Annotated in this window: 59 protein-coding genes and 2 other RNA genes (2 of these 61 cut by a window edge); 38 read left to right on the top strand and 23 right to left on the bottom strand. The window is 66.1% G+C overall.

The genetic code is table 11. The features are described 5' to 3' along the window. The 10 genes in view from C8J43_RS13990 to C8J43_RS13945 are tightly spaced (at most 13 nt apart) and all read left to right on the top strand, a layout consistent with a single transcriptional unit that may run on beyond the window. Positions 1 to 225, top strand: the 3' portion of a protein-coding gene (locus C8J43_RS13990) for an XrtA/PEP-CTERM system exopolysaccharide export protein (RefSeq protein WP_060524577.1). Its footprint begins 420 nt before the window's first position; the window shows 225 of its 645 coding nt (coding positions 421–645); its start codon lies off the left edge, out of view; the stop codon is at positions 223 to 225. Positions 226 to 236: 11 nt separating this feature from the next. After that, positions 237 to 1760, top strand: a complete 1524-nt coding sequence (locus tag C8J43_RS13985; protein WP_133031379.1) for an XrtA system polysaccharide chain length determinant — start codon at positions 237 to 239, stop codon at positions 1758 to 1760. 6 nt (positions 1761 to 1766) lie between these two features. After that, the gene (locus tag C8J43_RS13980) at positions 1767 to 2807 is read left to right on the top strand and encodes an AAA family ATPase (protein ID WP_133031378.1); all 1041 of its coding nucleotides are present in this window, start codon (positions 1767 to 1769) and stop codon (positions 2805 to 2807) included. After that, a complete protein-coding gene (locus C8J43_RS13975) occupies positions 2804 to 4516 on the top strand; it encodes a hypothetical protein (RefSeq protein ID WP_243645573.1) in 1713 nt (570 codons plus the stop codon). The genes C8J43_RS13980 and C8J43_RS13975 overlap by 4 nt, the downstream gene beginning before the upstream one ends. 13 nt (positions 4517 to 4529) lie before the next feature. Next, positions 4530 to 5609 (top strand): AAA family ATPase, encoded by a 1080-nt coding sequence (locus C8J43_RS13970; protein ID WP_133031377.1) that lies wholly within the window; start codon positions 4530 to 4532, stop codon positions 5607 to 5609. Continuing rightward, complete coding sequence (locus C8J43_RS13965) at positions 5599 to 6486, top strand: XrtA system polysaccharide deacetylase (RefSeq protein WP_243645580.1); 888 nt, start codon at positions 5599 to 5601, stop codon at positions 6484 to 6486. Before C8J43_RS13970 ends, C8J43_RS13965 begins: the two co-directional genes overlap by 11 nt. Beyond that, positions 6483 to 7523 (top strand): FemAB family XrtA/PEP-CTERM system-associated protein, encoded by a 1041-nt coding sequence (locus C8J43_RS13960; protein WP_133031376.1) that lies wholly within the window; start codon positions 6483 to 6485, stop codon positions 7521 to 7523. Before C8J43_RS13965 ends, C8J43_RS13960 begins: the two co-directional genes overlap by 4 nt. Continuing rightward, positions 7520 to 8803 carry a glycosyltransferase gene (locus C8J43_RS13955; protein WP_133031375.1) on the top strand — a complete coding sequence of 428 codons (1284 nt, stop codon included), beginning with the start codon at positions 7520 to 7522 and terminating at the stop codon, positions 8801 to 8803. The genes C8J43_RS13960 and C8J43_RS13955 overlap by 4 nt, the downstream gene beginning before the upstream one ends. After that, positions 8800 to 10302 (top strand): exosortase A, encoded by a 1503-nt coding sequence (xrtA, locus tag C8J43_RS13950; RefSeq protein ID WP_133031374.1) that lies wholly within the window; start codon positions 8800 to 8802, stop codon positions 10300 to 10302. The genes C8J43_RS13955 and xrtA overlap by 4 nt, the downstream gene beginning before the upstream one ends. Further along, complete coding sequence (locus C8J43_RS13945) at positions 10303 to 12189, top strand: XrtA/PEP-CTERM system amidotransferase (RefSeq protein ID WP_133031373.1); 1887 nt, start codon at positions 10303 to 10305, stop codon at positions 12187 to 12189. It abuts the gene before it with no gap. A 3-nt stretch (positions 12190 to 12192) separates the two neighbouring features. Here the strand turns inward: C8J43_RS13945 and C8J43_RS13940 are convergent, their stop codons facing one another. The 5 genes from C8J43_RS13940 to C8J43_RS13920 form a co-directional block, all read right to left on the bottom strand. Further along, on the bottom strand, positions 12193 to 12387 hold the full coding sequence (locus C8J43_RS13940; protein ID WP_133031372.1) for a hypothetical protein: 195 nt from the start codon (positions 12385 to 12387) through the stop codon (positions 12193 to 12195). A gap of 67 nt (positions 12388 to 12454) precedes the next feature. Next, positions 12455 to 13459, bottom strand: coding sequence for an alpha/beta hydrolase (locus C8J43_RS13935; protein WP_133031371.1), 1005 nt, complete (start codon positions 13457 to 13459; stop codon positions 12455 to 12457). Between the two features lie 74 nt (positions 13460 to 13533). Further along, positions 13534 to 13959, bottom strand: a complete 426-nt coding sequence (locus C8J43_RS13930; protein ID WP_133031370.1) for an MAPEG family protein — start codon at positions 13957 to 13959, stop codon at positions 13534 to 13536. Between the two features lie 205 nt (positions 13960 to 14164). Continuing rightward, a complete protein-coding gene (locus C8J43_RS13925) occupies positions 14165 to 15226 on the bottom strand; it encodes a deoxyhypusine synthase (protein WP_056048328.1) in 1062 nt (353 codons plus the stop codon). Positions 15227 to 15388: 162 nt separating this feature from the next. After that, entirely contained in the window at positions 15389 to 16624 is a 1236-nt protein-coding gene (locus C8J43_RS13920; protein WP_133031369.1) for a type III PLP-dependent enzyme, read from the bottom strand. Between the two features lie 137 nt (positions 16625 to 16761). On the opposite strand from C8J43_RS13920, the gene C8J43_RS13915 reads away from it, so the two are divergent. Further along, a complete protein-coding gene (locus C8J43_RS13915; RefSeq protein ID WP_207893393.1) occupies positions 16762 to 17724 on the top strand; it encodes a threonine/serine dehydratase in 963 nt (320 codons plus the stop codon). Next, a complete protein-coding gene (locus C8J43_RS13910) occupies positions 17721 to 17900 on the top strand; it encodes a hypothetical protein (protein WP_133031368.1) in 180 nt (59 codons plus the stop codon). The genes C8J43_RS13915 and C8J43_RS13910 overlap by 4 nt, the downstream gene beginning before the upstream one ends. Positions 17901 to 18042: 142 nt before the next feature. On the opposite strand, the gene C8J43_RS13905 is transcribed toward C8J43_RS13910, so the two are convergent. Then, positions 18043 to 18699, bottom strand: coding sequence for an alpha/beta hydrolase (locus C8J43_RS13905; protein WP_056048342.1), 657 nt, complete (start codon positions 18697 to 18699; stop codon positions 18043 to 18045). A gap of 81 nt (positions 18700 to 18780) precedes the next feature. Between C8J43_RS13905 and C8J43_RS13900 the strand changes: the two genes are divergently transcribed. The 9 genes from C8J43_RS13900 (at position 18781) to C8J43_RS13860 (ending at position 24814) form a co-directional block, all read left to right on the top strand. Continuing rightward, on the top strand, positions 18781 to 19824 hold the full coding sequence (locus C8J43_RS13900) for an aminotransferase class V-fold PLP-dependent enzyme (protein ID WP_279388834.1): 1044 nt from the start codon (positions 18781 to 18783) through the stop codon (positions 19822 to 19824). Further along, complete coding sequence (locus tag C8J43_RS13895; protein ID WP_133031367.1) at positions 19821 to 20909, top strand: cysteine desulfurase family protein; 1089 nt, start codon at positions 19821 to 19823, stop codon at positions 20907 to 20909. The genes C8J43_RS13900 and C8J43_RS13895 overlap by 4 nt, the downstream gene beginning before the upstream one ends. Beyond that, on the top strand, positions 20900 to 21211 hold the full coding sequence (locus C8J43_RS13890) for a 2Fe-2S iron-sulfur cluster-binding protein (RefSeq protein WP_133031366.1): 312 nt from the start codon (positions 20900 to 20902) through the stop codon (positions 21209 to 21211). The genes C8J43_RS13895 and C8J43_RS13890 overlap by 10 nt, the downstream gene beginning before the upstream one ends. 112 nt (positions 21212 to 21323) lie before the next feature. Then, entirely contained in the window at positions 21324 to 21665 is a 342-nt protein-coding gene (locus tag C8J43_RS13885; protein ID WP_207893392.1) for a hypothetical protein, read from the top strand. An 80-nt stretch (positions 21666 to 21745) separates the two neighbouring features. Next, positions 21746 to 21985 (top strand): hypothetical protein, encoded by a 240-nt coding sequence (locus C8J43_RS13880; protein ID WP_133031365.1) that lies wholly within the window; start codon positions 21746 to 21748, stop codon positions 21983 to 21985. A gap of 60 nt (positions 21986 to 22045) precedes the next feature. Further along, positions 22046 to 22141, top strand: an RNA gene (gene ffs / locus C8J43_RS13875) — signal recognition particle sRNA small type. 335 nt (positions 22142 to 22476) lie between these two features. After that, positions 22477 to 24171 (top strand): DNA polymerase III subunit gamma/tau, encoded by a 1695-nt coding sequence (locus C8J43_RS13870; RefSeq protein WP_133031364.1) that lies wholly within the window; start codon positions 22477 to 22479, stop codon positions 24169 to 24171. Then, a complete protein-coding gene (locus tag C8J43_RS13865; RefSeq protein ID WP_133031363.1) occupies positions 24168 to 24491 on the top strand; it encodes a YbaB/EbfC family nucleoid-associated protein in 324 nt (107 codons plus the stop codon). Before C8J43_RS13870 ends, C8J43_RS13865 begins: the two co-directional genes overlap by 4 nt. Positions 24492 to 24571: 80 nt before the next feature. Further along, entirely contained in the window at positions 24572 to 24814 is a 243-nt protein-coding gene (locus C8J43_RS13860; protein WP_133031362.1) for a hypothetical protein, read from the top strand. A 96-nt stretch (positions 24815 to 24910) separates the two neighbouring features. On the opposite strand, the gene mtgA is transcribed toward C8J43_RS13860, so the two are convergent. From mtgA to C8J43_RS13840, 4 genes are read right to left on the bottom strand one after another with little or no spacing between them, the layout of a single operon-like run. Continuing rightward, a complete protein-coding gene (gene mtgA, locus C8J43_RS13855) occupies positions 24911 to 25582 on the bottom strand; it encodes a monofunctional biosynthetic peptidoglycan transglycosylase (RefSeq protein WP_133031361.1) in 672 nt (223 codons plus the stop codon). Positions 25583 to 25591: 9 nt separating this feature from the next. Next, positions 25592 to 26863: an NAD(P)/FAD-dependent oxidoreductase gene (locus C8J43_RS13850; protein WP_133031360.1), complete on the bottom strand. Its 1272-nt coding sequence runs from the start codon at positions 26861 to 26863 to the stop codon at positions 25592 to 25594. Position 26864: 1 nt separating this feature from the next. Further along, positions 26865 to 27767 (bottom strand): RNA polymerase sigma factor RpoH, encoded by a 903-nt coding sequence (gene rpoH / locus C8J43_RS13845; RefSeq protein WP_056048373.1) that lies wholly within the window; start codon positions 27765 to 27767, stop codon positions 26865 to 26867. A gap of 57 nt (positions 27768 to 27824) precedes the next feature. Next, positions 27825 to 28772 carry an RluA family pseudouridine synthase gene (locus tag C8J43_RS13840; protein WP_133031359.1) on the bottom strand — a complete coding sequence of 316 codons (948 nt, stop codon included), beginning with the start codon at positions 28770 to 28772 and terminating at the stop codon, positions 27825 to 27827. A 17-nt stretch (positions 28773 to 28789) separates the two neighbouring features. On the opposite strand from C8J43_RS13840, the gene C8J43_RS13835 reads away from it, so the two are divergent. The 10 genes from C8J43_RS13835 (at position 28790) to C8J43_RS13790 (ending at position 38825) form a co-directional block, all read left to right on the top strand. Continuing rightward, positions 28790 to 29185 carry a M67 family metallopeptidase gene (locus tag C8J43_RS13835; RefSeq protein WP_133031358.1) on the top strand — a complete coding sequence of 132 codons (396 nt, stop codon included), beginning with the start codon at positions 28790 to 28792 and terminating at the stop codon, positions 29183 to 29185. 218 nt (positions 29186 to 29403) lie between these two features. Then, a complete protein-coding gene (locus C8J43_RS13830; protein WP_121903312.1) occupies positions 29404 to 30048 on the top strand; it encodes a histidine phosphotransferase family protein in 645 nt (214 codons plus the stop codon). 119 nt (positions 30049 to 30167) lie between these two features. After that, complete coding sequence (locus C8J43_RS13825) at positions 30168 to 32477, top strand: chemotaxis protein CheA (protein WP_133031357.1); 2310 nt, start codon at positions 30168 to 30170, stop codon at positions 32475 to 32477. Then, positions 32474 to 32902, top strand: a complete 429-nt coding sequence (locus C8J43_RS13820) for a chemotaxis protein CheW (protein WP_133031356.1) — start codon at positions 32474 to 32476, stop codon at positions 32900 to 32902. The genes C8J43_RS13825 and C8J43_RS13820 overlap by 4 nt, the downstream gene beginning before the upstream one ends. 103 nt (positions 32903 to 33005) lie before the next feature. Next, a complete protein-coding gene (locus tag C8J43_RS13815) occupies positions 33006 to 33371 on the top strand; it encodes a response regulator (RefSeq protein ID WP_133031355.1) in 366 nt (121 codons plus the stop codon). Positions 33372 to 33447: 76 nt separating this feature from the next. Beyond that, complete coding sequence (locus C8J43_RS13810; protein WP_243645572.1) at positions 33448 to 34545, top strand: chemotaxis protein CheB; 1098 nt, start codon at positions 33448 to 33450, stop codon at positions 34543 to 34545. Continuing rightward, positions 34542 to 35399, top strand: coding sequence for a protein-glutamate O-methyltransferase CheR (locus C8J43_RS13805; RefSeq protein WP_133031353.1), 858 nt, complete (start codon positions 34542 to 34544; stop codon positions 35397 to 35399). Before C8J43_RS13810 ends, C8J43_RS13805 begins: the two co-directional genes overlap by 4 nt. 162 nt (positions 35400 to 35561) lie before the next feature. Further along, a complete protein-coding gene (locus C8J43_RS13800; RefSeq protein ID WP_133031352.1) occupies positions 35562 to 36251 on the top strand; it encodes an N-acetylmuramoyl-L-alanine amidase in 690 nt (229 codons plus the stop codon). 109 nt (positions 36252 to 36360) lie between these two features. Then, an RNA gene (gene rnpB, locus C8J43_RS13795) (RNase P RNA component class A) lies at positions 36361 to 36744 on the top strand. Positions 36745 to 36803: 59 nt separating this feature from the next. Beyond that, a complete protein-coding gene (locus C8J43_RS13790; protein ID WP_133031351.1) occupies positions 36804 to 38825 on the top strand; it encodes a hypothetical protein in 2022 nt (673 codons plus the stop codon). A gap of 45 nt (positions 38826 to 38870) precedes the next feature. Here C8J43_RS13790 and C8J43_RS13785 read toward each other — a convergent pair whose 3' ends face one another. Both C8J43_RS13785 and C8J43_RS13780 read right to left on the bottom strand, forming a co-directional pair. Beyond that, on the bottom strand, positions 38871 to 39509 hold the full coding sequence (locus tag C8J43_RS13785) for a carbonic anhydrase (protein ID WP_133031350.1): 639 nt from the start codon (positions 39507 to 39509) through the stop codon (positions 38871 to 38873). Continuing rightward, on the bottom strand, positions 39506 to 41086 hold the full coding sequence (locus tag C8J43_RS13780) for a SulP family inorganic anion transporter (RefSeq protein ID WP_133031349.1): 1581 nt from the start codon (positions 41084 to 41086) through the stop codon (positions 39506 to 39508). The genes C8J43_RS13785 and C8J43_RS13780 overlap by 4 nt, the downstream gene beginning before the upstream one ends. A gap of 216 nt (positions 41087 to 41302) precedes the next feature. Here C8J43_RS13780 and C8J43_RS13775 point away from each other — a divergent pair, with 216 nt between their 5' ends. Together C8J43_RS13775 and C8J43_RS13770 are read left to right on the top strand one after the other, a co-directional pair. Continuing rightward, positions 41303 to 41842: a J domain-containing protein gene (locus C8J43_RS13775; RefSeq protein WP_133031348.1), complete on the top strand. Its 540-nt coding sequence runs from the start codon at positions 41303 to 41305 to the stop codon at positions 41840 to 41842. Continuing rightward, on the top strand, positions 41839 to 42186 hold the full coding sequence (locus tag C8J43_RS13770; protein ID WP_243645571.1) for a (2Fe-2S) ferredoxin domain-containing protein: 348 nt from the start codon (positions 41839 to 41841) through the stop codon (positions 42184 to 42186). Before C8J43_RS13775 ends, C8J43_RS13770 begins: the two co-directional genes overlap by 4 nt. Positions 42187 to 42245: 59 nt before the next feature. Here C8J43_RS13770 and C8J43_RS13765 read toward each other — a convergent pair whose 3' ends face one another. The 9 genes from C8J43_RS13765 to C8J43_RS21915 form a co-directional block, all read right to left on the bottom strand. After that, the gene (locus tag C8J43_RS13765; protein ID WP_133031347.1) at positions 42246 to 42653 is read right to left on the bottom strand and encodes a SufE family protein; all 408 of its coding nucleotides are present in this window, start codon (positions 42651 to 42653) and stop codon (positions 42246 to 42248) included. 65 nt (positions 42654 to 42718) lie between these two features. After that, positions 42719 to 42958, bottom strand: coding sequence for a hypothetical protein (locus C8J43_RS13760; protein ID WP_056048413.1), 240 nt, complete (start codon positions 42956 to 42958; stop codon positions 42719 to 42721). Between the two features lie 9 nt (positions 42959 to 42967). Then, complete coding sequence (locus C8J43_RS13755; RefSeq protein ID WP_056048416.1) at positions 42968 to 43210, bottom strand: hypothetical protein; 243 nt, start codon at positions 43208 to 43210, stop codon at positions 42968 to 42970. After that, positions 43207 to 43557: a hypothetical protein gene (locus C8J43_RS13750; RefSeq protein WP_327196539.1), complete on the bottom strand. Its 351-nt coding sequence runs from the start codon at positions 43555 to 43557 to the stop codon at positions 43207 to 43209. The genes C8J43_RS13755 and C8J43_RS13750 overlap by 4 nt, the downstream gene beginning before the upstream one ends. 12 nt (positions 43558 to 43569) lie before the next feature. After that, positions 43570 to 43848 (bottom strand): hypothetical protein, encoded by a 279-nt coding sequence (locus C8J43_RS13745; protein ID WP_231420318.1) that lies wholly within the window; start codon positions 43846 to 43848, stop codon positions 43570 to 43572. A 42-nt stretch (positions 43849 to 43890) separates the two neighbouring features. Further along, positions 43891 to 44274, bottom strand: a complete 384-nt coding sequence (gene pspC, locus C8J43_RS13740; RefSeq protein ID WP_056048424.1) for an envelope stress response membrane protein PspC — start codon at positions 44272 to 44274, stop codon at positions 43891 to 43893. Position 44275: 1 nt separating this feature from the next. Continuing rightward, complete coding sequence (gene pspB / locus C8J43_RS13735) at positions 44276 to 44575, bottom strand: envelope stress response membrane protein PspB (RefSeq protein ID WP_056048427.1); 300 nt, start codon at positions 44573 to 44575, stop codon at positions 44276 to 44278. Between the two features lies 1 nt (position 44576). Continuing rightward, on the bottom strand, positions 44577 to 45242 hold the full coding sequence (pspA, locus tag C8J43_RS13730) for a phage shock protein PspA (protein ID WP_056048430.1): 666 nt from the start codon (positions 45240 to 45242) through the stop codon (positions 44577 to 44579). Between the two features lie 48 nt (positions 45243 to 45290). Continuing rightward, positions 45291 to 45434 carry a hypothetical protein gene (locus C8J43_RS21915; RefSeq protein ID WP_165899629.1) on the bottom strand — a complete coding sequence of 48 codons (144 nt, stop codon included), beginning with the start codon at positions 45432 to 45434 and terminating at the stop codon, positions 45291 to 45293. A gap of 172 nt (positions 45435 to 45606) precedes the next feature. Between C8J43_RS21915 and pspF the strand changes: the two genes are divergently transcribed. Next, positions 45607 to 46644 carry a phage shock protein operon transcriptional activator gene (gene pspF / locus C8J43_RS13725; protein WP_056048432.1) on the top strand — a complete coding sequence of 346 codons (1038 nt, stop codon included), beginning with the start codon at positions 45607 to 45609 and terminating at the stop codon, positions 46642 to 46644. A 136-nt stretch (positions 46645 to 46780) separates the two neighbouring features. On the opposite strand, the gene C8J43_RS13720 is transcribed toward pspF, so the two are convergent. Further along, positions 46781 to 47989: a cation:proton antiporter gene (locus C8J43_RS13720; RefSeq protein WP_133031346.1), complete on the bottom strand. Its 1209-nt coding sequence runs from the start codon at positions 47987 to 47989 to the stop codon at positions 46781 to 46783. Between the two features lie 227 nt (positions 47990 to 48216). Here C8J43_RS13720 and C8J43_RS13715 point away from each other — a divergent pair, with 227 nt between their 5' ends. Next, positions 48217 to 49149, top strand: coding sequence for a right-handed parallel beta-helix repeat-containing protein (locus C8J43_RS13715; RefSeq protein WP_133031345.1), 933 nt, complete (start codon positions 48217 to 48219; stop codon positions 49147 to 49149). A 131-nt stretch (positions 49150 to 49280) separates the two neighbouring features. Here the strand turns inward: C8J43_RS13715 and C8J43_RS13710 are convergent, their stop codons facing one another. Further along, positions 49281 to 50909: an alkaline phosphatase family protein gene (locus C8J43_RS13710; protein WP_133031344.1), complete on the bottom strand. Its 1629-nt coding sequence runs from the start codon at positions 50907 to 50909 to the stop codon at positions 49281 to 49283. Between the two features lie 108 nt (positions 50910 to 51017). Between C8J43_RS13710 and C8J43_RS13705 the strand changes: the two genes are divergently transcribed. The 3 genes from C8J43_RS13705 to C8J43_RS13695 form a co-directional block, all read left to right on the top strand. Beyond that, positions 51018 to 53066, top strand: coding sequence for a protein-disulfide reductase DsbD domain-containing protein (locus C8J43_RS13705; protein ID WP_207893391.1), 2049 nt, complete (start codon positions 51018 to 51020; stop codon positions 53064 to 53066). Between the two features lie 202 nt (positions 53067 to 53268). Beyond that, on the top strand, positions 53269 to 54804 hold the full coding sequence (locus C8J43_RS13700; RefSeq protein ID WP_133031342.1) for a circularly permuted type 2 ATP-grasp protein: 1536 nt from the start codon (positions 53269 to 53271) through the stop codon (positions 54802 to 54804). After that, positions 54804 to 55478: the 5' portion of an alpha-E domain-containing protein gene (locus tag C8J43_RS13695; protein ID WP_056048449.1), read on the top strand. The gene runs 261 nt beyond the window's last position; the window shows 675 of its 936 coding nt (coding positions 1–675); it begins with the start codon at positions 54804 to 54806; its stop codon lies beyond the right edge, outside the window. The genes C8J43_RS13700 and C8J43_RS13695 overlap by 1 nt, the downstream gene beginning before the upstream one ends.

Here is a 55478-nt window from a genome sequence, read left to right as displayed (position 1 = left end):
CCCTATCGCGCGAACATGACGCTGCTCGATGCGATGATCGCGGTCGGCGGTCTCAGCCAATATGCCGCGGGCAACAAGGCGCGGCTGGTCCGCTACGACCGCGCGACCGGCAAGCAGACCGAATATGGGCTGCAGATCGGCAATCTGCTTAAGAAGGGCGATTCCTCGGCGAACGTCCGGCTCGAGCCGGGCGACGTGATCATCATCCCCGAATCGATGTTCTGAGGCACGCCCAGATGAACGGGATCTACGACGAGGTGCGCATCGCGCTCCACACGATCTGGACGCGGCGCTGGTTGGCGCTCGGCGTGGCGTGGGGCGTGTGCGTGCTCGGCTGGCTGGTCGTCTCGCAGATCCCGAGCCGGTATGAGTCGACCGCGCGCGTGTTCGTCCAGATGCAGACGATCCTGCCCGCCGGGATGGATGGCGTACCGCAGAGCGTGCCGATGAGTGTCGACGCGATCCGCACCACGCTGACCTCGGCGGTGACGCTCGAAAAGGTCGTGCGCGGCACCGATCTGGCGGCGACCGTGTCGAGTGACCGCGATGTCGCCGACCGCGTGTCGAGCCTCGCACAGAATATCAAGATCGTTTCGCAACAGGATAATCTGTTTCAGATTACCGCCACCGCCTCCAACCCCAAGCTGGCGCGACAGGTCACGCAGAAGCTGATCGATCTGTTCGTCGAGCAGAATCTGGCGGGCGATCGGTCGAAGACCACGCAGAGCCTGACCTTCCTCGACCAGCAGCTCGTGGCACGGCAGAAGCAGCTCTCGGATGCCGAGGGCAAGCGCGCCGATTTCCAGAACCGCTATCTCGGCGCGTTGCCGGGGACCGGGTCGATCAGCGACCGGATCGGTGCGGCGCGGTCGCAGATGTCGCAGGTCGATGGCGATCTGGCCGCGGCGCAGTCGAGCCTCGCCGCAGTGCAGGGCCAGATGGCGGGAACCCCCGCGACCGTGGCGGGCGTTGGCGGTGTAGCCGGCGCGGCGGGGCCAGCACGCGCGCGGTTGCAGGCGATCCAGGGCCAGCTAGCCGATGCGCGTGCGCGCGGCTATACCGAGAACCATCCCGACGTGGTGGCGTTGAAGAGCCAGCTGGCGGCAGCGACGGCTGCGGCGCGGAGCGAGCCGCTGTCCGGTGGCAGTGCCAATGGCAGCGCGCAGAACCCGCTCTACGCCTCGCTCCAGTCGATGGTGGCGGACCGTCAGGCGACCGTCGCGTCGCTGCGGATGCGGAAGAGCCAGTTGCAGGGCGATCTCGACATGCTCAATTCGAAGCTCGCGGGCGATCCCGAGGTTGCCGCAGAACAGGGTTCGATCGATCGCGACTACCAGGTGCTCAAGGACCAGTACGACACGTTGCTGACGCAGCGTGAGCAGACCGCGCTGATGGGGCAGGCGCAGTCGCAGAGCGATCATGTCAAGTTCAGCGTCATCGATCCGCCTACCATGCCGCGGACGCCGAGCGCGCCGAACCGGATGCTCCTGCTGTCGGGCGTGCTGGTCGCTGGACTCGCGGCGGGGATCGGCGCAGCGTTTGCGATGGGGCAGTTGCGGACGACGTTCGCGACCACGACGCGGCTCGAAAAGGCAGCGGGGATGCCGGTGATCGGGTCGATCGGCGAAGTCGTGACGCGGGTCCAGTCGGACCAGCGGCGTTCGAAGTTGAAGATGTTCCTGGGTGGCACCGCCGCTCTGGGCGCGGCCTATGTCCTGCTGCTGGGGGTCGAGATCCTGCAGCGCGGACTGGCGGCATAAAGGGGGATGACCGTGACGAAACCTGATCGCGAACCCTCGCTGCTCGAACGCGCAGCCAAGGTCTACGACTTCAACGCGCATCTGCGCGCGCGAAGCGCTCCGCCGGCGCCGGTCGACGATCTCCAGCCTGTGAACGTTCCTGCCGTCGACGATCTCCAGACCGAGGCACCGGACCGCGCGCCGACCCACGGTCCCGCCTTCGACGCGACATTCGAGGACGCCAGCTTCCTGGCGATCCCCGAAGAACTGCGCGCGCCGATCGGCAGCGAACTGTCCGACGAATTCTACCTGCCGCCGGACCATTCTGACGATACCGCGCGGATCGATCGTGGCATGCTGGCGGCAAACGGCATGATCGTGCCCGGCGCGCCGGTCGGTCCGCTCGCCGAAGAGTTTCGCCTGATCAAGCGCCAGCTGCTGATCGCCAGCGCGCGGATCGCGGAAAGCGACAGCCCCGAAAAGGCGCGTATGATCCTGGTCTGCTCGGCACGGCCCGAGGACGGCAAGACCTTCTGCGCGATCAACCTTGCGCTCTCGATCGCCGCCGAGCGCGACACCGAAGTGCTGCTCGTCGATGCCGACGTCGCCAAGCCCGATGTCGCCAACCAGCTTGGGCTCAGCGCCGGTGCCGGACTGCTCGATGCGCTTGCGGATTCTGCGATCGATGTCGAGGATCTCGTGATCCGGACCGACGTGGCGCACCTCTCGGTGCTGCCCGCGGGGACCAAGACCGCGATGGACACCGAACTGCTCGCCAGTGCGCGGACCAGAACCGTGATCGCGCGGCTGCTCGCGGCCAACCCCCGCCGCATCGTCATATTCGACTCGCCACCCGCGCTCGCCGCGTCGCCCGCCTCGGTGCTGGCGATGCGCGTCGGCCAGGTGATGCTCGTCGTACGCGCCGATCGCACGCCCGAAAGCGAACTCCGCGCTGCGGTCAACCTGCTCGACGGATGCGAGCACATCCAGCTCGTCCTGAACGCCGTGTCGTTCGTGCAGGGCGGCGCGCGGTTCGGCAGCTATTACGGCCATGAGGTGTCGCAGTGAGCCGGCACGCGTTCCGGATACTCGCGCTGGCGGGCACGACGCTGACGTTCGGCGCGCCGGCGGCGGCCCAGACCATCCAGTCGGGGCAGGCGGGGGCGACCGATCAACCCGCGCAACTGGAGCAGACCGCGCAGTCCGGCCAGACCCAACGACGCGTGTCGGTCAGACCCTATATCGAGGCGAGCCAGATTTTCGACGCCGACCTCGATGGCGGCGACGTGCTCACCTACACCAGCCTTGCCGCCGGCGTGGATGCGGCGATCGCGACGCAGCGCGTGTCGGGGCAGGTCAGCTACCGCTACGAACACCGGTTCGCCTGGAACAAGAACGCCGTCGACAACGACATTCACTCGGGACTTGCGCGCGTCGACGCCCGCGTGACGCCGAACCTGACGCTCGAGGCAGGCGGTATCGCCACGCGGACCCGCTCCGATATCCGCGGCGCCGCACCGGGCCTGCTGATCGGCAATGTCGACAACGTGTCGCAGCTCTACTCGGTCTATGCCGGACCGAGCCTGACCACGCGCGCCGGCCCGGTCACGTTCGATGCGAACTATCGCCTCGGCTACACCAAGGTCCAGACCCCCACCTTCGGCGGATCGACGCTCGCGGGCCAGCGGCTGGATTATTACGACGATTCGATCGGCAACACCGTGACCGCGCGCGCCTCGACCGCGCCGGGCAGCGTGGCGCCCTTCGGCATCACGGTCAGCGGCGCGTACGACCGCGAAACGGCCAGCCAGCTCGAGCAGCGGTACGAGGGCTATTACGGCCGCGGCGATATCCTCCAGCCGATCTCGCCCTATGTCGCGCTGACCGCAGGCGTCGGCTACGAGAAGATCGAGACCAGCCAGAAGGATGCGCTGGTCGATGCAGCCGGTGCGCCGGTGCTCGACAGGGACGGCCGGTTCGTCACCAACGACGCGTCGCCGCGGCGGATCGCGTATCGTACCGACGGCCTGTATTACGATGCGGGCGTGATCTGGCGACCCAACCGCCGGACCTCGGTCGAGGGGCATCTCGGCAAGCGCTATGGTTCGCTCAGCTTCACCGGCACCGCGACGTACCAAGCGTCGAAGTCAGTCGGCATGGCGGTCAACGTCTATGACGGCATCCAGACCTTCGGCCGCCAGCTTCGCACCGGTCTCGGCAATCTGCCGACCAGTTTCATTTCGGGCGGGCAGCAGGGCTTCGGCCAGCAGTTCAACGGTTGCGTGTTCGGCACCAGCGGCGCGCAGCCGGGTGGTTGTCTCGACAACGTGTTCCAGTCGATCTCGACCGCGAGCTACCGCGCACGCGGGGTCGACGGCGTGATCGTCGCCACCCGTGGTCGTTCGACTTGGGGCGGCGGCGTGGGCTACACCAATCGCCGTCTCTATGCGCCCGACGGCGCGCCGGGGCTGGTCGTCACCGGGCTCGAAGACCAGAGCTATTACGCACAGCTTTTCTATGCGCGGTCGCTCAGTCAGGTCTCGGGGATCAACGCGGACCTGTTCGCGAACTATTACGAGCCGGGCGTCGCCAATGTCCCGCTCGAGGCCATCTCGGGTGACGACAGCGTCTGGTCGTACGGCGCGACCGGCACCTATTATCGATATTTCGGGCGACTTGGCACCTCCGCGTCGCTCGGACTTTACAGCTTCAAGGTCGGTGACCTCGACAGCGACTGGTCGGCGCAGGCGCTGATCGGTGCGCGGTACCAGTTCTGAAGGCGAGTAAGATATGTACGACGAGCATTATGGTCTGACGGGTCGGCCGTTCCAGCTGACCCCCGATCCCAAATTCTGGTTCGAGACCGCGACGCACCGCAAGGCGATGGCGTATCTCGGCTATGGTCTGGCGCAGGGCGAGGGCTTTATCGTCATCACCGGCGATATCGGCGCGGGCAAGACGACGCTGGTCGGCCATCTCATGGATACGATCGATCACCAGCGGTTGAACGCGATCCGGCTCGTGTCCACCGCGATCGAGGCGGACGATCTGCTGCGGATCGTCGCCACCGAACTGAAGGTCGATCCCGCCCGGCTGACCAAGGCCGAGTTGCTCACCGCGATCGAGCGCGGGCTGCACGCGGTCGCGCGGACCGGCAAGCGGACACTGCTGATCGTTGACGAAGCGCAGGCGCTGCCGATCTCTGCGCTCGAAGAATTGCGGATGCTGTCGAACTTCCAGGCCGGCGGGCACGCGCTGCTCCAGATCGTCCTCCTCGGCCAGCCCGAGTTTCGCGATCGGCTGCACGGCTCGGACCGGCTCGAACAGCTCCGCCAGCGCGTGATCGCGATCCACCATCTCGATCCGATGGAGGCGGACGAGGTGTCGGAATATCTGGCGCACCGTCTGTCGGTGGTCGGCTGGACCGGCAATCCCGATTTCGCGGACGATGCGTTCGCCGCCTTCTACGCCGGCTCGGCAGGCGTGCCGCGTCGCCTGAACATGCTCGCCGGCCGGGTGATGCTGCATGCCGCGATCGAGGACCTGACGGTGATCGACGCTGCCGTCGTGCGCGCGGTCCAGCGCGATCTCGAAGGTGACCTGCCGACGATCGCGACGGATACCGCGAAGAATGCGCACGTCTCGGAGGCTGGGACCGATCGTCAGGCCGCGCCCGCTTCCGTCCCCACCATGGCGCCCCTCGATCCGGCGATCGTCGACCGGATCGCCGATCTGGAGGCGCGCGTCGAATTGCAGGATGAGGCGCTGCGCCGTGTGCTGACCTTGCTCGTCGACTGGGTCGAGAGCGATACCGACAAGCCCGACTATTCGCCGATCCGCGGCGTTGCTGCCTGGCATGATGCGGCCTGACGTGACGGCGCGGAAACCTACCGTTCTCAATGGCCCCGTTCTCAATGGCATGTCGGTCGATGTCGAGGACTGGTTTCAAGTCGGTGCGTTCGAAAACGTGATCGACAAGGCGGACTGGGACTCGCTGCTGCCGCGCGTCGAGGCGAACACCGACGCGGTCCTCGCGCTGTTTGCCGAACGCGATACGAAGGCGACGTTCTTCACGCTCGGCTGGGTCGCGCACCGCTATCCCGCGCTGATCCGGCGGATCGTCGATGCCGGGCATGAGATCGCCAGCCACGGCTGGGATCACCAGCGCGTCTTCACGATGACGCCGGAGGTGTTCCGCGCCGATCTGGTGCGCGCGCGCAAGGCGATCGAGGATGCGGCGGGTACCAAAGTCACTGGCTACCGCGCACCGAGCTTCTCGATCGATCAGCGGACGCCCTGGGCGCATGTCGAACTGGCCGAGGCGGGCTATGCCTATTCCTCGAGCGTCGCGCCGGTGAAGCACGATCATTATGGCTGGCTCGACGCGCCGCGCTACGGGTTCAAGCCGCTTGCCGACAGCGCGCTGATCGAGGTGCCGGTGACGGTCGCCAAACTCGGCGAGCGCAAGCTGGCCACGGGCGGCGGTTTCTTCCGCCTGCTCCCCGCGGCAATCACCGATTTCGCGGTGCGTCAGGTCAATCGCGAAGACCGGCCGGCGATGTTCTACTTCCACCCCTGGGAGATCGATCCGTCGCAACCACGCGTTGCCGCGGCACCGTTGCGGTCGAAGATCCGGCATTATTCGCGGTTGGGCGCGATGGCGGGCAAGTTGCGCGGGCTGCTCGGGCGCCACGCCTGGGGCCGCGTCGACACGGTCGTCGCACGCGAAGCGGCTCGGCTGGCGTGACCGCGCCGATGCCCGTCGGCGTGCGCGAAGCGGACCTTCGCGATCCGGCGGCGTGCGCGCAGATCGAAGCGTTCGTCGCGATGACGGAGGGCGCCACGCCGTTTCACCTGCCCGCATGGAGCCGCGCGGTGCAGGAAGGCTGTGGCCAGCGCGCGCGCTATCTGCTGTCGGAGGACGCGCGCGGTGCGATCGTCGGCGTGCTGCCGCTGACCGAGATGCGCTCGCCGCTGTTCGGGCGCGCGCTGGTGTCGACCGGGTTCGGCGTCGATGGCGGCGTGCTCGGGGATGCGGTCGAGCCGCTCGCGGCGGGGGCGTGGAACCTCGCGCTACGAATCGGCTGTCCGTCGGTCGAACTGCGCGGCGGTCGGGCGCCTGAGGGTTGGGCAAGCGATGATACCAGCTATCTCGGCTTCGCGCGCGATCTGGCGGTGGACGACGACGCCGAACTGCTCGCGATCCCGCGGAAACAGCGCGCCGAAGTTCGTCGGTCGCTCGGGTTCGATCTGGAGATCGTGACGGGCAACGACCGCAAACTGCTCGCAGAGCATTATCATGTCTACGCGGAGTCGGTCCGCAATCTCGGCACGCCGGTCTTTCCAGCAAAAATTTTCCGTAGCGTTGTGAATACTATGGATGCCGATGTTCTGACCGTCCGGCATGAGGGCAGGGCGGTGGCAAGCGTCCTCAGCCTGTATCATGACGGCATCGTCTATCCCTATTGGGGCGGCGGCACCGACGCCGCGCGGGGCCTTCGTGCGAACGACCGGATGTATTTCGCACTGATGGCGCACGCGCGCGCGCGGGGATGCACGCGGTTCGATTTCGGGCGCTCGAAGACCGGTACCGGGGCGGCGGCGTTCAAGAAGAACTGGGGGTTCGTGCCCGAGCCGAGACTGTACGCCAAGCGCAGCAACGGACCCGCGCGCGAGGTCAATCCGCTCAACCCCAAATATGCGCTGATGGTGCGGACGTGGAAGCGGTTGCCGCTGTGGGCCGCCAACGCCGCCGGGCCGTGGATCTCCCGAGGTCTGGGGTGAGCTTGCTGTTCCTGGCGCACCGCGTGCCGTTCCCGCCCGACCGCGGCGACAAGATCCGCAGCTTTCACATCCTCCAGTATCTGGCGAAGCGAGCGCGCGTCCATCTGGTCGCGTTTGCGGACGACGCGGCGGACGTCGATCCGCCGACGGCGTTCACGGACATGCTGGCGAGCTGCACGATCGTGCCGCGCACCAAGTCTCAGAAGCGGGCGGCGGTCGAGGCGTTGGCGACCGGCAGGCCGGTATCGCTGACCGCGTTCGCGCATCCCGCGATGCAGGCGGCGGTGGACCGCGTGATGCGCGTCGTCGACGGCGTCTACTGTTTCTCAGGCCAGATGGCGCAGTATCTGCCGGTCGACGCACCGCCGGTGGTGATGGATTTCGTGGACGTCGATTCCGCTAAGTTCGCCGGGTTCGCTGAGGACACACGCGGCCCCATGCGCTGGATGATGCGGCGCGAAGCCCGGCTGCTCGGCGCGTTCGAGCGGCAGGTAGCGGCGCGAGTTTCTGCCAGCCTGTTCGTCAGCGACGCCGAAGCCGCGATGTTTCGCGACGGCGGCGCGACCGGGCGTGTGCTCGCTGTCGAAAACGGCATCGACTCGGTAAAGTTCGATCCGGCAGCGCAATTCGCTAATCCTGCCCCCCTCCCTGAAAGGGAGGGGCCGGGGGTGGGTTGGTTTCCTCAAGCTCAAACGCCCGTGGCAAAAGCCGGCCGACCCACCCCCAACCCCTCCCTCTCAGGGAGGGGGGCAGAAGCGGTGGCAGAAGCGCTGATCGTCTTCACCGGGCAGATGGACTACCGCCCCAACATCGACGCCGTCACCTGGTTCGCGCGCGACATCCTCCCGCTCGTCCGCCAGCACACGCCCGCGCGGTTCGCGATCGTCGGCCGCGCGCCCACGTCCGCAGTCCACGCGCTCGCAGGCGACCACGTCACCGTCACCGGCGAAGTCGACGACGTCCGCGGCTGGCTTGCTGCCGCCGATGTCTGCGTCGCGCCCCTCAAACTCGCGCGCGGGATCCAGAACAAGGTGCTCGAGGCGATGGCGATGGCGCGTCCGGTCGTCGCCTCCACCGCCGCGGCCGAGGGGATCGACCACGCCGGCACGATCCGCGTCGCCGAAACCGCGCGCGACTTCGCCGACCAGGTAATCGCGCTGCTCGACGCCCCCGAAGCCGCCGCCGAACTCGGCACCGCCGCTCGTGCGCAGGTGATCCGACGCTACAGCTGGGACGCACGCCTCGCGCCGCTCGACGCATTGCTCGACCTCGAAGCATGACCCACTGGCGCCGCCACGGGATCGCGCTCGCGTTGGTGATGGCGATCATCCTGCTGATCTTCCGCAGCGACGTCCGCGATCTCGCGCGGATCTGGTGGACCAGCACGACCTTCGGGCATTGCCTCTTCATCGGTCCGGTGATCGCCTGGCTGGTATGGCAGCGCCGCACCGAGCTGGCTAAGCTCGTGCCGACCGGCTGGTGGCCGGGGCTCGCGCTGATCGCGATCGGCGGGGTCGGCTGGCTGATGGGCGACGCCGCCTCGGTCGGTTTCGCGCGCCAACTCGGGCTGGTGATGATGCTGCAAGGCGCCGTATTGACGATCCTCGGCCCCAATGTCGCGCGCGGACTGCTGTTCCCCCTGTGCTACGCATTCTTCCTCGTGCCGTTCGGCGAAGGTCTCGAACCGCCGCTCCAGACCGTGACGGTCGCGATCGTCATGCCGTTGCTGCACGTGGTCGGCGTGCCCGCGGTGGTCGACGGCGTGCTGATCCACGCGGGCCGCTATTATTTCGAGGTGGCGGAGGCGTGCTCGGGCACCAAGTTCGTTATCGCAATGGTCGCGTTCGGCGTGCTGGTGGCCAATCTGTGCTTCGTCTCCCGCCGACGTAGGGCGATCTTCCTGGTTGTCTCGGTAGTCGTGCCGGTGATCGCCAACGGTATCCGCGCGTTCGGGACGATCTGGGCGGCCGACCTGACCTCGGTTGAGGCGGCGACCGGGATCGACCACATCATCTATGGCTGGGTGTTCTTCGGCGTGGTTATGGCGGGCGTACTGGCGATCGGCTGGCGGTGGTTCGACCGCGCACCCGATGATCCCGCGTTCGACCCCGCGACGCTCAAGGCGCCGCCCCGCCATCGTACCGGCGCGGTGCTCGCCGCCTGTCTCGCGGTGGCGACCGTCGCGGTGTTCCCCGCCTGGAGCGCTGCGGTCGCCGGGCGGGCCCAGCGATTGCCCGCGCATATCGACCTGCCCGAGATTGCCGGCTGGCACCGCGTGCCGGTCAGCACGCGCGCGCCGTGGATGCCCTATTATCCCGGCGCGGATCATTATCTGTTCGGCCGCTATGGCGACGCCTCGGGAGCGACCGTCGACATGAGCATCGCGGTGTTCGGCAGCCAGCACGAGGGCAAGGAACTGATCGCGTTCGGCACCGGCGTGCTGCGCGAGGAAGATCGCTGGGTGCGCGTCGCCGATCTTCCCAACATCGTCGACGCGAGCGGCGCGGGTGGCAGCGTCATGCGAATCACCGCGCCCGGCCCCGTGGAGCGGATCGTCGCGACGTGGTACCGGGTGGGCGATGCAACCACCCATGACGAGACGCTGGTGAAGATCGAGACGATGAAGGCGCGGCTGCTCGGCGGTCCGCAACGCGCGGTGGCGATCCACCTGTCGACCGAGAGCGCCGATCCGCGCCCGATCGCGCGCTTCCTATCCGCGCTCGGGCCGCTCGACCGGATCGCCGATCGCGCCGCGGGCCAAATCGCGGGGGCACGCTAGATGTGCGGCATCGCCGGGATCTTCCACCCGGGTACCCCCAAGCCGGTCGAGCCCAACCGCGTCCTCGCGATGATCGCCGCGCAGGCGCATCGTGGCCCCGACGGCGATGGAATCTGGACCGCGCCGGGGGTCGGCCTCGGCCATCGTCGCCTCTCGATCATCGATCTCGAGGGCTCGCCGCAGCCGATGTCGGACGGGTCGCTGACGATCACGTATAATGGCGAGATCTACAACTTCGCCGACCTCCGCGCCGAACTGACCGCCAAGGGCGCGATCTTCCGGACCGGGGGCGATACCGAAGTCCTGCTGCACGGCTGGCGCGCCTGGGGCCCGTCGATGCTCGATCGGCTCAACGGTATGTTCGCGTTCGCGATCCACGATTCGCAGGCGCACACGTTGTTCCTCGCGCGCGACCGCATGGGGGTGAAGCCGCTCCACTATGTCGAGCTCGCGGACGGGTCGCTGGCCTTCGCGTCCGAGCTGAAGGGCCTGCTAGCGCACCCGCAACTGCGCCGCGTGCCGGATCTGGGCGCAGTCGAGGACTATCTGGCGTTCGGTTACGTGCCCGACGACGCGTGTATCGTCGCAGGCGTGAAGAAGCTCGCGGCCGGCCATTTCCTGCTGATCGAGCGCGGGCGTCCGGTGCCGCAACCGCGCAAATGGTGGGACATCGACTTCTCCAATCGCGCGACCGGCTCGGCCAAGGCGCTCGGCGAGGAACTGGTCGACCGGATGCGCGCCGGCGTACGCTCGCGAATGGTCGCCGACGTTCCGCTCGGCGCGTTCCTGTCGGGCGGCGTCGACAGCTCGGCGGTCGTCGCCTTGATGGCCGAGGCGAGCCCGAAGGCGGTTCGAACCTGCACGATCGGGTTTGACGAGGCGGGGCATGACGAGCGCGCATACGCCGACACGGTCGCGCGCCGGTTCGCGACCGATCACCGCGAACGCGTCGTCGCGTCGGGCGATTTCGGCCTGATCGACACGCTCGTCGCAAGCTTCGATGAGCCCTTTGCCGACGGATCCGCGCTCGCGACCTATCAGGTCTGCGCCTTGGCGCGTGAAAGCGTCACCGTGGCCTTGTCCGGCGACGGCGCGGACGAAGCGCTCGCCGGCTATCGTCGGTATAAATTCCAAGCGGCGGAAGAGCGCGTCCGTGGCCTGCTCCCGGCGCATCTTCGTACCGAGGTCTTCGGAACGCTGGGCCGGTTCTATCCGAAGGCCGACTGGGCGCCGCGTCCGCTGCGCGCCAAGTCGACGCTGCTTGCGCTGGCGCAAGGTGGCGGCGAGGCGTATGCGCGATCGGTCGGCGTGACGGGACCGGAGCTTCGCGCGCAACTGTTCGCTGCCGGTGCCCGCGCGCAGCTCGGCGGCTATCGCGCGGAAGATCGCTATGTCGCGACGATGGCGAACGCGCCCGCGCGCGATGCGATCGACCGCGCGCAATATGCCGATATCAAGCACTGGCTGCCCGGCGATATCCTCACCAAGGTCGATCGCACCAGCATGGCGGTCGGGCTGGAGGCGCGCGAGCCGCTGCTCGATCACCGCCTGATCGAATTCTGCGCGACCTTGCCGGCGAACATGCGGCTCCGTCGCGGCGAGGGCAAATGGCTGATGAAGAAGGCGATGGAGCCCTATCTGCCGCGCGAGATTCTGTATCGCCAGAAGATGGGCTTCGTCACGCCGATCAGCGCCTGGTTCAGGGGCACGCTGGCGGGCGAGGCGGTCGCGCTCGCCAAGTCGCGGACGTTGGGCGAAACCGGGTGGTTCGACATGGCGACGATCGCCCGGATCGCCGACGAACACCGGGCCGGACGGGCCGAGCACGGCCGCACGCTCTGGCAGTTCGTGATGCTCGAACGCTCGATGAAACGGGTGTTCGGCTAGGCTTCAATGCGGCTGCATGGGATCGACGCTGGTCCTTGCGCGCGCGATCAATGCCTCCAGCGCGGCATCGTCGAGCCGACCCGCGGTTCGCAGCGCCGCCTCGGGGGTCATCGCGATCACCGCGCCGCCGGGGCCATCGATGATGACCTCGCCCTCCTCCTGAAAAACGTCGCGGGGCTGGTCGTGCGGCTGGGTCATCGTGGCTCTCCCGGTATCGTAGGATAACGCCGGACCCCGCGACTTGCTCCCTAGACGCCCGGCGACGCTAGCCCGCGACGAGTTCACCCATCCAGCGATCGAACAACTGTGGCCACAGCGACCCCGGCGAGCGCGGCGACAGGCGTGTGCCGAAACCGTGTCCGCCATGCTGGAGGAAATGTGCCTCCGCCGGGATGAGGGCGCGACGCGCGGCGGCGAGCGTGTCGACGCTGTTCGCGACGGGCACGGTGTTATCGTCCTCGGCGTGGACGAGGAACAGTGGCGGGTCGCCGGCCTTCAACTGGCGGTCGACCGCGTAGCGCGCCTGTACCGCGGGCAGCGGATCGGGCCCGAGCAGGTTGGCGCGCGATCCGCCGTGGCTGCGGCCGGGATCCATGTTGGAGACCGCGTACATGAGCCCCGCCCAGGCGGGGCGTGCCGAATGGCGATCGGTGGCGTCGATCGGGCGGTAGGCCTTGAAGTCGTGCAACACCGTCAGCGAGCCGGCCAGATGCCCGCCTGCCGAGAAGCCGAGCACACCAAGCTTCTCCGCCCTGATCCCGTAGGTGCGCGCATTGGCGCGGATCAGCCGCATCGCGCGCTGCGCGTCGGCAAGCGGGACATCGGCGCGGTCGGCCCAGCCTTCGCCGGGCAGGCGGTAGCTCAGCACGAATGCGGTGATTCCAAAACCATTGAGGACGCGTGCGACGTCGATGCCCTCGTTGCGCAGCGAGGTGATCGAATAGCCGCCGCCGGGGACGATCAGTACCGCGCGGCCGTCGGGCCGAGCAGGGCGGAACACGCCGACCTCGGGCCGCACCACGCCGCGCATCTGGAAGTCGCGATAGCCGTCCGGGTAGCGCGGCATGCGCGGCTGTGGGACCGGCAGCGGGTTCGGTGCGCCTGGCGGAATGCCGGGCCAGAGCGCGAACCGCTCTGCGGGTGGCCACATTGGCACGTCCGTCGCGCGCGGCTGGCCAGCGGTGATTTGCGCGCCGGACCGCGCGAAGGCCGGAAGTGCTATACCGGCGGCGAGGGGGAGGGTGAGCAGCGAACGGCGATCGAAGGTCATGCCGGAATCCTAGACGATCGGATTGCCTTCGGGGAGAGGCGGACGCCGTGATCGGCGATTATTCGCAGGCGTTCTCAAAACACAGCGAGCGCGGCGTGCAGCGTGAGCGCGACGAGCATCAGGCTCGACAGCATGAAGAAGACAAAGCGGGCGCGAACGCGATTGCTGGTCGACTGGACGATGCTGTGCACGATCCGCAGCCCGACATAGGCCCAGGCGATCCAGGCGTTGACGCCGTTGCCCGTGTCGCTCAGCGCGAGCACGGCGCAAACCGCGTAGAACAGCGTCGGCTGCTCCATCAGATGATTGTGATTGTGCGCCTTCCACTGGATGTGAGGCGGCAGCGCGCGGTCGGCATCCGCCGCCTTGGTGCCGACCAGCGTCCGCATGTCGACGCCCGCCGCCTTCATCGCCGGCAGCCGGGTCGCGAGCGTCCAGACCAGCATCACGAGCGTCCACGCAATCAGCACGACCATCGGCCGCAGGATCTCGCTGTGCATGAAAAAGCCTCCCCCGGTTATCCGGAGGAGGCTGCATCAATTGCCCGGAGGGGGCAACGGTATCTCTAATCCTACCCCCCCCAGGGGGAAGTGCCAGGCGCTTGCCTGACGGAGGGGGAGGAGAGGGCAACCAGCGTTATCGCCGCCACCCCCTCCGTCGCTTCGCGCCACCTCCCCCTGGCGGGGGAGGATCAGCGAAGCCGCCTCACGCCTTGTCGAAGCTCGCGCCCCACTTGCGGACCGGACGGTCCTTCCACAGCCCACGATGATACGCATCCGACGCCAGCAACGGCATCACCGAACCGGCCTCAGCGAACACCATCTGCTCGATGCCCGTGTTCACCTTGCCCCACGAAGCAGCCTCCTGCAGCGTCGAGGACGAGCATGCACCGTCGCGCACGTCGGCGACGGTGATCTGCACCGCATACTTGTGAACCTGGACATCGTCGTGACCGAGGATCTCGGCGCAAACCACCGTGTCCTGGATGAAGTTCTTCGGCACGCCGCCGCCGATCATCAGCAGGCCCGTGGTACCGGCCTTGATCTTGATCTCGGTGAGCTCGCGGAAGTCGGCGATCGCGTCGAGGACCATGTACGGCTTGCCCGCCTTCACCGCGTCGACCTGATGCTTGACCAGACCGAAGCCTGCCGACGAATCGACGAACGCCGGGCAGAAGATTGGCACGTCATGCTCATAGGCGAGCTTGACGAGGCTGTTCTCCTTCTTGCCGTGCTCGACGAGATACTTGCCCATTTCGCGGATGAACTCGCGGCTCGAATAGGCACGCGGCTCGAGCGTCTCGGCGATTTCGAAGATCGTGTGGTCGACGTGCTGGAGCTCTTCCTCGTCGATATAGGTGTCGTAGATCCGGTCGATCATCAGCGAGCGCAGCACGTCGTCGTGCGGCACTTCGAGCGCCTGATAATGCTTGTGGCCGAGGCCCTCGAAGAAATCCATGTCGACGATCGTCGCGCCGGTCGCGACGATGCCGTCGATCATGTTGTTGCGCAGCAGCTCGGCATACAGGTCCATGCAACCGCCGGCGCTCGTCGAGCCCGCGATCACGAGGAAGATCGTGCAGTCCTTGTCGGCCAGCATCTGGTTATAGATGTCGGTCGCACGGCCGAGATCGCGGCTGGTGAACGACATCTTCTTCATCGCGTCGACGATCGGCCGCGCGTCGAAGCTGGTGATGTCGATATGCTCGACGGTGGTCGAGAGGAGTTCCGCCTTGCGCTGCGCGTCGATGCGGGTGTCTTCGGTCATGTCTAATTTCTCCTGATCCCCCCTCCCGCCTGCGGGAGGGGGCTAGGGGGTGGGCGCGCGCTCACCGCGAACGCGCCGGATGTGGAAAACGCGCGCCCACCCCTCGGTCCCCTCCCGCGAGCGGGAGGGGAAGACGAAGAGCGAACGATTACTGAGTGTTGGTTACAGCTTGACGACGTTCGACGCGAGGTCCTGGAAGCGCTCATCATACAGCGAGACCATCGGCTCGTCGGTGACGATCACCGTCTCGTCCGATCCGAACCCGTTAAACGCGGTCCGCATCGCCGAGCCGTACGCGCCCAGCATGCCGATCTCGATGTAATCGCCAGCCTGCGTGTCCGCGGGAAGCATGAACGGGCCGACCATATAATCCATGTCGTCGCACGTCGGACCATAGAAGCTGAACTCCATGTCCTTCGCACGGCTGTCCGGTTCGCGGAGCAGCTCGGTCGGGAAACGCCAGCCGATATGCGCCGCATCGAACAGCGCGCCATACGCACCGTCGTTGATGTACAGCTCGGTCCCGCGACGCTTCTCGACGCGCACGATGATCGACGAATATTCCGCGCACAATGCCCGACCCGGCTCGCACCACAGCTCGGACGAATAGCTGACGGGCAGCGATTCGAACGCACGGTGGATCGTCTCGAAGAAGTGCTCGAGCGGCGGGGGCTCCATGCCGGGATACGACGACGGGAAGCCGCCGCCGACGTCGATGACGTCGACCGTGACCGCCGCCTCGACGATCGCCGCACGGACGCGCTCCATCGCGTTCGAATAGGCCTCCGGAGTCATCGCCTGCGAGCCGACATGGAAGCAGATGCCGAGCGCGTCCGCTGCCTGGCGGGCCGCGAACAGCAACTCCTTGGCTTCGTGCGGGGCCGCACCGAACTTCGACGCCAGCGACAGCTTCGAGTGCTCCGACGACACGCGCAACCGGACGCAGAGTGTCAGATCAGAAGCTTCGCGGGTGGCGCGAACGACCTTGTCCAGCTCTTCCAGGCTGTCGAGGCTGAAGGTGCGGACGCCGTGCGTGAAATACGCCTCGGCGATCGCTTCCTCGGCCTTGACCGGGTGCATGAAGCACAGCGTAGCCTCGGAAAGCGTCCGCGCGACCAGGCGCACTTCTGCGATCGACGCCACGTCGTAATGCGTGATGCCATTGTCCCACAGGATCTGCAGGAGTTCGGGAGACGGGTTCGCCTTCACCGCATACATCGAGCGGCCCGGGAACTTCTCGACGAAGAACCGAGCGGCGCGCGCAGCAGCGTGCGGACGAACGAGCGTGACCGGGTTTACCGGACGCCCTTTAGCGATGTCGATGCCGCTCCCGATGTGGGAGGTGTCGGCGGTCGAATGGGCTTTCGCTAACCCCAGCGCGATATGATGCTTGACCAATTCAAGGGACCTCCAATGTCCTGAGACAAAATACAAAAACACTGCCTTGCGGTTGGAAGTCCCATGGGGCAGCGGAAGCGCGATCTAGGGTTACGCGCCCCCCATGTAAATAGCGTTTGGCGGATAGGAGACGGCGTGTGACGATTTTGCGACAACCGACGCGGGCAGGGGTGCGGGACGCCGCGGAAAAGATCGCCCGCATCCTCCCGCCGACACCGCTGTTCATTAGTGAAATCAAGGGCGTACCGGTGGCTTTCAAGGCCGAGTCGTTGCAACCAATCGGTGCGTTCAAGATTCGCGGCGCGTGGCATCGGCTCACCGCATTGGACGAAGCCGCGCGGAAAAAAGGTGTCGTCGCGTTCTCGTCGGGCAATCACGCGCAAGGGGTGGCGTGGGCGGCGAAACGGCTCGGCATCGCAGCGACGATCGTGATGCCGTCGGATGCGCCGCGACTGAAGCGCGAATCGACGCTGGCGCTGGGGGCCGAGGTGGTGACCTACGACCGCGTGACCGAAAGCCGCGAGACGATCGCGGCAGGGCTGGCCGAAGCGCGGGGCGCGACGCTCGTCCCGAGCTTCGACGACCCGTGGATCATCGAGGGGCAGGGTAGCACAGGCATCGAGGCGGCCACGCAGATGGCGGCGCTGGGCATGAGCGTCCCGAACCGCGTCGTCATACCCTGTGGTGGCGGCGGTCTGTCGGCAGGCATCGCGCTGGCCTTGAAGGACAGCGCGATCACCGTCGTCGAACCCGAAGGCTGGGACGACATGCGCCGCTCGCTCGAGGCATCGTGGATCGAACCCGTCGGCCCCAACCCGCCACCGACCGCCTGCGATTCGCTACAGACCTTGCGCGTATCGCAGCTGACCTTCGACGTTCTCTCGCGCCGGGACGCGACCGGCGTCGCCGTCAGCGAGTGGGAGATCGCCGCGGCACAGCGCTTGGCGGCGGAGAAACTGCATCTGGTAATCGAACCCGGCGGCGCGGTCGGTTTGGCGGCAGTCTTGTCGGGCAAAGTGAAGCTCGAACCCAGCCTGCTCGTCATCCTGTCCGGCGGCAACGTCGACCTCGCCGCCTATGCAAAGGCGATGGCAGCATGAACGCCGCACTGACCTCGATCGCCTCGGCGGCGCCGGCGATAGCGATGCTGGGTATGTTTGCCTGCCTGATCGGCGGCGTGGTGCTGATCGCAAAGAAGCGCGACCGCAAGAAGGGTGTGCTAATGCTGGTGATGGCCGCAGTCCTGCTCGCCAACGTAGCGATCTGGACGCTGTAACTCCCTCGCCCCTGCGGGGAGAGGGAAGGGGCCCGCCGCCCCTGCGGTGGGAAGGGAGAGGGGCGTTGGCGCGTGCTAGCCGTCCCAACTCCCCCTCATCCGACGCTAGCGAGCCACCTTCTCCCCGGGGGGAGAAGGAAAATCACCTGATCGGCGAGTTCGGGTCTAGGCGCATATCGAGGTATTTGTCCACCGACCCCATCAACTCCGGCATCTCATGCTCGAAGAAGTGGTTAGCCTTCGGGATCGTATCGTGATGGATCGTGATATGCTTCTGCGTCCGCAGCTTATCCACCAGCTTTTGCGTAGCCCCAGGAGTCGCGACCTCGTCGGCCTCGCCCTGGATGATGATCCCGCTCGACGGGCAGGGCGCGAGGAACGTGAAGTCGTACAAATTCGCCGGCGGTGCGACCGAAATAAACCCGCGGATCTCCGGCCGGCGCATCAGCAACTGCATACCGATCCACGCACCGAAGCTGACGCCCGCGATCCAGGTCGTCTGCGCCTCGGGATGGAAGCTCTGCACCCAGTCGAGCGCGCTAGCCGCATCCGACAGTTCGCCGACGCCGTTGTCGAACACACCCTGGCTCTTGCCGACACCCCGGAAGTTGAACCGTAAAGTCGCAAAACCACGCCGCTGGAAGGTCTTGTAGAGCTGCTGCACGATCGCGTTGTTCATCGTGCCACCGGCCGACGGATGCGGGTGCAGGATCATCGCAACAGGTGCGCGCGGACGTGGTCCCGGCGCAAAACGACCTTCGAGACGGCCTTCGGGACCGGGAAAAATGACTTCTGGCATAGGCACTCGCGAGCTGGGATACGCACTCGGGTAGAGTGCCGGAATATGAACGCTATATAGGGAACGAGCCCCTTTTCGCAATTGGAACCGACCCTGACCCGTAACGACTCGCGTATCTACCTCGATCACGCCGCCACCACGCCGATGCGCCCCGAGGCTGCCGCGGCGGTGATGGAAGGCATGGCGCGCTGGGCGAACCCGTCCTCGCCGCATGCAGAGGGGCGGGCGGCACGGGCTGCGCTGGAGGGTGCGCGGAAGCGGATCGCGCAGGCGCTGGACTGGCCGCATCACGTGATCCTGACCAGCGGCGCGAGCGAGTCCGCGGCGTTGGCGCTACGTGGGCGCCCCGGTGTTGCGGTGGCGGCGGTCGAGCATGATGCGGTCCTCCGCGCGGCCAAACAGCCTGCAATGCTGGACGTCGACGCAGGCGGTATCGTCGTGAACGGGGAGGGCGGTCAGACGATCGCTCTGCAATCCGCGAACAGCGAAACCGGCGTCCTCCAGGATCGACCCACCGGTCTCTGGATAGCCGATTGCTCGCAGACAGCTGGCAAGCTCCCGCTCCCCAACGCGGACCTGATCATCGTATCTGCGCACAAGCTCGGCGGCCCTCCCGGCATCGGCGCGCTGCTGGTCCGCGATCTCGGGATGCTCGATCCAACCGGCGGGCAGGAGCGCGGTTACCGGGGTGGCACCGAGAACCTGCCCGGCGCGCTTGGGTTCGCCGCCGCACTCGAAGCCCCTCGCGACTGGTTCGCCGACATGGCCGACCTTCGCGCCAAACTCGACGAAGCCATTCTCGCGAGCTCCGGCGAGATCGTCGCGCACCATTCTCCCCGCATCCCCACGATCGCCTCCTACCGCATGCCCGGCGTCAGCTCCGCGGCGCAGCTGATCCGTCTCGATATGGCCGGCTTCGCCGTCTCCGCGGGCAGCGCGTGCTCGTCGGGCAGCATGCGCCCCAGCCACGTGCTCGCCGCAATGAGCTATTCCCCCGAAGCCGCCGCCGAAGTCGTCCGCGTCAGCTTCGGCTGGACCACCACACCCGAAGACGTTGCGAAGTTCGCCGAAGCCTGGACGCGAATCGCCGCGGACATAAAGCGCCCTGCGAGACTGGGGGCATGACGTATCTCGACTACCAGGCAACCACCCCGCTCGCGCCCGAAGCGCTCGCCGCGATGCTCCCGTGGCTCGTATCACAGCACGCCAACCCGCATTCCCCACACCGCGAAGGCCGCCGTGCCAAAGCGGCGGTTGAAGTGGCGCGCGATCAGATTGCGGCGCTGCTCCCCCCGGGCGGCCGCGTTGCGTTCACCAGCGGCGCGACCGAGGCGCTGAACTGGGCCATCAAGGGAACCGCACCCGGCGATATCGTGACGATCGGCACCGAACACGCTGCTGTGCTCGACAGTGTTGCGGCGCTCGAGAGTGATAAGCGTGTCGTGACCCGGCTGCCGGTCAGCGCAAATGGCATCGTCAAATACGATGCGGCGTTTGACGTAGCGATGCCCGGCGTTTCGTTGATTGCCGCCATGTTGGTCAACAACGAGATCGGGGTGGTCCAGCCGATTGAGGACCTAAGCGTGTTGGCCGATTTTGCCGGTGCGCCTTTGCTCTGCGACGCTGTCCAAGGGTTCGGACGCGTTCCGATCCCATCTGGCTGCGATCTGATTGCCATCTCAGCTCACAAAATTCACGGCCCCAAAGGCATCGGCGCACTCTGGATCCGCGACGGCGTCGACCTCGCCCCGCTGATGCACGGCGGCGGGCAGGAAGCGCCGGGACGCTCCGGCACACTGTCGCCAGCCCTCTGCGCAGGCTTCGGCGTCGCCGCGAAACTCATGGCCGATCGCAAGGACGAGGACGCCGCGCACATCGACCGCCTATGGTCCCTCTCGCTCGACCGCCTCGGCCCCGGCTGGACGATCAACGGCTCGACCGAACACCGCTACCACGGCAACCTCAACATCCGCCGCGCAAACCTCGACGTGAACCGGCTGATGTCCGACCTCCGCGACATCGCCTTCTCCGCCGGGTCCGCCTGCGCGAGCGGATCCGGCCGCTCCAGCCACGTCCTCCGCGCGATCGGCCTCACCGAAGCGCAGGCGCGGTCCAGCATCCGCCTCGGCTTCGGTCGCTACACTACCGAAACGGAACTCCGCGACGCCATCGATGCGATCGTCGCCGCAGCCGAGGCGCAATGGCCATGATCGTCCGCTTCATCGCCCGCGACGGCACCGTCAGCACCGTTGCGGCCAACCCCGGCGACCGCCTGCTCGACGTTGCGCAAGCCGACGATCAGCCGCTCGAAGGCACCTGCGAAGGCCAGCTCGCCTGCGCGACGTGTCATGTCATCATCGATGCCGCCGACTTCCCCAAACTGCAGCCCGCAAGCGAGGACGAGGAGGACATGCTCGATCTCGCGCACAACGCGACGCGCACCAGCCGTCTCGCTTGCCAGATCCGCCTGACCGAAGCGCTCGACGGCGTGACTGTCCACATCCCCAAATAAACGACAGCGAAGCTTACAGGAAGACAACGGGCGGTTCAGGGACCGTCCACGGCCGCGGCCACACTATCCCCTCATCGCCTCAATGTACGAGGTCTTGAGAGGAGTAACGAGCATGAAGATCATCGCAATGTTCGCCGCAGGCGCCCTGGCCGCGGGGACCCTGTTCGCCGCTGCACCCGCCGATGCGCAGCGCCACGGCTGGGACGGCCCCCGCGGCGGTGGCGGCTGGCACGACGACCGCGGACGGCGTGGCAATCGTGGCTGGCGCGGCGACCGCGGCTGGCGCGGTGGAGATCGTGGCTACCGTGGCTATGGCGGCGGGTATCGTGGCGACTACGGCTACCGCGGCGGCGGCTACGGCTATCGCGGACCCCGCGGATACGGCCGCTCACGCGTCGTCTGCCGGATTGAGCGTGGCTATTACGGCCCGGTTCGTCGCTGCTTCCGCCGCTGATCCGGAACCGTAACGACCATCTTTAGTTTGGTAACATAGGTTGCCGGGCTCGGGAGGGCCCGCACCAGTAGGAGATTATCATGAAGTTGTTCACCCTCGCCGCCGCCGGTCTCGTCGCACTGACTGGCCTTGCCCCCGTCGGGATCGCCGCCGAAGCCGCGGCACAGCGCACCGTCGTGCATGAGCGGACCGTCGTTCGCCACGACGATCGCCGTCCTGGCTACCGTCGCCACGCCGTGCGCACGCGCCAGGTTTGCCGCAACGTCTATCGCAACCATCACCGCCAGCGCGTCTGCCGCACGGTTCGCGTCAGCCGCTGATCGGTTAGCCGCGATTACTAAAGCGGCTTGATCATCCCGCCCGACCCCGCCATATGCGCCGCGGGAGTCGGGCGGACGTGGTCGTCGCCAACTTGGTCAGATCCGGAAGGAAGCAGCCACAACGACTCAGCTACGGGTCGTCCCGGCTCCCACCGCGAACGTTTGCAAGCAAACGTGAGCGCGGCCAGCGGTGCAAAGCACCGTCTGACGATGCGGCTTAGCCGCAGCGCACCTTCTAAACTTCTGGAACTCGTCGAGCCCAGCAAGCCTAAGCTTCGGCCTTCCATGTTCCCGAAACGTTCCGAATCGCTGTCCTACGACGCAACGCTGTGCCAAGATCGGCCCATGCCCCGCACGCCCTCCACAATCAGCCCCGCGCCAAGCCCCCGCGACCCTCTCGGCGAGCGAAGTGCAGAACTCTCCCAGCGTCTGCACTTCCTATACTTCACTCCCCTTCGACAGCACGCGCAGCACCCGCTATGACGACTGCAATGTCAGATTCCTTCGACCTGGGCGAACCCCCGCAGCCGGCTAAAGCACCGGATGCCCCCGCCTACCGCGTGCTCGCGCGCAAATACCGTCCGCAGACCTTTTCCGAACTGATCGGGCAGGACGCGATGGTCCAGACGCTCGGCAACGCGATAAAGCGCGACCGGCTCGCGCACGCCTTCCTGATGACCGGCGTCCGTGGCGTCGGGAAAACATCGACCGCCCGCCTGATCGCCAAGGCACTCAACTGCATCGGCCCTGACGGCGAGGGCGGTCCGACGATCGACCCGTGCGGCGTCTGCGAACCCTGCCGCGCGATCGCCGAGGGCCGCCATATCGACGTGATCGAGATGGACGCCGCGAGCCACACCGGTGTCGATGACGTCCGCGAGATCATCGACGCGTCGCGCTATTCGGCGGTCACCGCGCGCTTCAAGATCTACATCATCGACGAAGTCCACATGCTGTCGAAGAACGCGTTCAACGCGCTGCTGAAGACGCTGGAGGAGCCACCTCCCCATGTGAAATTCCTGTTTGCGACGACCGAGGTGAACAAGGTTCCGGTAACGGTGCTCTCGCGCTGCCAGCGGTTCGACCTGCGCCGCATTTCCGCCGAGCAGCTCGCCAAGCACTTCGCCTGGGTCTCGACCGAAGAGGGCGTCATCGCCGATCCCGAGGCGCTGATGCTGATCGCGCGCGCTGCGGAAGGCTCCGCGCGCGACGGCCTGTCGATCCTCGACCAGGCGATCGCGCATGCCGGTCTCGAAGGCGGCGGCGTGACGGCCGACGCCGTGCGCCAGATGCTTGGCCTGTCGGACCGGGGCGCGGTGCGCGATCTGCTGACGCTGATCCTCGCTGGCGACGGGGCAGGGGCGCTCGCCTCGATGCGCCGCCAATATGATTACGGCGTCGATCCGCTGTCGGTCCTCCGCTCGCTACTCGAAACCGTCCACGGCATCACGCTGACCAAGGTCGGCACGCCGGCGGACGCCGCGCAGCCGATGGAGGAGCGTGCGGCACGCGAGGAATGGGCGGCATCGCTCGGCTATCCCGCGCTTCACCGTTTGTGGCAGCTGTTCCTCAAGGGTCATGATGAGGTCGCCAAGGCCGCGCTGCCGATCGAGGCCGCCGAGATGGCGCTGTTGCGGGCGATCTACGCCTCGACACTGCCCGACCCCGGCGAACTCGCCCGCCAGATCGCCAGCGGAGCGGCCCCCGCCGCTGCACCAACGGCGCCGCCGCCACCTACACCTCCGTCCGGCGAAGCGCCGCCCTGGAACGCTGGAGCTACGGCTAAGGCGCCCGAACCCGTCGCGACCGGCCCGATCCTGCCGCCGACGTTCGAAGCGCTGGTCGATCTGCTCGACGAATCAGGCGGCCTCGCGATCGCCGCGCGCCTTCGTCACGGCGCACGCGTCGTCAGTTACTCGCCGCCCGAATTCGTCCTCAGCGGCAGCCGTCCAGTCTCGGCCGACACGCTCGCCGAACTCAACACGTTGTTGAAGAGCGTGACGCGAACGGCGTGGAAAGTGTCGATCGTCGACGCCCCTGGCGCGCCGACGCTGCGCGAGGCGCAGGACGCCGCCGACGCCGCGGTGCGCCAGGCTATTCTCGAATCCCCCATCATGAAGGCCGCGGTGGCTGCGTTTCCGGACGCCCAGCTAGAATCGTGGCCCGGTCAAAGGAGCAACGCATGAAGAATATCGATGAAATCCTCGCCATGGCGCAGAACGTCCAGAACGAGGTGGAAAAGGCCCAGGCCAATCTCGACACGATCGAGGTCGAGGGCGCATCCGGTGGCGGCCTGGTCAAGGTGAAGGCGTCCGCCAAGGGCCGCATCATCAACATCGCGATCGACGATTCGCTAATGCAGGTCAGCGAGAAGCAGATGCTCGAGGACCTGCTGACGGCAGCGTTCAACGATGCGCGGGCGAAGGCGGATGCGGTGTCTGGCACTGAGATGTCGAAGATGACGAGCGGCCTACAACTCCCACCAGGCTTCAAGCTGCCGTTCTGAACCGAATCGGGTTCGTTTCGGCGCGGGAACAATCGCTCTTCGGTCGGCGTTGCGCTCTCCAGTAATCAGGGAGAGTGAACATGGCCGAAGAGCGCATCGTCGAAACCCCGACCACCCACACCACGATCATCGAACGCCGCAGCGGCGGCAGCGGCATGCTGATCGGCATCGTCCTGCTGATCGCTTTCCTGATCGGCGGGTACTATCTGTTCAGCCGCCAAGGCGCGCAGAACAGCAAGGACGCCGCGATCACTTCGGCGGCGAAGAGCGTCGGTAGCGCTGCGGACAAGGCCGGCGACGCGGTCGAGAAGTCGACGCAGTAACGTCCGCCATGAGCATGTGTCGCCGCGAAGGCGCGGACACATGCTGGTCCCGGCCTACGCTGGGGAGGTAGCTTCACGTGGAGCTCGCGGTACCTTTCATCGCAGACAGCTATCCAACCCATTGTTCCGGACAACCGAAACCCGCCGCGACAGCGTATTCCCATGCTTTCGCACAAACCCATGCGGATCGATCGCAGCCCGCTTCTTGGGCAACGGCAAGACGGCGGCAATCCGCCCCGCCTCGGTCGGTGACAGCCGCGACGCATCGTGATTGAAATACCGGATCGCTCCGGCATTCGCGCCGTAGGTCCCGATCCCGGTCTCGGCGATGTTGAGATACACTTCCATGATCCGCCGCTTCGGCCACATCGCCTCGATCAGCACGGTGAAATACGCCTCGAACGCCTTCCGCACATAGCCGCCGCCTTGGAACAGGAACGCGTTCTTCGCGGTCTGCTGGCTGATCGTCGAGCCGCCGCGAATGCGCCCGCCCTGCGCATTGCGCGCCGCCGCCCCCGCCATCGCCTTGAAATCGAACCCGTGATGCGAACAGAACCGCGAATCTTCGCCGGCGATCGCCGCGCGTGCCATGTCCGGGTCCATCTCCGACAGCGGCATCCAGTCCTTGGCCACGCCGTGCCCGTTGATCACGTCGCCCATCATCGTCCAGGTGAACGGCACCGGCACGAAGCGATAGATTCCGACCCACGCGACCGTGATCAGGACGAAAGCGAAGACGATCTTGGCGGCGATGCGGATAAGGCCCATCGCCGCTCCTTATGCGATCGTCGCGGCCTCGCCAATGACTGCGCGGGCCGCGGTCACGCCGGTCTCGTACGCGCCGTGTGCGGTGGAAAAGTCGAACGGGTGGCATGCTTCACCGGCGAAGTGGATACGGCCGTCGACGGACGCCGCGAGAACCGCGCGCTGGCGGGCCCGGCCAATGTGCGCATGGCTGTAGCTGCCGCCGATATAGGGTTCATGACGCCAGCGGGTTGCGGCCAGCGGGGTGAGGCGCTTGCGCCAGTCGCTGCCGAGCAACCCTACGAGTTCGTCAATCGCGAACTGTGCCGCATCGCCGTCCTCCAGCATCTCCGCGCAGTCGCCGCCGAAGAAGCTTTCGACGATCGGCCAGCCGAACGGAGACAGGCGGTGGCTGGCGGTGCAAGCGCTGTACGGGTTGCCGATCAGGTGCGCGTTGGTCGGCCATTCGGGCCGGTCGACGTGGAGGAACACCTTGTCCGCGAGGCCGAGCGGGAGGTCGGCGGCGGCGGCGTGCTTGTCGGGAAGCGGCGGGTCGAAGACGATCTCCGACCTCGCGAGGACGGTGGTAGGGACGCAAACGATCACGCGGTCCGCGTCGATCGTGCCGGCGGGCGTATCGAGTTTGATGCGGCGGCCGCTATGGTCGATCCGCGTTACCGGGGTCGAGAGACGGATGTCCAGGCCGGCGGCATGGCCAGCGACTAGCGTGCCGTAGCCTTCCCTGACTGACCAGTTGTCGTCGGTGGCGGCATCTTCGTAGGCGGCCCAGTCGTGGAGCGAGACTTGCGTGAGGTTCGCGCCGTTGGCGTAGCCGGAGATCGCGTCGATCTTCGGGCGCCATGGGTCGTCGGGGGCAATGAAGTCGGAGAGGGGGCGGTCGAGGCCTTCTAGAGCGGAGAGGGCTCGCTCGTTCCAGTCTTGGTAAGCTGTGGCCGAGGCCGACTGGTCTTCGGGAGAGAAGCCGAGATCCCGCCACTGTGTACGCCAGTTCGCGTCGGAACGGTCTACGGTAAAGCCGGAAGCTTCGGCAATACTGGTCCACGGATTACGCTGGGCAGAGTGTAGCCAGCCACAGCCAGCGTCGACATGTTCCGCCGCGAAGGCTGGGGTCCAGTCTGGGCCCCCGCCTTCGCGGGGGAACAAGGAGGCGAGGGGCAGGCTGTGGGCTCGGCCACCTAAGCGGTTGCTGGCCTCGACCAACAGGACCTCTCGCCCTGCATCGTGCAGCGTCCGCGTCGCAGCAATCCCGGCCGCACCGCCGCCAATGACGACGGTGCGCGTCATGTTATGCCGCCAGCAGGCGCTTCTCGCCGGCAATTCGCATCATCGCCTTTTGCAGCTTCTCGAATGCACGCACTTCGATCTGCCGCACGCGCTCACGCGACACACCATAGACCTGCGACAATTCCTCTAGCGTCTTGGGATCGTCGGTCAGGCGGCGCTCGGTCAGGATATGCTGCTCGCGCTCGTTGAGGTCATCCATCGCCGACACCAGCATCGAGTGGCGAACGTCCGCCTCCTGCGCATCGGCGACGATCTTGTCCTGCAACGGCGCATCGTCCTGCAGCCAATCCTGCCACTGGCCTTCGCCGTCCTCACGCATCGGCACGTTGAGCGACGTGTCACCGCCCATCGCCATGCGACGGTTCATGCTGACGACGTCGGTTTCGGCCACACCGAGATCAGTCGCAATTTTGGTGACGTGTTCGGGGCGCAGATCGCCGTCCTCGAACGCATCGAGACGGCTCTTCATCCGGCGCAGATTGAAGAACAGCTTTTTCTGCGCTGCGGTGGTGCCCATCTTCACGAGGCTCCACGACCGCAGGATATATTCCTGGATCGAAGCGCGAATCCACCACATTGCATAGGTGGCGAGACGGAAACCACGCTCGGGCTCGAACTTCTTCACGCCCTGCATGAGGCCGATATTACCCTCGGAGATCAGTTCCGATGTCGGCAGGCCATAGCCGCGATAACCCATCGCGATCTTCGCCACGAGACGGAGATGCGAGGTCACCAGCTGCGCCGCAGCCTCGGTGTCGCCATGCTCCTGAAAGCGCTTGGCGAGCATATATTCCTGTTCGGGTTTCAGCAGCGGGAATTTCTTGATCTCGGCGAGATAGCGATTGAGACCCGCCTCGCTGCCGAGCGCAGGAATCGTCGCTGGAACGTTGGAGCGGGCTGCCATGGTCGTAATCCCTTTCTGCTGACCCCGATTGCCGCACTGCGGCATGGTGTCGATTATCTATACGTGAAGCTGGGTGAACAGTTCCTGCATGTCTGCGGGCATTTCGCTTTCGAACGCCAAAGCGATGCTTTTCACCGGATGGATGAACCCCAGGTGCGCCGCGTGCAAGGCCTGCCGGCGGAAACCGAGCGTTTCGAGCAGCGACTTCTGAGCTTGCTTTGTTCTACCATAGGCCGGGTCCCCCAACAAGGCGTGGCCGATCGACGCCATGTGCACGCGCACCTGGTGCGTCCGGCCCGTCTCGAGCCGGCATTCGATCAGCGCCGCATCGCGCAGAGTCTTTATAGTCGAGAAATGCGTCACCGCGCGCTTGCCGCCCTCGACGATCGCGATCTTCTTGCGGTTCTGCGGACTCCGAGCGAGGGGTGCGTTGACGGTACCGCTCGGGGGGCGGGGAATGCCGCCGACGATCGCCTTGTAACGGCGGTCGATGCTGTGGTCGTGGAACTGCTTCGCCAAGCCTTCGTGTGCGCGATCAGTTTTTGCGGCGATCATCAGTCCCGACGTGTCCTTGTCGATGCGGTGAACGATGCCCGGTCGCACGACGCCGCCGATACCCGACAGGTTGCCGGCGCAGTGGTGGAGCAGCGCGTTGACCAGCGTCCCGTCGAAGTTCCCCGCGGCAGGGTGGACAACGAGCCCCGCGGGCTTGTCGATCACGATCAGGTCGTCGTCCTCGTAAGCGACGACGAGCGGGATATCCTGCGCTTCGTTGTGCAGCGGCGTCGGCGGAGGGATCGCAACCGCGAAAACCTGGCCCGCCGCCGCTTTCTTCGCCGAATCGCGCCACTCGCGACCGTTGAGCGACACCTGGCCCGCGGCGATCAGAGCCTTCAACCGCTCGCGCGACATATCGGGAAGCACTTCGGCAAGCGCACGATCGAGCCTCCAGCCATCCGTGGCCGGCGTGATCGATGCTTCGACGATGGAAACCCCCCGGTCCATGTCCTACCGATGTGGCGATGAGCGTGACGATTTCAAGCGAATTGCTGCGGCGGTTGGTCTCAGAGGCGGCTGCGTCGCCGGGTGCAGAGGTGTGTGGGCTGCTGTTCGGGGCGGCGGGGCGGATCGAAGCGATCGCTGCGTGCGCGAACGTGGCGGCGAACCCTGCGCGGACGTTCGAGATCGATCCGGCCGCGCTGTTTGCCGCGCATCGGCGTGCTCGGGCCGGGGGGCTGGCGGTGGTCGGGCACTACCATTCGCATCCGTCCGGTTTGCCGGTTCCGTCTCCTCGGGATGCGGCGCAGGCTATGGGGGACGGGGCGGTTTGGGTGATCCTTGGCGGCGATGCGGCTCGGGCGTGGCGATCGGTCGAGGTGGGGGCGTTCGTCGAGGAGATGGTTGAGGTGGTTGGTTAGCGACGCCGACCTTCTCTCCCCTCCCTGGAAGGGAAGGGGTGGGTTGGTTTCCGCATGTCCCCCGGTCGTGGATCAAACCGGCCGACCCACCCCCGACCCCTCCCTTTCAGGGAGGGGGGAAGTAGGGATGGCGCGTCCTTCCACGTAAGGCATGCGAAGTTGGCATTGCGCACTTGCCGCCCGGTCGCCACAAGACGCTCCAGAATTAGGGGATTTTCATGACGGTCAGCCCGGTCGATTTCGCGAGCCTGCTCTGTTCGCGCCTGTGTCACGATCTGCTGTCGCCGGTCGGCGCCCTCAACAACGGGCTCGAGCTGCTCGCCGACGAAACCGATCCCGCCATGCGCGAGCGGTGCATGGAATTGCTCCACGACAGCGCGCGGGTGTCGGCCAGCAAGCTGAAATTCTTCCGCCTGGCCTTTGGCGCGGCCGGCGGGTTCGGCGAGGCCGTCGACACACGCGAAGCGCGTTCGGCGATCGAGGGCCTGGTCGCCGAGAACAAGCGGATCACCTTCGTCTGGGCGGTCGAGACGTCGGCGATGCCCAAGTCCGCGGTGAAGGTGCTGCTCAACCTCGTGCTGGTCGCCACCGAATCGCTGGTGCGCGGCGGCACGATGGAGGTCGGCGGTGAAGATAACGAGGGCCAGCTCGAGATCGTCGTGAAGATCGAAGGCGCCAAGATCGTGCTCGACCCGGAGATCCGCCGGACGCTGGTCGAAGGCGAAGGCCAGCACAGCGTCACGCCGCGCGCGGCGGCGGCCTATCTGATCAACACGCTCGTTCAGGAGGCCGGCGGCACGGTGATCGTGTCCGAACCGGCTGAAGGTATCATGATCTTCGGCGCCGTCTTCGACGCGCGCTGACCCGTTCCGCGACGAAACCGGTCCCCACCGCCGTGGGGGTCGCGGCCGAAGACCGGCATCGACACTAACGCGCCCTTAACCTCCGCTAGGCATGACCGTGTGTGAAACGCGGGGCGCGCATGGACGATTTGCTAGAGGACTTCATTGCCGAGACGCGCGAAACGCTGGAGGCGATCTCCGGCGAGATCGTCGCGTGGGAATCGGACCCCACCGATCGTACCCGGCTCGATTCGATCTTTCGCTTCGTCCACACCGTAAAGGGCAGCTGCGGGTTCCTTGATCTGCCGCGGCTGGGTCGCCTAAGCCACGCGGCGGAGGACGTCTTGGCGGCAGTGCGCGATGGGTCGCGCGTTCCCGATACGGCGATGGTCAACGCGGTGCTGGCGATCGTCGACCGCATCGGCGAACTGGTCGAGGCGATCGATGCCGGCGCGTCGCTCGACGATACCAGCGAAAGCCTGCTGATCGCCGCGCTCGCACCGGACGCCAAACCGCTGGTGCACGTGGCCAGCGCACCGCAAAGCCGCGCCGCGAGCCGGAGCGTCCGCCTGAATGTCGATCTGCTCGATCACATGATGAGCGGCATGTCCGAGATGGTGCTGGCGCGCAATGAACTCGCTCGACGGCTGCGCGACAGCGAGAGCAGCGTCGATCCGCAGGTCGAGGCCGCGCTTGAACGCCTGTCGCTGACGGTGGCCGACATGCGCGATACGGTCACCCGGACGCGCATGCAGAAGGTCGACGCGCTGTTCTCCGCCTTGCCGCGCATGGTCCGCGATACGAGCGCGGAACTGGGCAAGGCGGTCAATCTCGTCATCGAAGGCGCCGACGTCGAGCTCGACCGCGAGATGATCGAATTGATGCGCGATCCGCTCGTCCACATCGTCCGCAACGCGATCGACCACGGCATCGAGGTGCCGGCGATGCGCCGCGCCGCGGGCAAGCCGGAAACCGGCTGCCTGGTGGTATCGGCACGTCAGTCGGGCAACCAGATCCTGATCGAGATCGCCGACGACGGACGCGGCATCGACGTCGCGCGGATCGTGGCGAAGGCGGAGCAGCAGAAGCTGTATTCGGCGGCCGAACTCGCAGCGATGAGCGATTCCGCCAAGCTCGACCTCATCTTCGCGCCCGGGCTATCGAGCCGCGACGAAGTGACCGCCATCTCGGGCCGCGGCGTGGGCATGGACGTAGTTCGCGCGAACATCGACCAGATCGGCGGCCGGATTGCCTTGACCAACGATCCCGGTCACGGGCTGCGCATCGTCGTCCACGTGCCGCTGACGTTGTCCATCCTGTCGACGATCGTCATCGGCGTCGGCGCGCAACGGTTCGCGATTCCGCGCCAGTCGATCGAGGAGATCGTGACGGTGCGCGGGGATCAGGTCCGGATCGAGACGATCGGCGACGCGGCGGCCGTCACCGTGCGCGGACGTCGCATGCCGATGGTGGCGCTCGCATCGCTGTTTGGATTGGGGGCGGGACCACCGCCGACGCTGGTCATCGTTTCGACCCGTGAGGGGGAGTATGCGCTCGGGGTCGACAGCGTCGTCGATACCGAAGAACTGGTGGTGAAGCCGGCGTCGCCCGCCGTGATGGCGACCGGCGTCTATGCGGGCAAGACGCTTCCCGACAACGGTCTGCCGATGCTGCTGCTCGACACGTCGGGCATTGCCGCAGTCGCAGGGCTTCGGTTCGCGCCGACCCTGGCAAACCATGCGGCGGCGGAAGAAACGGTCGTACCGGGCATTCCCGCATTGTTGTTCGACGATCTGGACGGTCAGCGGCGCGCGATCGCGCTTGCGGTGATCGACCGGGTCGAAGTCGTCCCGACCGACGCGATCAGGTGGAGCGGCGGCGCCATGCGGCTGTCGGTCGGCGGCGCCCTCGTTCCGCTATACGCGGTCGGCGAGTTCGGCGGCCGCGCCGACGTGTCCGTGTTGCGGCTTACCGACGGTGAAAGCGAAATGGCGTACGCGATCACCGACGCGATCGAGATCGTCGAATTGCCGGCGGAAGTCGCCCCGGCGCGCCAGGGGGTTGCCGGTATTGGCGGACCGATCGCGGGGGTCGTGCTGATCGACGGCGAGCCGGTCGAACTGGTCGACCCGCATGCGTTGTTCGCCGGCGAGCCGATGAAGGCCGCGGCGCCGCCGGTCTGCCTGCTGCAGGTCGACGGGTCGGGCTGGATGGAGACGTTCCTCAAGCCCGCGCTGGAGGCGTCCGGCTATCGTTGCGTCACGGCACTCGCAGCGGGAGAAACCGCAGCGGTCGCGTTGGCGATGGAAGACGCGCCGATCCGCGAGACCGCCGCGCCGGTGGTCATGCTCCGGCGCTTCCGCACCGCCGAAGGCGACGATGATGGCAGCATCTACCGCTACGATCGGCCCGCGCTGATCGCGGCGATCGCGGCACGGAGGGCGCCATGAGCGATCTGTTCCTGGTCGCGCATATCGCGGGGCGCGGCGTCGCGATCGATGCGGCGCAGGTCGATTCAGTGGTCGATATCGGCGATATCGTCGCCGTGCCGCGGGCTGGCACATTCGTCCGCGGTCTGGCTGCGTTGCGTAGCCGGGTTGTCACGGTGATCGACACCGGCACTGCGCTCGGGCTCGCGCCGACGCCCGACACCGCACGACGCGCGGTCATCACTATGGTCGAGGGCCATTACTACGCGATCCTGGTCGACTCGGTCGAAGACGTTGCACCGTTCCAGCGACTCGCTCTGTCGCCGGGTCTGGCATTGCAGCACGGCTGGGCCACGGCGGGGACGGGGATCGTCGAGCGCGATGGCGAACCGTTGCTGATCGTCGATCTGGCCGCGCTCATCCCCGCATCCGCGCCCGTGGTATGAGCCGGCGGCGTGACGGGAAATAGCGGTTGATCCGCTACCCTTAACCCGTCGCTTACGGTTTGCAGGCTATCGCGATCCCAACGATTTCCCCGGAAGGCTTTTGATGAAGACCTGTCTTGTCGTCGACGATTCGAAGGTGATCCGAAAGGTCGCCCGTCATATCCTCGAGACGCTCGAGTTCACCGTCACCGAAGCGTGCGACGGACGCGAGGCGCTGCAGGCCTGCATGGCGTCGGTGCCCGACGTTATCCTGCTCGACTGGAACATGCCGGTGATGAACGGCATGGATTTTCTGCGTGCATTGCGCGAAGCGGATGTCCCGCGTCGTCCTAAGGTCGTGTTCTGCACCACCGAAAACGGCATGGCCTATATCCGCGCCGCGATCGAAGCCGGCGCGGACGAGTACGTCATGAAGCCGTTCGACCGTGACACGCTCGAATCGAAGCTCCAGATCGTCGGCTTGGCCTGATCCGAGCGGTTCGATGACGGCCCGGCCTCATCCCTCTCCACGGCGCATCGCGGACGTTTCTACCGATACGACACGCGTGTTGATCGTCGACGATTCGGTCGTCGCGCGCGCCGTGATCGCGCGGCTGATCGATGCGAGCGATCGGTTTTCGGTGGTCGGCGCAGTCGGCAATGTCGGGGCCGCGCTGGAGTTCCTCGCGCGGGCGACGGTCGACTTCATCCTGCTAGATATCGAGATGCCGGGCGTCGACGGGCTGACGGCGTTGCCCGATCTGATCGCGGCGGGGGACGGCGCGAAGGTCATCATCGTTTCGTCGTCGGCGGACGATGGCGGCGCGGCGACCGTACAGGCGCTCGCGATGGGGGCCGCGGAAACGCTCATCAAACCGACCGCGAGCGAATTGTCGGCGCGGTTCGGCGCGGCGCTTGTCGCCAAGCTGGAAAAGCTTTGCGAGCATCCGGGACAGTTGCCGCCGGCGCTCGTGGTTCGATCGACGCCATCGCTGCTTCCCGGATCGTATTCCCCCATCACCCAGCCTCCTGTCTCGCGCTCTATAGGCGTGCCGACGACGCCATTGGCTTGCCGCGCGACCGGCGACGATTATGACATCGTCGCGATCGGTGCGTCGACCGGCGGCATTCACGCCTTGAGCCGGATGTTTCGCGAACTGCCGAACGGCTTTCGTCTGCCGATCGTCATCACCCAGCACCTGCCGGCATCGTTCATGCCGTATTTCGCCGCGCAGATGGCACTGTTGTCGGGGCGGGTCTGCGAAGTCGCGGTCGACCGGTTGCGGATACGCCCGGGCCGGATTGTCGTCGCGCCCGGCGACGCGCATCTCAAATGCGTCAGGCTCAGCGATGGCGGGGCGGCGTTTCGCCTGACGCACGAGGCCGTCGCAAGCGGGTGCATGCCGTCGGTCGACCCGATGCTGGCCTCGCTGGCCAATGTCTATGGCGCCCGGGTCATGGCGGTCGTGCTGAGCGGCATGGGCCGCGACGGGGCCGAAGGCGCGCGCCGGGTCCACGACGCTGGCGGCTGCGTCGTCGCGCAGGATCAGGAGACGTCGGTGGTGTGGGGCATGCCCGGCGCCGTGGTGGGATCGGGCGTTGCCGACGCGGTATTGGCGCCCGACGCGATCGGTCGCCTCGTCGCATCGCGACGGCGCGCATGACTCATGCGGCACTCCCCGCGTCGCTCCCCACGTCGGTCGCCTCACCGACCGCGGTCAGCGTTCTTACCGCATTGCTGGAGGCGCGGACCGGGCAGCAGATCGCCGCCTATCGATCATGGCGCCTCGATACGGCGTTGAAACCGCTTTTGCGCGACCAGAAGCTGGATACGCTCGATCAGTTGGTGACCCAGTTGCTCAAGGGAAGCGACCGGCTGATCGGCGACCGGATCGTCGATGCGCTGGTCAATCAGGAAACCTCGTTCTTTCGCGACGCGCACATTTTCGAGACGATCGTCGAGGCGATCGCCGCTGCCGAAGGCACGGGTCAGCGGGCGCGGATCTGGTGTGCGGGCTGTTCGACCGGTCAGGAACCGCTGTCGCTGGCAATGCTGTTTGCGGAACGGCAGGAAACCACCGGCGCCGCGATGCCGGAAATTATCGCCACCGACGTCTCCGATGCGGCCATCGTCCGGGCGCGGACGGGGCGTTTCTCGCAATTCGAAATCCAGCGCGGGTTGCCGGTTCGCCGGATGGTCCGCTGGTTCGATACCACCGGGAGCGATTGGGTCGCCAAGCCGGAACTGGCCAAGGCGATCGCGTTTCGCCGGATGAACCTGGTGTCGGATCAGCCGCCCCCGGGTCGGTTCGATATCGTCCTGTGCCGCAATGTCCTGCTGTACCTGTCGAGCGAGACCAAGCTTCACGTCTTTCCGAAGATCGCCGCGGCGATGCGGCCGGGCGGACTTCTGGTCATGGGTGCTGGCGAGACCGTGATAGGCCAGACCCGCGTGTTCGAACCCAGCAAGCGCTTTCGCGGATGCTACGAGACTCAAGGACCCCCAGGTCGAAGCTGACGGTATCTTCTGGGCGCTGGCGGCGCCGATCGGTATCCGCCGCAGCCTATTACTTCGGCAACCCGTTGACGCTATTGATCTCGTTGGGCAGTGGTCGGGTGGTACACGGCGTCGCGGCGCCCTCTGTGCCACGCGTGCAGAACGGCTCGAAGGGAAGCTGGCTTGAAGTTCATCGAGACGCCGTCACCCAATTTCGACGATCGCACGCTGCCCATCACGATGATCGTGCTGCATTATACCGGCATGAAGGACGGCGCATCGGCGATCGCGCGGCTGCGCGATCCCGAGGCGAAGGTGTCGTCGCATTACCTGGTCGAAGAGGATGGCACGGTTCTGCGGATGGTCGCCGAGGATCAGCGCGCATGGCATGCGGGCAAATCGCACTGGCGCGGGATCGAGGACGTCAATTCCGCGAGCATCGGCATCGAGATCGTCAATCCGGGTCACGAGTTCGGCTATCGCCCGTTCCCGCCCGAGCAGATCGCGTCGGTCGTTGCACTGGTCGCCGAGATCAAGGACCGCCACGAGATCACGCGGGGCAACATCGTCGGCCACTCCGATATCGCGCCAACGCGCAAACGCGATCCGGGCGAGCTGTTTCCGTGGCACGAACTGGCACGGCGGCGACTGGCATTGCCACGGCCGACCAAGAACCTGATGGACCCCGGCTGGACCGAGGGCGGCTTCTGCCTCGCACTCGAACGCTTCGGCTATGACGTCGAGAACCGGATGGCCGCGACGATGGCGTTCCAGCGGCGCTTCCGTCCCGAACTGGTCGATGGCGAGGTCGATACGGAATGCCGGTGCATCCTGCTGGCGTTGTTGCTGCCGAAACCGATGGGCGACGACTGACGTCTTTCTCCCCTGCCTTTTCGGGGAGGGGAGAGCGTTGGGGAAGGCATCACCGGTTGGCCACGAAAACGGTGGTGCATCGCCCGCACCCGCGCTAGGGCTCGCCTCGCCAGAGGGTCGGGCGGCCGCGGGTGTCTCAGGACACGCGAGGAAAGTCCGGGCTCCGCGAAACAACGGTGCCGGGTAACGCCCGGCGAGGGTGACCTCAGGGAAAGTGCCACAGAGAGCAGACGGCCAACCCTCGGCTTCGGTCGGGGCGGTCAGAGTGAAAGGGTGCGGTAAGAGCGCACCGCGCGCCTGGTAACAGGGGCGGCACGGCAAACCCCACCGGGAGCAAGATCGAATAGGGGTGGCACATGGGCTTCGTTTCGGCTCGTCACCCGGGTTGATTGCTTGAGGCGGCGGGCAACCGTCGTCCTAGAGGAATGGTCGCCTAACTTTCGACCGAAGGGTCGGAAATGGACAGAACCCGGCTTACAGACCCTCTGGCATCCTTTCCCGAACCGTAGCAGACTGCACGCAAATGATGCGGGGTGCGACGTGGGGGAAGTGATGCGGATCAAGACGATCGCGCTGTTGGGTGCAGGTGTGTTGACGATGTCAGGCGGGCTTGTGCCTGTAGGCGCGCAGACGCCGCCGCCGTCGACGACGGTCCAGCAAGACTTCGATGCAGCAACCGCGCTGGATGCCAGGCCCGATCGCAAGGCGTCACTGGCGGCCTGGGAAAAGCTGGAAACACGGACCAAGGCCGGGTCGCGCAGTCGCGGCATCGTACTGGTCCGGAAGGCGCCGACGCTGTTCGCGCTGAACCGCGCCGACGAATCGGTGAAAGCCGCACGCGCAGGGCTCGCCTTGCTTCCGGCGGACGACGCCAGTCTCGCGGAGGATCGGACGCGCGCGTTCCTGATCCTGGGCCAGGTCGCGACCGACACGCTCGATTACGCGGGCGCCGTGACCGCGCTGCAGCAGGCAGAGGCGAGTGCCATCACCACGGGGGACAAGCTGGGCGCGATGCTGGCGTTGGCGACCGCGCAGATTTTCATAGATCCCACTGCAGCAGCCGCCACTTTGGCACGAAGCGACACGCTGATCGCCAAGTCGAAGCTCGAGAAGAGCGTAGCCGCGCGGTTCGCGCGCGAGCGGACCCTCCTGAAACTCAATACTGGCGATATCGCCGGCGCCCGTGCGAGCGCGTTGCAGGCGATCAGGCTTCTCGGCGGCCTCGAAACGGACAAGGTCGATATCATGGACGCCTCGGCACGGTCCGACGCCGCGATTGCGTTCCTGCTGGGGGGCAATGCGGAAGAGGCACGGCGGTACATGGCCTATACCGGTGCAGGACGCATGGTGAAAGGTTCGTTCGATCCCGCCGCGGAGATGCGCTCGCCGGATTGTGGCGGCGATGCCGGTCTCAAGCCGCAGGACGTCGCGGTGGTCGAGTTCAACATCGCATCCGACGGCACGATCGACCAAGCGGTGCCGATCTACGCTGCCGGTGGCGGTCAAGTCGCGCTGGAGTTCGCGCGTGCGGTCAAGGGGTGGTCGTGGCCTGCCGAAAAGGTCCAGGCGATTCCGGCGTTCTATCGCTATCACGTGCGGGTCGAGATGCGCTGTTCGACCGCGTTCCAGCGGCCGTCGATCGGCGACGGGTTGGATGGTGTGTTGGAGCAATGGCTCTCCAGCAAGGGCGTCACGGTAGCGCCCGAACCGGTAGGGCCGCAGGCGGCAGCGCTCGCGGGGCAGCGGGCCGAACTCGCTTCGGCGACGGCCCAGTCGCCTGACGGTTTGCGCACGCTCGCCGCCATCTACCGGCTGACGAGCAATCCGACCGTCGCGCGCGAAGAGCGGGCTGCACTGTACGCACGCGCTCTGGCGATCGCGAAGGCCAATGATGCGCCCCCGAGTGCGCGACTAACCTTCGATTTGCCAGGACGCGTCGATGCGGTCACCGATATCTGGAAGCCGGGTGTCTTTGAGCGCACGCTGACGCCGATGGTATCGGAACCCGTCTATGCGAACGATCCTCAGGCGCGAGCGGCGATCCGGCTGATCATGGTCGATGGCGCCGTCGCACGGACGCGAAAGTCCGAGAAGAACGACACGGCGGTCGTCACGCTTCGGCAAGTGGCGGACGACAAGGCGTTGCGGCCGAACGATCCGCTCCGCGTCGGTGCGCTGATCCGGATCGCGTCGATCGAGGAACGCAACGGTCAGATCGACGCGGCGCGCGCGACGTTCGCCTCCAGTGGCCTGACGGCGAACCAGTGTGCGATCATGGATGCACCACCCAAGATGGTATCCAAGCCCGGATCGGAAGCGTTCCCGATGGAAGCCCAGCGATGGGGTTTCGAAGGCTGGACCCAGGTTCAGTACGACATCGGCGCGGATGGCAACGTCGTCAACCAGCGCGCGCTGTTGAGCTATCCGCCGTTCATCTTCTCCGAAGCGGGGACCAAATTCTTCACGATGGCGAAATATGCCAAGACTTATCGGCCCGACGGAGGCCTCGGTTGTGGTGCCACGACGAGCCGCATCAAGTTTCTCCTGCCGGAATCGGCGCGGCGCGGATCGTGACTTTTAGCTAACTCCCTCCCAACAACCGTTGGGAGGGAGTTAGCTTTAAACCAGCACCTTGTCCGGCCGGCCGACGTCTTCGAGAACCGTCGTCGAATCGATCTCCATCATCGGTTTGATCAGCCCGTCGCGGATGTCGTAGACCCAGCCGTGGAGCAGCACCTCCTGCCCCCGCGCGAACGCGCCCTGGATCGTCTTGGTGCGCGCGAGGCGGAGAAGCTGGTCGCGGACGTTGACCTCGACCAGCCGGTTGACCTTCTGCTCGCGGTCGGGCTGCGCGTCGATCTCGTCGGCATGGTCGTGCAGCACGCAGCGCGCGGTCGAGAGCCAGTCGTCGACCGGACCCGTCGTGCCGCCGTCGAGCGTCGCGCGGATCCCGCCGCACGCATAATGGCCGCATATGATGATGTGCCGCACGCCGAGCACGTCGACCGCATATTGCAGCACCGACATCAGGTTCATGTCGTCGTCGTTGACGAGGTTGGCGATGTTGCGGTGGATGAACATGTTGCCCGGCGGCGTCATCGTCATCTGTTCCGGGCTGACCCGGCTGTCCGAACAGCCGATCCACAGGAACTCCGGGTTCTGTCCGACTAGCTGGCGCTGGAAGAAATCCGCGCTTTCCTCGATGATCTCGGCCGACCACGCCTTGTTGGCGAGCAGGAGCTGTTTGTACTGCCTCATGCGAAACGGACCTCGGTCTGGGGGGCGTTGATCAGCTTGACTGTGCGCAGCGCGAGATCGCCGCGGATGAGCACGGTGATGCCACGATACGCGGCGCCCTTGATGAACGCGTTGATGATGTCGACGTTGTCGAGATCGACATAGCTGGTCGACGACAGGTCGATCAGCAGGTTCGCGTTGTCGGGCACCTTGGCGAGCGACTTCTGCAACTCGTATTTATGGATGAAATACAGATTGCGTCGCGCCCGGACGAGGCAATCCTCGTCGTCGCAGGCGAAGGTGATCGCGGTGCGGAAGTTGCGCGCGACGACGAACACGAAACCCACCGCCAAGCCGATGACGATGCCTTCGAGCAGGTCGGTGAACAGGATCGCAGCCACCGTGACGACGAACGGGATGAACTGCGTCCAGCCCTGCTTGAAACGCTCGGTGTAGAGCTTGGGCTTGGTCAGCTTGTAGCCCGTCGCTATCAGCACCGCGGCGAGTGCCGAAAGCGGGATCAGGTTCAACACCGCTGGGATCAGCGCGACGCTGACCAGCAGCCAGAAGCCGTGCAGGATCGTCGACATCTTGCTCTCGGCCTTCGCGTCGACGTTCGCCGACGAGCGCACGATCACCGAGGTGACGGGCAAGCCACCGATCAGGCCGGACAGGATGTTGCCGCCGCCCTGCGCCATCAGCTCCCAGTTCTTGTCGGTCGAGCGGCGGCGCGGATCGATCTCGTCGACCGCCTTGACGCTCAGCAGCGATTCGAGGCTGGCGACGATCGCGAGCGTGACCGCGCTGCTCCAGACGATGCCCATCGTGATCCCGGAGAAATCGGGGAAGGTGAACAGCGACGGGAACTGCGACAGCGTCTGCGTGATCGGCACCTGGACGAGGTGCGTCGCCTGGAGCTGCCAGTCAGGCTTCACGAAGCCGAGCAGCATATTGCCGAAGATGCCGATCAGTACGACGACGAGCGGGCCGGGGACGAAGCGCAGCGGGCCGTCCTTCGGTTTGGCGCCATCCCACCAGAACAGGAAGGCGAGGCTGACGCCGGCGATCAGGATCGCACCGGGGGTCACGCTGGCAGAGAGACTGTCGACGATCCGCGAGAAAGTGTTGACGCCGTTGGCGGTGGTGAATTCGAATATGCCCACGGCTTCGCGGTCGAAACCGACCGCATGCGGGATCTGCTTGAGGATCAGGATCAGGCCGATCGCGGCGAGCATGCCGGTGATGACCGACGATGGCACGAACTCGCTGAGGATGCCGGCGCGGGTCAGCGAGAAGCAGATCTGGAGAACGCCTGACAGCACGACCGCCATAAGGAACATCTGGTAGCTCGGCATGCTCTCGATCGCGGTCAGCACGATGACGGTCAGGCCGGCGGCAGGGCCGCTGACCGACAGCGGCGACTTCGAGAACAGGCCGACCGCGATGCCGCCGACGATGCCGGAAATGATGCCGGCAAACAGCGGCGCGCCGGACGCGAGCGCAACGCCGAGACAGAGGGGCAGCGCAACGAGCGCGACGACGACGGAGGCGGGAAGATCCGCGCGCCATGTGGTAAGCTTTGGAATGAGAGTCGGCACCAGTGCTCCTGTCGCTAAGGTGTCGGCTGGGAATACGTCCGCACCGGACGCATCTATCCATGCCACATGACAAATAGTTCATGTTCATTAATCGATGAACGGTGGCTGACTCAAGGCGGAATGTTGCGACGCAGAAGATAGTTGGAACGGACGAGTTTCACTCGGCGTCGTCACGCGCGGTTGCGTTGTTCGCGGGGACGCCTATCTCGGGCCGCTATGGCTCGAAGCACGACACGATCTTCCGACTGGGGTTTTCCGCGCTGGCGCGAGTATGGCGCGAGCTCCGAGGCTGTAACCGTCCGGCTGTGCGACCGGCATGGCTGCAACGAGCCCGGTAATTGCCCGGCGCCGAAATCGCCCAACAGCCCGGACCGCTGGTACTTCTGCATGAACCACGCGGGCGAATATAACCGCGGCTGGAATTATTTCGAAGGGTTGAGCGCGGAGGAAGCGGCCGAGCGGGAGGCGGCGGAAACGCGCACGGCTGACGGCTACACCGATCCGAAGCATTATGCCTGGGCTGGCTCGGGCGACGGCAGCCGGTCGCGTGACGAGATGCGTGCGCTGGAGGTGCTGGATCTCGAACCCGATGCGACGTTTGAGGACGTGCGCGCCGCGTGGCGGCGGATGGCGAAGGCTAACCATCCGGATGTGCGGCCGAACGACAAGGATGCGGCCAAGCGGTTCCAGGGCGTGCAGGCGGCGTATGAGGTGCTGAAGGCGGCCGAGGATCAGCGGACGTGGAAACCGGCGTGATCCGGGTTCTTGCCAGTCGCTGGCAGGGTAGCATTCTGGTTTGCGGCAAGTGTTCGAAGAAGCTGGATGGCGGGTTTGGCGAGAAGGGCCGGACGCCGCTCGTGAAACTGTTGCGTCAGGCACTCGGGGTGAAGAAGGGCCGCAAGGCTGATCGCGGGGTGGTCGAGGTCAAGTGCCTTGGGGTGTGTCCGAAGAACGCGGTGGTGATGGTCGATGGCGCTCGGCCGGACCGGTGGATGCTGGTGCCGGCGGGTGCCGGTGCCGAGGAGGTCGTCGCGACGCTCACAGAACCCTCTAGCGTGCCCTCACCCTCGCCGCCTTCGGCGTCTCTCCCTCTCCCTTGAGGGGAGGGGGAAGGGCCCGCGGCCATTTGCCGTGGGCAGGGTGAGGGCACGTTCTAGCGTTACGCCGCGTACCGCTCGGCCGTTTCCCGGATCAGAGCGATCATGTTCGGGATACCCTGCGTGCGGTTCGAACTCAGTTGCTTGCTCAGATCGAACGGCGCAAGTTCCGCAGTGATGTCGGTAGCGACGATCGCGCCCGGCGCCTGATCCTGCACCGTCAGCAACACCAGCGCGATGATCCCCTTGGTGATCGCCGCATTCGAATCCGCGAGAAAGTGGAGCCGGCCATCATCGGTCGTGGTCGGATAGACCCACACCGACGCCGAACACCCGCGCACCAACGTCGCATCGGTCTTGAGCGCATCCGGCATCGGTTCGAGCTCTTTGCCGAGGTCGATCAGCAGGCGGTAGCGGTCGTCGGGTTCGAGGAAGTCGTATTCCTCGCGAATATCGGTGAGAGTGGGCATGTGCCGGTCGGTAGCGGGTCGAGTGTTGCGCCACAACTACAGTGTTCCCCCGCGAAGGCGGGGGCCTAAAGATCCACCCCGGCAGCGATCGCTTCGAGCTTCTTGATCCGCTCCTTCAAATCCGCGATCTCGATCCGCGACCCGGTCGACACCGCCATCGGCATCCGACCGTCTTGTGTATGATCCAGCTCCAGCCGCCGCAGCGAGAGCCATCCGCGCCATCCGGCCAAGCCACCGGCCACGATCATCGCCAGCCCCGCAAGGCTCGCCAGCGCCAAGGTGATATAGACGTTAGGGTCGATCATGTCCGCCTCCTAGCGGTCGCGGAGCCGCTCGATCTCTCGGTCGAGATCGACGCTCTTGTGGTTGTCGGTGATCACGCGCTCCAACACCTGGATGCGCTCCTTCATCTGCTGCACCTCGTCGCGCAGCCGCAGCGCATCGACGCTGTCGACCGGGTTCGCCGGGGCGTCGCCCAGCGCGCGGTAGCGAGCGGTCAGCACCTTGGCGACCATCACGATCAGCACGATGCAGACGACCATCGAAAAGGGGTTCATCGTGTCTCTCCTTCGGCGGGGCTCGCGGTGCGGCCCGTCAGCGTAAGCGTTGGCGACGTCTCTAAAGGTCGCGCTGGGGAGGGTGGATCGGCCCGGAGCCGTTCGATCTCGTCGGCAACGCCGATGCCCCGGTCGGTGACGATCCGTTCGAGGACCCGCACCCGCTGTTCCAGGCGTTCGGTGTGCGCCGCATATTGCGCGGACTTCTCGGCGGTCTGCGCATTGAGCGCGGTTGCCATGCGCTCCTTGTGCTTGATCCAGTCCTTGAAGACGCTGCTGCCGATCCCGAGAATGACAGGAAGGCCGATCACGATGAAAACGAGCAGGAAGATCGTGAAGTTGTTCATGATCTATGTCCTTCAGCGGTCGCGGAGGGCTTCGATCTCGCGGGCAGTGCGCTCGGCGGGGTCGGTGGCGATGCGTTCGAGGACTGCGATCCGTTCCTCGAGCCGCGACACCTGCCCGGTCAACCGCTCGTTCTCGTTGCTGAGCAACAGGACCTTGCGGTCACCGTCGACATCGCCGTCTCGCCCGCGTTTGCGGCTACGCATTTCCGGTTCGAAGCCATGCTTGGCGCGGATCCAATTGTTCGCAACCCAAGCGACCGGTCCCACCGAAATCGCCACGATCGGTATCATCAAAGCCCAATCCATCGATATTCTCCCTGTTGACGCCGCGTCTCAGCGCAGGCTGTCGATCTCTGCCGCGAGGCTGTTGCTTGAGCGGCTGGTATAGTGCGTCTCGATGTCGGCGAGTCGGCGGTCGATGTCGCGGAACTTGCTGCGGACCTCGGCGGTCGAGCGTTTCGGGTTCGAGCGGACGCCCTGCCAGAACTTCGCGTCGTCAGGCGTCTCGTATAAGCCGATCGGCTTGGCGTGCCCCATCCAGGCGACCATCCAATAGGCCAGCAGTGTCCAGGGAAAGCCGCCGGCGAGCGTCAGTACGACCATCCCGACCCGGACGAAGAGTGCGTCGATGCCGGTATAGTCGGCGATCCCGGCGCAGACGCCCTTCCACTTGGCATTCTGCTTATCGAGGTAGAATTGTGTGCGGCTGGCGGACATTTCAGTTCCTCCGATCGAGGGGGCGATCCAATGGGCGTTCGGACTGACGATCCGACAGATACGGCGACTGCGTTGTGCCGAGGCCCGGCTTCCAGTCGGGGTTATCGGCGGCGATGATCCGTTCGACGGTCATCACGCGATCCTCGAGGCGGCGTGCGAGCGCCTGCATCTCGTCAAGCAGGCGCTCGTCCTCTTCGGTGATCCGCGGTGCCTGCTTCCACTTGGTGATGTAGTGCAGGATCACCCAGGGCAGCCCGATGAATAGAATGCCGCAGACCAGAACTGGCATGAAATCATCCATCTCAGTCGTCCTTCTTCAGGCGCGCCTTGAGCGCGGCGAGCTGGGCGTCGACCTTGTCGTTGCTGCGCAACTCGGCGATTTCCTCTTCGAGCGTCTTGACGACCCCGAGCCCCATCGCGTCCGCGCGGCCCTCGGCCTCGTCGACGCGGCGGTCGAGGATGTCGAAGCGGCTGAACGCCTCGTGCGTCTTCGGCCCGTTGTACATCTCGCGCAGCCGGGTGCGATTGTTCGCGCTCTCCAGTCGGGTCTGCACCGCGTTCTGCTTGGTGCGCGCCTCGCGGAGCTTGGTCTGGAGCTTGGCGATGTCCTCTTCGGAAGCCCGAAGCGCATCGTCGAGTACGCCGACCTCGGCCTTCAACTGCTCGGCCATGTCGAATGCCTTCTGGCGCTCGACCAGGGCTGCCTTGGCGAGATCCTCGCGGTCCTTGCTCAGCGCCAGCTCGGCCTTCTCTGTCCAGTTGTCCTGGAGCTGCTCCAGCTTCGAGATATGGCGGCGCATCTCCTTCTGGTCGGCGATGGTGCGCGCGGCGGAGGCGCGAACCTCGACCAGCGTTTCCTCCATCTCGAGGATGATCATGCGGATCATCTTCGACGGATCTTCGGCCTTCTCGATGAGATCGGCGAAGTTGGCGGCGACGATGTCGCGGGTGCGGGAAAAGATGCCCATGTAAATCCTACTCCAGGGGTCGGCCCGAGGCTCTAAGCCTTCGGGGTCTTAGGCCACGATTGCGGTATGAACCGCAACGGGCGTTGCGTTGGTTGCGATCGCGGGGCCGACTGCGCCGAGGACGCAGGTTGCGCTGACGACGATGGTGCAGAGGGTGGCGGCGACGGTGCGGGCGATGTTGGCGTTGAACATGGTGGGTCCCCTTTAAGGCTGGTTGGTTCCGCTATTCGGCGGGTTGCCTGAAGCATTGCATCTCTCGTGCCAGTTTTGAAAATGGCGGGTTTGCAGGGGTTTGCACGATTTCGACGGTGGGCGTGCTACCGCAAGCTTGCCAAGAGTTGGGAATTCGCGCCACATCTTCGCCATGGAGCGAACAACCCAGGTCATCGGCGAGTCCGGCACGTTCATGGCGGCGCTCGAACGCGCATCGCGCGCGGCGGCGCTGGACCGTCCGGTGCTGGTGATCGGCGAGCGCGGGACGGGCAAGGAACTGGTCGCTGAACGCCTCCACCGCCTGTCGCCGCGGTGGGATCAGCCGCTGGTGATCATGAACTGCGCGGCGCTGCCCGAGACGTTGATCGAGGCGGAATTGTTTGGGCATGAAGCCGGGGCTTTCACCGGTGCGACCAAGGCGCGGGTCGGGCGGTTCGAGGAGGCCGATGGGGGCACGTTGTTCCTAGACGAACTCGGCACGCTGTCGATGGCGGCGCAGGACCGACTGTTGCGCGCGGTCGAATATGGCGAGATCACCCGGATCGGCTCGTCGCGGCCGATGCGCGTCGACGTGCGGATCGTGGCCGCGACCAACGAACATCTCCCCGACAAGGTTGACCGACATGAGTTCCGCGCCGATTTGCTCGACCGCTTGTCGTTCGAGGTGGTGACTCTGCCGCCTCTACGCGCACGAACTGGGGACGTGGTGGTGCTGGCAGAGCATTTCGGCCGGCGCATGGCGTCTGAGCTTGGGCGCGAACGCTGGGAAGGCTTCGGCCCGGCGGCTATGGACGCACTGATCGCATACCGCTGGCCCGGCAACGTCCGCGAACTTCGCAACGTCGTCGAGCGCGCGGTGTATCGCTGGGAACAGGCGGGGCCGATCGACGCGATCGAGATCGACCCGTTCCAGTCGCCACACCGGCCTGGTGCCTCGACCGCGCCTAAGCCCATGGTTGTGGCTCCGCGCGCAGCCGAACCGGATGACGGCGAGGACCCGGTCGTCGCGTGCGAAGAAGGCCCCTCGGATTTCAAGTCCCGCGTATCCCGCTTCGAACGCGATCTCCTCTCGCGCGCCCTGTCGGAACATCGCTTCAACCAACGCGCCACCGCCGAGGCGCTAGGCCTGAGCTACGACCAACTCCGCCACGCCCTGAAACGTCACGACCTTCTCAACGCGGGCGGTTGACCTACTTCCCCCCTCCCTGGAAGGGAGGGGCGGGGGGTGGGTAGGCTTCCGTATCGTGAAACGACCGCGGCACAAGCTGGCCGACCCACCCCCAACCCCTCCCTTCCAGGGAGGGGCGCAGAAGGGGCAGTCACCCTCAGGCGCTCTTCCCCACCAACCCCGCCAGCTTCTTCAACTTCGGCGCAACGATCGGCACCGTCAGCATCGTGCTCGCCAGCGCCATCAGCAGTAGTGCCGTGAACGTCTCATTCGTTATGATCTTCTTATCCAGCAGGATGTTGACGAAGATGATCATGATCAGCGCCTTGGTCTGAAGCAGCCAGCCGATCGCCGACGCCTCGCCCGGCCGCCATTTCAGGATCCGCCCGGCGGCGTGAACGCCGGCCAGCTTGCCGCCGACCGACGCGACCAGCAGCAACGCCGCCGCCCCGAACACCGCGTAACCGCCGACCGCCCACTGCGTCTTCAACCCGGTCGACAGGAAGAACACCGGCATCACCGCGAGCAGCACGAAGTGGCGGAACTGGTCCATCTTCGCTGTCGTGAACCATTTAGAATCGAGCACCGCGCCCGACAGGAACGCGCCGACCATGAAGTGCAGCCCCGCCCAGTCCGCCGCGAACCCGCAGCCGGCGAGCCAGATCAGGCTGACATACCAGCGATCGTGCTCCTCGATCCGCGCCATCAGCTTGCGCACGACACACGTGGCGATCGCGAACCCGACCAGGAAGCCGCCCTGCCGGCCGACGCGCTCCCAATCGAGTAGGATCAGCGCGAGCACGCCCCAGATCGCGATGTCGTCGAGGCTGGCATAGCGCAGGATCCGTTGGCCGATCGGCTGACGCAGCACATCGAGCTTTTCGAGGAACAGCACGAGGATCGGCAGCGCGGTGACCGCGCATGCCATGCCGATGCCGAGCACCACCTGCCACGTCGCGCCGTCCGGCCCCCGCCAGCCCGGATAGCGCAGCATCAGCACCGCGGCGATGCTGCCCGTGATCAGCGGCACCGCGAGCGCAAGCCCTGCGGTGACGCCGGTTTCGCCGCGCCGCTTCCAGGCCTCGCCGAGGTCGAGTTCGATGCCGGCGACCCACACGAACATCATCACCGCCCACCACGCGATGCCGTTGAGCGAGCCCAGCGTCGCGGGCGTGAAGACCGTCGCATAATAGTCGGGATATGCCGCGCCCAGCACACCCGGCCCCAGCAGGATCCCGCCGAAGATCTGCACCACCACCAGCGGCGCCCAGTAATCGGTCCGCCCAAGCCGCCACACCAGATACGGCACGGTGAAGATGATAAGTGTCGCGAGGAGGAAAACCTCCGTCGGCGTCATGGCGTGCATGTGGATCCCCCGCGCCGATCGGTTCCCCCCGCCGGCTTCGTTTCGGGCGTACACTATCCGCGCGTTGGTGCGGCGGCAATCGGCTGATGGTCGCGGTCGACCACGCCGTGCCTGCGCCATTGCGGGACACGCAAACCGGCTGACATGGAGCGGTGCGACCTGATACGCCGTGCGTTACCGTCGGTGCCGTGCGCCGGGCGGGCCCGGTACGCGCGAAAGGATTTCCCATGAGACGATCGTTGTTTGCGCTGGCGTTGCTGGCGGCGCCGGCCGGGGCGCCCGCCTTTGCTCAGGGCACCGCGCCGTTCACCGTCAACGGGCAGGGGTTCGCGACGCTCCAGGAGGCGGTGACGTCGATCCGGATGGGGACCGCGACGATCCTGATCGCCCCCGGCACCTATCGGCAGTGCGCGATCCAGCAGGGTGGCCACATTACCTTCAAGGCGGTTCAGCCCGGCAAGGCGATCTTCGACAGCGTCGCCTGCGAGGACAAGGCGGCGCTGGTGCTGCGCGGCAACGGGTCGGTGGTTGATGGCCTCGTCTTCCGCGGCTACCGCGTGTCCGACGGCAACGGCGCCGGCATCCGCACAGAGTCGGGCGACCTCACCGTCACGAACTCCATGTTCCTCAACAGCCAGGAGGGGATTCTGGGCGGCCAGCCGACCAACCAGCGGATCACGATCGATCGGTCGACCTTCTCGGGGCTTGGCCAGTGCGACCAGTCGCCAAGCTGTGCGCACTCGATCTATCTCGACAACAAGGGCAGCATCTCCGTCACCAATTCGCGGTTCGAGCGCGGTAACGGCGGGCATTACGTCAAGCTGCGTAGCCCCACGGTCACGATCACCGACAACAGCTTCGACGATACGGCGGGGCACAAGACCAATTACATGATCGATCTCCCCGAAGGCGCAACCGGCCTGATCGCGCGCAACACCTTCGTGCAGGGAAAGGACAAAGAAAACCATTCCGGCATGATCGTCGTCGCGGCGGAGGCGCGGACCTATCCGTCGACCGGCCTGCGCGTCGAGAACAACGACGCGCGCCTCTCGCCCGGCGACACCACCAACCCGGCGTTCCTGATCGACTTCAGCCACGACAAGCTCGCGATCGGCGCGAACCGGTTGGGTGCGGGGCTCCGGGCGTTCGAGACCCGGTGACGAGCGGCGGGGGTGGCGTGCTGGGTGCGTCACCACTGCTCCAACCCAGAAGCGTGTTCTCCCGCGAAGGCGGGAGCCCAGACTGGACTCCCGCCTTCGCGGGAGAACACGCTTTTACCCGGGCTCCGCGCTCAGTTAGAGCAAGTGCTCGCCGCGCCCGGATCGAGATCCAGGCAACGCCCATCCAGCCCCGACACCGGCAACCCGATCGTCGCCGCCAGCGTCGGCACGATATCCACCGTCTCCACCGACAGCGGCTGTTCGAACCCGGTCATCCCCTTGCGCCAGAACAGGATCGGCACGCGACGGTCATAGTCCCAGGGTGAACCATGCGTCTCGACATAGCCGCCAGCGGGTGACACGATCGTCGTCACGCGCGGCTTGAGCAGCACCACCAGCTGCCCCGACCGTTCCGGATAGAACGACGCGCGCGCCCGTTCGATCAGCGTCCAGGTCTCGGGCGGAGTCTTCGCCATCGGCGTCGCCATGATCTCGGCGGCGGAGTACGCCCCCGCAATCTGTGGAAGCGCGCGATACCGGCGCAGCGCCTCGGCGAGCACCTTCGCGCGCGTCTTCTCCGGCAGCGTATCGTCGATATAGACGTCACCCTCGGTGCCAAGCAGCACGCTCCCCGGCAGCCCCATGTCCTTGGCGATGGCGGTGCCGACCTGCTTGGCCAGCACGTTTTCGTCCATGTGCGCCTCCATCGGCATCGCGCGCTGCTGCTGGCGCTCGGTCGCATCGTGCGCGCCGTGATCCGCGGTCAGCACGACCTCGTAATCGACCCCGGTCTCGTCCATCACCGCAAAGAAATCGCCGAGCGTCTTGTCGAGTTGCGCCATCTGGATGCACATCTCGGTGCCCTGCGTACCGTAGGTGTGGCCGATATAGTCGGTCGCCGACGCGCCGATATCGATGATGTCGGTCTGCGGACCCTTGCCGAGCTTCATGTCCTGCACCAGCGCCGCCGCCATCGCGAACACCGCGGCGTCGGAGGCGGGCGACACGCGGAAGCCCTTGGCGTCGCCGGCCTCGCGCTCGAAGCGGCCCTGGCCATAGGTCTTGCCGGCGATCACGATCGGATGGTTCACACCTGCGCAATAGCCGGGCAGGGGGAGCGCCGCCTGCGGCTTGGCGATCAGCGCGGCGACCGCGTCGCGCGTCCGCTGCACCGCCGGCGGCACCGCGCGACCGGCATAGGAGACATAGGTCTTGCCGTCCCACCACCAGAGTTCGTCGACCTTGTGGCCGCCCATCATCACCGCCGCGCGATCCTTGCCCGCGACCGACACCGAGCGCGTTCGCGGATCGCGCGCCTTCATCATCTCGCCGAGCGTCGGCACCTTCAGATGCATGTCGGACACGGTGTAGCTGTCGTGCGTGCTGCCAGTGACGCGCTCGTCCTCCGAGCAATACACGATCTTGTCGGGTCGCCCGGCGCGCTGGTCGATCCAGTTGTTGGCGATGATCCCGGTATGCGCGGGCCGCATGCCCGTCAGGATCGTCGAGTGGCCGGGGCACGTCTCGGTCGCGGCATGGCTCTGATACCCGCTCGGGAACACCGCGCCGTTAAGCAGCCGGGTGAAACCGCCGGTGTAATGGTTGCGATATTGCTGGAACAGGTCGGCGGCGAACTGGTCGACCGAGATCGCGACGATCAGCTTTGGCGGCGCGGCCGGAGTCGCCGCAGGAGGCGGCGCCGTCTGGGCGGAGACCGAAGCGGCCGAAGTCAGCAGGAGCGCGGCGATAAGTGCTTTCACGAACAGTCCTTTAGCCAGCGACGACCATCAAACTGGGCCGTCGCTTTGAAGTGCAATACGAGATCGTCACCGCTATGGCTTTGCGCGATGAACGAAACAAGGATGGCCATGCGCGGATTACGTTGCGCCGTGATGACGGTCTTGCTGGCCGTCTGCGGGCTGGCGAGTGCGCCCGCGCTTGCGGAATCGCTGAACGGCTCCAGCCAGCATCTGATGATGAAGCTGGTCGCCGAAAGCGATCACCCGAAGGCCGGCGCGCCGCTGACGATTGCGCTCGCGACGACGCCCGAAACCGGCTGGCACGGCTATTGGCGCAACCCCGGCGATGCTGGTTTTCCAGCGACGTTCGACTGGACCTTGCCGACGGGCGCGAAGGCGGGCGAGCCCGAATGGCCGGTGCCGACGACGCTGCTGATCGCGGGGCTGATGAACTATGTCTACGAGGCGCCGTATGCGCCGCTCGTGACGATCCAGGTTCCGGCGGGGCTGGCGGCGGGAACCAAATTCCCGATCCGGTTGAAGACGAGCTACCTCGTCTGCTCGGCGACGATCTGTGTGCCCGAGGAGAAGGCGCTGTCGCTCGATCTCACGATCGGCGACGGCGCGCCATCGCAGGCCGCCGCGTTCGCGGGCTGGCGGCAGGCGATCCCCAAGCCGCTCGATGCCGGTGCGACCTACGCGGCGAGCAACGGGACGATGCGGATCGCGGTGCCGTTCCCGGCGGGCGCGAAGATCGACAAGGCGTATTTCTTCCCGGTCACCACCGGCGCGATCGAGAACGGCGCGGCGCAGACGGTCACGCGGGACGGCGACCGGCTGACGATCAGCACCAAGGTCGCGGCGAACGCCAAGGTTGGCGGACCGATCGAGGGCGTGCTCCGGATAGGCGACGGGCAGGGGCTCGGCGTCAAAGCGACGCCCGGTGCGGTGGCCGAAGCGGCTGGCGGCGGCGCGACCAGCACGAACGGCGAGAGTCTCTGGCTTACGGCTCTGATCGCATTCGCGGGCGCAGTGCTCGGCGGCCTGATCCTCAACATCATGCCGTGCGTGTTCCCGATCCTCAGCCTAAAGGCGCTCAGCCTCGCCCGCGGCGGCGCGAGCGAGAAGGACGCGCGGGGCGAGGCGTTGGCTTACACTGCGGGCGTCGTGCTAGTATGCCTCGGTCTCGGCGGCGCGATCCTGGCCTTGCGCGCAGGCGGATCCGCGGTCGGCTGGGCGTTCCAGTTGCAGCATCCCGGCGCGATCGTCGCGCTGCTGCTGCTGAGCACCGCGATCGGGTTCAACCTCGCCGGGCTGTTCGAGGTCCCGACCCCACGCTTTGCCGGTGAGAGTGGCGCAAGCGGGGCGTTCGCGACCGGCGCGCTGGCGGCGTTCATCGCGACGCCGTGCACTGGGCCGTTCATGGGCGCTGCGCTCGGCGCGGCCTTGGTACTGCCGTGGCCGGCGGCGCTCGCCGTGTTCGGCGGGCTCGGGATCGGGCTGTCGCTCCCGTTCCTTGCAATCGGGTTCATCCCATCGTGGCGGCGCTGGCTGCCAAAGCCCGGTGCGTGGATGGAGACGTTCCGCCACATCCTGTCGGTGCCGATGTTCCTGACCGCGATCGCGCTCGGCTGGGTGCTTGGGCGACAGACCGGCGTGGATACGCTGACGCTCGCGCTGGTCGCGGTGCTGGCAGTCGGCGCGGTGCTGTGGATCGGTGGCTCCCGCCAGCGCAAGGGCAAGTCGTTCGGCATCGTCGCGCAGGTCCTGCTGCTCGTCGTGTTCGTTGGTAGCGCGGTGTTGATCTCGCGCGCGCCGCCGGTGTCTACGAAAGTAGCGACCGCGGGCGACGAACCGTTCACTGAAGCCAAGCTCGCCTCGCTACGCGCCGAGAAGCGTCCGGTGTTCGTCTACTTCACCGCCGACTGGTGCCTGACGTGCAAGGTCAACGAGAAGGCAGCGATCGATACGACCGGCGTCCGCGACGCCTTCGCCAAGCACAAGGTCGCGGCTCTGATCGGCGACTGGACCGACGGCGACCCTGTGATGGGCCGCTTCATTCAGGCCCACAACCGCGCCGGGGTTCCGCTCTATTTGTACTACGCCCCAGGCGCAGCCGAACCCACCGTCCTCCCGCAAGTCCTCACGCCGGGCCTGCTCGAAGGGCTGGGCGTCTAAGTCGCACCGACGCCCCCCCGATCCCGTCATCCTGACGAAAGTCAGGATCCAGAGTACCATGTGTCACCGTCAATGACCCTGGATCCTGACTTTCGTCAGGATGACGGACGGGTGTGGCGACAGGCTACATTCAACCCTTGTGCGCCGCAGCGATGCGTTGCAGCATGGAACCGCAACGCTTGATGGGGAATTGACCGTTTCGATGGGGAAACAAGCGTTCGACGAAATCATGGGCACACCTGGCGACACGAACGCCCGGCCCGAACTGGTGGCTCTCGGCAAGTGGATCGAGGATACGCCCGACGCCGAGCTGCGACGCCGGCAGGAAGCCGCCGAGACGACGTTCCGGCAGCTTGGCATCACCTTCGCGGTCTACGGCGAGAACGAGGCGGCCGAGCGTATCATCCCGTTCGATATCGTCCCGCGTGTGTTCTTGCACGATGAGTGGACCCGGCTGTCCGAGGGGCTGGTTCAGCGCGTCGAGGCGATCAACGCGTTCCTCGACGACATCTACGGCGAGCGTCGTATCCTGAAGGAAGGCATCCTCCCCGAAGACCTCGTGCTCGGCAACGCGCAGTTCCGGCCCGAGATTGCCGGTATCCGCCCGCCGCACGGCGTATGGGCGCATATCTGCGGGATCGACCTCGTCCGAACCGGCCCCGATGATTTCTTCGTGCTGGAGGACAACGCACGCACCCCGTCCGGTGTCAGCTACATGCTGGAGAACCGCGAGGCGATGCTCCGGCTCTGTCCCGAACTGTTCCGCGAGTTCCGTGTCGCCGCGGTCGACAGCTATCCCGACCTCCTGCTTGAAACGATGAAGTCGGTGGCGCCGCACGGCACGGGCTCCAACCCGACCTGCGTGCTGCTGACCCCCGGCCACTATAACTCGGCCTATTACGAGCACAGTTTCCTCGCGGATTCGATGGGTATCGAACTTGTCGAGGCGGCCGATCTGGTGGTCGACGACGACATCGTCTGGATGCGGACGATCGCGGGGCGCGTGAAGGTCGACGTGATCTATCGTCGGATCGACGATGATTATCTTGATCCGCTCGTGTTCCGTCCCGACTCCGCGCTCGGCGTCCCCGGTATGATCGCAGCGTACGCGGCCGGCAACGTCGCGATCATGAACGCGCCGGGCAACGGCATCGCCGACGACAAGGCGATCTACAGCTACATGCCCGACATCGTGAAGTTCTACTCAGGCGGCGAGTGCAAGCTGCGCAACGTCGAGACCTGGCGCTGCCGCGAACCGCAGGCACTCAAGTTCGTGCTCGACAACCTCGAAGACGTCGTCGTCAAGCTGGTCGACGGTTCGGGAGGCTACGGCATGCTCGTCGGTCCGACCGCATCGAAGCAGGAGATCGAGGATTTCCGCGCCGCGCTTATCGCAGAGCCACATCGCTACATCGCGCAACCGACGCTAGCCCTGTCGACTGTCCCGACGATGGCGCAAGGGGGCCTCAGCCCGCGCCACGTCGATTTCCGCCCCTTCGTGCTGAGCGGTTCAAAGGGCGTGCAGGTTGTCCCCGGCGGCCTTACCCGCGTCGCGCTCAAGGAAGGATCACTCGTGGTCAATTCCAGCCAGGGCGGCGGTACCAAGGACAGTTTCGTCCTTATGGCCGATCAGTCGCAACGGATGAACGCCGGCGGGATGACGCACACGATGGGCGGCATGACGCAGACTCTCGGTTCACAGACATCGGGCGCGCAAACCTCCGGCGGGACCGCCTGATGCTGTCGCGCACCGCATCCTCGCTCTACTGGCTAGGCCGCTATTTCGAGCGCGCCGACTTCATCGCCCGGCTGGTCGAAGCCACCGTCCGGCTCGACGTGCTCTCGTCGCAACCATCCGGCGACGCCGCCTGGGCATCCGCGTTGGCCGTCACCGAAACCGACGAGGCCTTCGCCGCGACCGGCGTCGAGATCGGGCAGCGCGATGTCGTACGATTCCTGACGCTCGATTCGAGCCATCCGGGATCGATCGTCCGCTGCCTCGACATGGCGCGCAACAATGCCAAGGCGGTCCGCACCGCGCTGACCCGAGAGGCATGGACCGCGATCAACCGCGCATGGCTGCTGTTCGAGAACCGTGCAACGCCCGGCAGCACGACATCGCAGCTGAACCTGGTCGAGGCTGTCAAGAACGAGACGCGCGGGTTCGAGGGCGCGGTCCACCGCATGCTCCGCAACCAGACGACATGGTTCATCCGCCTCGGCCAGGCAGTCGAGCGCGCGGACAACACCGCGCGTCTGCTCGACGTCAAATACCATATCCTGCTGCCCGAGGGCGAACGGCTCGGCGGCGCGATCGACCGTGACCAGTGGACGACGATCCTCCAGACCGTGTCCGCGGTGACAGCCTATCGCTGGCTCTACAATGACGGGCTTCGTCCCGCCGATGTCATC

Origin of the sequence: Sphingomonas sp. PP-CE-1G-424, from assembly GCF_004341085.1 — a bacterium.
In the GTDB taxonomy this organism is placed as follows: Bacteria; Pseudomonadota; Alphaproteobacteria; order Sphingomonadales; family Sphingomonadaceae; genus Sphingomonas.
The sequence above is the reverse complement of the archived record's forward strand: the minus strand, read 5'-3'. Positions and strand labels throughout refer to the sequence as shown.

Bases quoted from the DNA above. Each gene is read 5' to 3' on its own strand.
- C8J43_RS13985 (WP_133031379.1), top strand. From the start codon at position 237: ATGAACGGGATCTACGACGAGGTGCGCATCGCGCTCCACACGATCTGG.
- C8J43_RS13980 (WP_133031378.1), top strand. From the start codon at position 1,767: ATGACCGTGACGAAACCTGATCGCGAACCCTCGCTGCTCGAACGCGCA.
- C8J43_RS13970 (WP_133031377.1), top strand. From the start codon at position 4,530: ATGTACGACGAGCATTATGGTCTGACGGGTCGGCCGTTCCAGCTGACC.
- C8J43_RS13965 (WP_243645580.1), top strand. From the start codon at position 5,599: ATGCGGCCTGACGTGACGGCGCGGAAACCTACCGTTCTCAATGGCCCC.
- xrtA (WP_133031374.1), top strand. From the start codon at position 8,800: ATGACCCACTGGCGCCGCCACGGGATCGCGCTCGCGTTGGTGATGGCG.
- C8J43_RS13945 (WP_133031373.1), top strand. From the start codon at position 10,303: ATGTGCGGCATCGCCGGGATCTTCCACCCGGGTACCCCCAAGCCGGTC.
- C8J43_RS13940 (WP_133031372.1), bottom strand. From the start codon at position 12,387: ATGACCCAGCCGCACGACCAGCCCCGCGACGTTTTTCAGGAGGAGGGC.
- C8J43_RS13935 (WP_133031371.1), bottom strand. From the start codon at position 13,459: ATGACCTTCGATCGCCGTTCGCTGCTCACCCTCCCCCTCGCCGCCGGT.
- C8J43_RS13930 (WP_133031370.1), bottom strand. From the start codon at position 13,959: ATGCACAGCGAGATCCTGCGGCCGATGGTCGTGCTGATTGCGTGGACG.
- C8J43_RS13925 (WP_056048328.1), bottom strand. From the start codon at position 15,226: ATGACCGAAGACACCCGCATCGACGCGCAGCGCAAGGCGGAACTCCTC.
- C8J43_RS13910 (WP_133031368.1), top strand. From the start codon at position 17,721: ATGAACGCCGCACTGACCTCGATCGCCTCGGCGGCGCCGGCGATAGCG.
- C8J43_RS13905 (WP_056048342.1), bottom strand. From the start codon at position 18,699: ATGCCAGAAGTCATTTTTCCCGGTCCCGAAGGCCGTCTCGAAGGTCGT.
- C8J43_RS13895 (WP_133031367.1), top strand. From the start codon at position 19,821: ATGACGTATCTCGACTACCAGGCAACCACCCCGCTCGCGCCCGAAGCG.
- C8J43_RS13890 (WP_133031366.1), top strand. From the start codon at position 20,900: ATGGCCATGATCGTCCGCTTCATCGCCCGCGACGGCACCGTCAGCACC.
- C8J43_RS13885 (WP_207893392.1), top strand. From the start codon at position 21,324: ATGAAGATCATCGCAATGTTCGCCGCAGGCGCCCTGGCCGCGGGGACC.
- C8J43_RS13880 (WP_133031365.1), top strand. From the start codon at position 21,746: ATGAAGTTGTTCACCCTCGCCGCCGCCGGTCTCGTCGCACTGACTGGC.
- C8J43_RS13870 (WP_133031364.1), top strand. From the start codon at position 22,477: ATGTCAGATTCCTTCGACCTGGGCGAACCCCCGCAGCCGGCTAAAGCA.
- C8J43_RS13865 (WP_133031363.1), top strand. From the start codon at position 24,168: ATGAAGAATATCGATGAAATCCTCGCCATGGCGCAGAACGTCCAGAAC.
- C8J43_RS13860 (WP_133031362.1), top strand. From the start codon at position 24,572: ATGGCCGAAGAGCGCATCGTCGAAACCCCGACCACCCACACCACGATC.
- mtgA (WP_133031361.1), bottom strand. From the start codon at position 25,582: ATGGGCCTTATCCGCATCGCCGCCAAGATCGTCTTCGCTTTCGTCCTG.
- C8J43_RS13850 (WP_133031360.1), bottom strand. From the start codon at position 26,863: ATGACGCGCACCGTCGTCATTGGCGGCGGTGCGGCCGGGATTGCTGCG.
- rpoH (WP_056048373.1), bottom strand. From the start codon at position 27,767: ATGGCAGCCCGCTCCAACGTTCCAGCGACGATTCCTGCGCTCGGCAGC.
- C8J43_RS13840 (WP_133031359.1), bottom strand. From the start codon at position 28,772: ATGGACCGGGGGGTTTCCATCGTCGAAGCATCGATCACGCCGGCCACG.
- C8J43_RS13835 (WP_133031358.1), top strand. From the start codon at position 28,790: ATGAGCGTGACGATTTCAAGCGAATTGCTGCGGCGGTTGGTCTCAGAG.
- C8J43_RS13830 (WP_121903312.1), top strand. From the start codon at position 29,404: ATGACGGTCAGCCCGGTCGATTTCGCGAGCCTGCTCTGTTCGCGCCTG.
- C8J43_RS13825 (WP_133031357.1), top strand. From the start codon at position 30,168: ATGGACGATTTGCTAGAGGACTTCATTGCCGAGACGCGCGAAACGCTG.
- C8J43_RS13820 (WP_133031356.1), top strand. From the start codon at position 32,474: ATGAGCGATCTGTTCCTGGTCGCGCATATCGCGGGGCGCGGCGTCGCG.
- C8J43_RS13815 (WP_133031355.1), top strand. From the start codon at position 33,006: ATGAAGACCTGTCTTGTCGTCGACGATTCGAAGGTGATCCGAAAGGTC.
- C8J43_RS13805 (WP_133031353.1), top strand. From the start codon at position 34,542: ATGACTCATGCGGCACTCCCCGCGTCGCTCCCCACGTCGGTCGCCTCA.
- C8J43_RS13790 (WP_133031351.1), top strand. From the start codon at position 36,804: ATGCGGATCAAGACGATCGCGCTGTTGGGTGCAGGTGTGTTGACGATG.
- C8J43_RS13785 (WP_133031350.1), bottom strand. From the start codon at position 39,509: ATGAGGCAGTACAAACAGCTCCTGCTCGCCAACAAGGCGTGGTCGGCC.
- C8J43_RS13775 (WP_133031348.1), top strand. From the start codon at position 41,303: ATGGCTCGAAGCACGACACGATCTTCCGACTGGGGTTTTCCGCGCTGG.
- C8J43_RS13765 (WP_133031347.1), bottom strand. From the start codon at position 42,653: ATGCCCACTCTCACCGATATTCGCGAGGAATACGACTTCCTCGAACCC.
- C8J43_RS13760 (WP_056048413.1), bottom strand. From the start codon at position 42,958: ATGATCGACCCTAACGTCTATATCACCTTGGCGCTGGCGAGCCTTGCG.
- C8J43_RS13755 (WP_056048416.1), bottom strand. From the start codon at position 43,210: ATGAACCCCTTTTCGATGGTCGTCTGCATCGTGCTGATCGTGATGGTC.
- C8J43_RS13750 (WP_327196539.1), bottom strand. From the start codon at position 43,557: ATGAACAACTTCACGATCTTCCTGCTCGTTTTCATCGTGATCGGCCTT.
- C8J43_RS13745 (WP_231420318.1), bottom strand. From the start codon at position 43,848: ATGATACCGATCGTGGCGATTTCGGTGGGACCGGTCGCTTGGGTTGCG.
- pspC (WP_056048424.1), bottom strand. From the start codon at position 44,274: ATGTCCGCCAGCCGCACACAATTCTACCTCGATAAGCAGAATGCCAAG.
- pspB (WP_056048427.1), bottom strand. From the start codon at position 44,575: ATGGATGATTTCATGCCAGTTCTGGTCTGCGGCATTCTATTCATCGGG.
- pspA (WP_056048430.1), bottom strand. From the start codon at position 45,242: ATGGGCATCTTTTCCCGCACCCGCGACATCGTCGCCGCCAACTTCGCC.
- C8J43_RS21915 (WP_165899629.1), bottom strand. From the start codon at position 45,434: ATGTTCAACGCCAACATCGCCCGCACCGTCGCCGCCACCCTCTGCACC.
- pspF (WP_056048432.1), top strand. From the start codon at position 45,607: ATGGAGCGAACAACCCAGGTCATCGGCGAGTCCGGCACGTTCATGGCG.
- C8J43_RS13720 (WP_133031346.1), bottom strand. From the start codon at position 47,989: ATGCACGCCATGACGCCGACGGAGGTTTTCCTCCTCGCGACACTTATC.
- C8J43_RS13715 (WP_133031345.1), top strand. From the start codon at position 48,217: ATGAGACGATCGTTGTTTGCGCTGGCGTTGCTGGCGGCGCCGGCCGGG.
- C8J43_RS13705 (WP_207893391.1), top strand. From the start codon at position 51,018: ATGCGCGGATTACGTTGCGCCGTGATGACGGTCTTGCTGGCCGTCTGC.
- C8J43_RS13700 (WP_133031342.1), top strand. From the start codon at position 53,269: ATGGGGAAACAAGCGTTCGACGAAATCATGGGCACACCTGGCGACACG.